Raw genomic sequence first — 45,711 nt, 5'->3', positions numbered from 1 at the left:
TGGCCTGGAGGCCGAACGTTACCGACGACGGCAGGAGCGAATACGCGAGATCAACCTGCGTCAGGGGCAACTGTTAATAGCATGAGGCGTGCCGGACAGTAGTGCGCGTTCGCGGGAATGACGAGGGAGAGTGAGGAGTTTCAGGATGACTCTGAACTCACCACTCACTCCGAACGGCCCCCTCTCCCTTCAGGGCGGGGCGCGCAGCCGAGGGCTGGGGAGAGGGCGCTCTTACCCCCGACATCTACGCCACCGGCAAACCCCGTTCGCGAGCAAGCTCGCTCCTACAATCATGATGGCATCGGCGCACCGGCCAACGGCGTATAACCGCGAACGGTTATACGCCCTACGTTCCCGCGCAGGAGCAACGGGGGGAGTGAGGAGTATCAGGACGACTCCAAACTCCCAACCCACTCCGAACGGCCCCCTCTCCCTCCGGGAGAGGGCTGGGGTGAGGGTGCTCTTGAACCCAGCACCTACGCCACCGGGAAACCCCATTCGCGAGCAAGCTCGCTCCTACAGTCATGATGGCATCGGTGCATCGGCCAACGGCGGATAACCGCGAACGGTTATCCGCCCCACGTCTCGGAACAGTCGTTCAGGCGCTGCGCGCCAGCTCCAGCGCGGCCTCGGCGGCCACTTCGCCGATCACCAGAATGGCCGGGCTGCGCAGGCCGAAGGCGGTGGCGTCGTCGAGTATTGCACCCAGAGTGCTGCGGCATTCGCGCTGCCGGGGCAGCGAGGCGTTTTCGATCATCGCCACCGGCATGCCCCGGCGCATGCCGCCCGCCAGCAGGCCGTCGCGGACTTCCGCCAGGCGTGCCACGCCCATGTAGATCACCAGGGTGGTGCCGGACTGGGCCAGCGCCGGCCAGTTCGGTTCGCTGTCGTCCTGGGTGTGTGCGGTGACCAGGCTGACGCCACGGCTGATGCCGCGCAGGGTCAGGGGTATGCCGCAGGAGGTGGCGGCGGCCAGCCCGGCGGTGATGCCGTTGACCAGCTCGCAGGCGATGCCACGGGCCTCCAGCCAGGCCGCTTCCTCGCCGCCACGGCCGAAGATGCACGGATCGCCGCCTTTCAGGCGCACCACGCACAGGCCCTGGCGGGCGTAGCGCAGCATCAGGCGCTGGATGAAGTCCTGGGGCGTGGAGCGGCAGCCGCCGCGCTTGCCCACGCGTACCACCCGCGCCGCCGGGCAGTGCTCCAGCAGTTGCGGGTTGACCAGGTCGTCGAGCAGCACCACCTGGGCGCCGGACAGCGCGCGCACGGCCTTCAGCGTCAGCAGCTCCGGGTCGCCGGGACCGGCGCCGACCAGCCAGACTTTTCCACTCATCTTCTCTCTCCTCAGGCGTTGGCGGCGAGGGCGCCGGCTTCGCTGGCCAGCAACCGCCGTATTTCGGGAACACAGGAACCGCATTGGCTGCCGCAGCCCAGTTCGCGCTTCAGGCCGTCCAGGTCCAGGCCCCGGACGATGCCTTCGCGCACTTGGCTCAGGCGCACGTTCCTGCAGTTGCACAAGGTCTTGTCGCTGGCCGTGGCGACCTGCGCGCCGGGCGGGGCGAGCAGCTTGCGGCGCAGGTCGGCGTCGCTTTCGCCGGACAGCCACAGCGCCTTGAGCCAGTCGCTGGCGATGCCGCTGCCGGCCAGGCGCAGGCCGGCGATGCGGCCGTCTTCCAGGCGCACCCGCTTGCCCTGGACGCGGCGCGGGTCGTCGTAGGCCAGCACCGGGCCGTCGAGCAGGTCGAGCAGCGCATCGACCTGCTGCAGCCAGGCGGCGTCCGGTGCCGCGCTGGCGGCGGCGCGCACCTGCAGGGCGGGGCGCTCGCGGCCGGCCAGGGTGAAGCTGGCGTAGTCCAGGCCGTCGAACAGCGGGCGCAGCGCCTCGAAACGTTGCTGCACATCGCCCTCGACCAGCGCGTAGAACTGCCAGGGCAGCGTCACGGCGGCGACTTCCACGGCGGCGTGCTTGAGTTCCGGCTGCCGCGACAGCGGGTCGAAGGCCGGCAGGGTCAGGGCGTTCACCCCCAGGCCCTTGAGGAAGCGTTCGCCCCAGTGCATGGGCAGGAAGGCCTGGCCGGGCAGCAGGCCGTCGTCGGCCTGCACCGGCAGCACCAGGCTGCCGCGGCGGCTGCTCAGGCGCACCAGCTGGCCGTCTTCCAGGCGCCGCCGGCGCAGTTCCGCCGGGTGCAGGCCCAGGCAGGCTTCCTCGATGTGGCCGAAGGCGCTGGCAGCGGTGCCGGTGCGCGTCATGCCGTGCCACTGGTCGCGCAACCGGCCGGTGTTGAGGATCAGCGGGAAGCGCGCCTCGCGGCGTTCCTTCGGCGCGCGGTAGGCTTCGGCGATGAAGCGGGCGCGGCCGTTGGCGGTGGCGAAGTTGCCGTCGGCGTAGAGCCGCTTCAGGCCCTGGCTGGCGCCCTCGGGCAGCGGCCATTGCTGCGGGCCGCGCGCATCCAGCAGGGCGTAGCTGATGCCGCCCAGGTCGAGGTCGCGGCCCTGGGTGAGCGGGCGGTATTCGTCGAACAGCGCCTGGGGATGGGCGAAGTCGAACAGGCTCGGCCGGCCGGGGCGCAGGCGGCGTTCCAGGCGGCGGGCGAAGTCGCAGGCGATGGACCAGTCGGCGCGGGCCTCGCCGGGGGTCGGCACGGCGCGGCGTACGTGGCTGACGCGGCGTTCGGAGTTGGTCACGGTGCCTTCCTTCTCGCCCCAGCTGGCGGCCGGCAGCAGCAGGTCGGCGTAGCGGCAGGTCTCGCTGGTGGCGAAGGCTTCCTGCACCACCACGAAGGGGCAGGCTGCGAGCGCTTCGCGTACCCGCGCCTGGTCCGGCAGGGATTGCGCGGGGTTGGTGCAGGCGATCCACAGCGCCTTGATGCGCCCGTCGCGCACTGCGTCGAAAAGCTCGATGGCGGTCAGCCCGGGCTGCTCCGGCAGTGCTTCGACGCCCCAGTACCGCGCGACTTCGGCGCGGTGTGCGGCATCGCCGGCGTCGCGGTGGCCGGGCAACAGGTTGGCCAGGCTGCCGGTCTCGCGGCCGCCCATGGCATTGGGCTGGCCGGTGAGGGAGAAGGGCCCGGCGCCGGGACGGCCGATCTGTCCGGTGGCCAGGTGCAGGTTGATCAGCGCGCTGTTCTTGGCGCTGCCGGCGCTGGACTGGTTCAGGCCCATGCACCACAGCGAGAGGAAGCTCGGCGCATGGCCGATCCACTGCGCGCAGCGTTGCAGGTCCTCCACGGCGATGCCGCAGATTTCCGCCACCGCCACGGGGCCGTAGTCGCGCACCAGGTTCTTCAGCTCGTCGAAGCCCTGGGTGTGCGCCTCGATGTAGGCGCGGTCCACCCAGCCTTCCCAGAGCAGCAGGTGAAGGATGCCGTGGAACAGCGCCACGTCGGTGCCGGGCTGGATCGCCAGGTGCAGGTCGGCCAGCTCGCAGGTGTCGGTGCGCCGCGGGTCGATGACGATCACCTTCATCTGCGGCCGCGCCGCCTTGGCCGCCTCCAGCCGGCGGAACAGCACCGGGTGGGCGTAGGCCATGTTGCTGCCGGCGATCAGCACGCAGTCGCTCTGCTCCAGGTCCTCGTAGCAGCAGGGCGGGGCGTCGGCGCCGAGGCTGCGCTTGTAGCCGACCACCGCCGAGGACATGCACAGCCGCGAGTTGCTGTCGATGTTGTTGCTGCCGACCAGGGCCCGAGCCAGCTTGTTGAAGGCGTAGTAGTCCTCGGTCAGCAGTTGCCCGGAGACGTAGAAGGCCACGCTGTCCGGGCCGTGCTCGCGGATCGTCTCGGCGAACACCCCGGCGGCGTGCTCCAGGGCGCTGTCCCAGTCCACCCGGCTGCGCGCCAGTTGCTTGCCCAGGCGCAGCTCGGGATGCAGCGCGCGGGCGGCCAGGTCGCCGGTCAGGTGCAGGCTGGAACCCTTGCTGCACAGGCGCCCGAGGTTGGCCGGGTGGTCCGGGTCGCCGCGCACGCCGAGGATGCGCTCGCCGTCGTGCTCGATCAGGACGCCGCAACCCACGCCGCAATAGCAGCAGGTGCTGGCGGTGACTTGGCGTTCGCTCATGGGGCTCTCCCGTGTCGCGGCCGCCTCAGGCGCAGGCGGCCAGGTCTTTCAGGGCCAGCAGCACGCGGCCGTTCTCCACCTTCACCGGGTGGCGGTGGGCGCAGCCGACGTCAGGGGCCACGGCGTTGCCGCTGTCCAGCTCGATCTGCCAATTGTGCAGCGGGCAGGCCACGCGCTTGCCGAAGATCAGGCCCTGGGACAGCGGCCCGCCCTTGTGCGGGCAGCGGTCGTCGAGGGCGAAGACTTCGTCGTCGGCGCTGCGGAACAGGGCGATGTCGCCACGGGGCGCGGCGATCACGCGCGAGCCCAGCGGCTGGATGTCTTCCAGGGCGCAGATGTCTTGCCAGTTCATGGTGTGTTCTCCCAGGCCGGTCAGGCGCTTTCCAGTTGCACGAGCGGGATGCGTTCGAATTCCTGCTTCAGCCGTGGCTGCTCGATGCGCTGTTGCCACGGGTCCTGCTCCAGCGACAGGGCGTACTGCAGGCGCGCGTTGAGCGCCTTGCGGTTCTCCGCGTCCTCCAGCACGGCTTTCCTGATGTGCTCCATGCCCACGCGCTGCAGGTAGTGCACGGTGCGCTCCAGGTAGAAGGCTTCCTCGCGGTAGAGCTGGAGGAACGCGCCGCTGTACTCGCGCACTTCGTCGGCGCTCTTGAGCTTGACGAAGAACTCCGCCACCTCGGTCTTGATCCCGCCGTTGCCGCCGATGTACAGCTCCCAGCCGGAGTCCACGCCGATGATGCCGATGTCCTTGATGCCGGCCTCGGCGCAGTTGCGCGGGCAGCCGGAGACGGCGAGCTTGACCTTGTGCGGCGACCACATGTTGAACAGGTCGTGCTCCAGGTCGATGCCCAGCTGCGTCGAGTTCTGCGTGCCGAAGCGGCAGAACTCGCTGCCCACGCAGGTCTTCACGGTGCGGATGGACTTGCCGTAGGCGTGCCCGGAGGGCATGTCGAGGTCCTTCCAGATCGCCGGCAGGTCTTCCTTCTTCACCCCCAGCAGGTCGATGCGCTGGCCGCCGGTGACCTTGACCATGGGCACGTTGTATTTGTCGGCGACGTCGGCGATGCGCCGTAGCTCGGCCGGGTTGGTCACGCCGCCCCACATGCGCGGCACCACCGAGTAGGTGCCATCCTTCTGGATGTTGGCGTGGGCGCGTTCGTTGATCAGGCGCGACTGCGCGTCGTCCTTCGCCTCGCCCGGCCAGGTGGAGATCAGGTAGTAGTTCAGCGCCGGGCGGCAGGTGGCGCAGCCGTTGGGCGTGCTCCAGTCCATGAAGCGCATGGCCTCGGCCATGGAGGTCAGGTGGTGTTCGCGGATGGCCTTGCGCACCTGGCCGTGGTTGAGTTCGCTGCAGCCGCAGATGGCCTTCTCGCTCTTGGGCTTGACGTCCGCCGCGCCGCCCACGGTGCTGATCAGGATCTGCTCCACCAGGCCGGCGCAGGAGCCGCAGCTGCTGGCCGCCTTGGTGTGCTTCTTCACCTCGTCGACGCTGAACAGGCCGTTCTCCTGGATGGCTTTGACTATGGTGCCCTTGCACACGCCGTTGCAGCCGCACACCTCGGCGCTGTCGGGCATGCTCGCGGCGCTGCTCTGGCCCTGGTGGCCGGCGTCGCCCAGGCTGCTTTCGCCGAACATCAGGTGGTCGCGGATCTGCGCCACGTTGTGGTTCTCGCGGATCTGCCGGAAGTACCAGCCGCCGTCGGCGGTGTCGCCGTACAGACAGGCGCCGACCAGCACGTCGTCCTTGATCACCAGCTTCTTGTAGACGCCGCCGATGGGGTCGGAGAGGGTGATGGTCTCGGTGCCTTCGCTGCCCATGAAGTCGCCGGCGGAGAACAGGTCGATGCCGGTGACCTTGAGCTTGGTCGAGACCACCGAGCCCTTGTAGCTGGCGAAGCCGAACTGGGCCAGGTGGTTGGCGCAGACCTTGGCCTGCTCGAACAGCGGTGCCACCAGGCCGTAGGCGATGCCGCGGTGGCTGGCGCACTCGCCGATGGCGTAGATGCGCGGGTCGTAGGTCTGCAGGGTGTCGTTGACCAGGATGCCGCGGTTGCAGGGGATGCCGGATTTTTCCGCCAGCTCGGTGTTGGGGCGGATGCCGGCGGCCATCACCACCAGGTCGGCGGCCACCACGTCGCCGTCCTTGAACTGCACGGCGCAGACGCGGCCGTCGCCGTTGTCCACCAGCTCGTCGGTGACGGTGTTCAGGCGGAAGCGGATGCCGCGCGCCTCCAGGGCCGATTGCAGCAGCTTGCCGGCGGTGCGGTCGAGCTGGCGCTCCAGCAGCCAGTCGGCGAGGTGCACCACGGTGACGTCCATGCCGCGCTGCTTGAGGCCGTTGGCCGCTTCCAGACCGAGCAGGCCACCGCCGATGACCACCGCGTGGCTGTGGCTTTTCGCGGTGTCGATCATGGCCTGGGTGTCGGCGATGTCGCGGTAGCCGATCACACCCTCCAGGCGGTTGCCCGGCACCGGCAGGATGAAGGGGTTGGAGCCGGTGGCGATGACCAGGCGGTCGTACTCGGCCTCGCTGCCGTCGGCGGCGTAGACCTTGCGCAGGCGGCGGTCGAGCTTCACCACCTTGCGGTCGAGCAGCAGGCGGATGCCGTTGTCGGCGTACCAGTTGAGGTCGTTGAGGACGATGTCCTCGAAGGTCTGCTCCCCGGCCAGCACCGGCGAGAGCAGGATGCGGTTGTAGTTGGGGTGGGGCTCGGCGCCGAACACGGTGATCTCGTAGAGGTCCGGGGCGATCTTCAGCAGTTCCTCGAGGGTGCGGATGCCGGCCATGCCGTTGCCGATCAGGACGAGCTTGAGCTTCTTCATGCAAGGGCTCCTGGTATCACGGAAAACAAAAAAGGCGTCCCGCCGGTTGCCCGGCGAGGACGCCTTTGTCCAAGTCCCGATCGATCGGGAAGTGCGAGCCTCTTCGTTGAGGGACGCGCTTTTGTAGATTGTTGCCAGTGCTCTTGCAGGTGCCGTGCCAGGTCGTCGGAGCGCGCATTCAGCGGGGTTTCGCGGTGCTGCCGGGGTTTTCCTGCACCGTGATGAGGCGGGCGGGTTCGAACTGGTGCGCGCTCAGTGGCGCAGCAGCCAGGCCAGCAACGCCAGGTTGAACAGCAGCGAGGCCAGCGCCAGGCCGCGCCAGAAGCGCAGCGGCTCGCGTTCCAGTAGCGGCCGCGGGCGGCTGGCCAGGCCGGCCTGGTGTTCGCCCTGTTCCAGCTCCAGCAAGGCTTGCTCGGCGGTCTCGAAGCGCTGCGCCGGGTCGGCGACCAAGGCGCGCAGCAGCCAGGCGTCGAGCCAGGCCGGCAGGTCGGGGCGGTAGCGGCTGGCCGGCGTCGGGCTGCCGAAGCGCGGGTGCTGGAAGGCTTCGATTTCGCCGTAGGGGTAGCGCTCGCAGAGCAGGCGGTAGAGGGTGACGCCGGCGGCGTAGAGGTCCTGGCGCGGCTCCGGGGCGGCGCCCTGGAAGCTTTCCGGGGCCAGGTAGGAGGGCGTGCCGGGCAACTGGTGGGCTTCGTCGCCGGACAGGCCCGGGCAGTAGGCCAGGCCGAAGTCCAGCAGGCGCAGCTCGCCGTCCTCGCCCAGGTGCAGGTTCTCCGGCTTGACGTCGCGGTGCAGGATGTTGCGCCGGTGCAACTGGCCGAGGGCGTGCAACAGGCGCGGCGCCAGGGATTGCCATTTGGCCAGCGGCAGGGGGCCCTGGCGCAGGCGCTCGGCCAGGGTCTGCCCTGGATATTCGCGCATCACGTAGTACAGGTGCTGACGCTGCGGCAGGCCGTGCAGCTCGGGGAAGTGGCGGCCCTGCACGCGGCGCAGGAACCATTCCTCCAGCAGCAGGGCCTGGCTGGCCCGTGGCTCGTCGTGCAGCGCCGGCGGCAGCGTCTTCAGCAGCCAGGGGCGTTGCTGGGCGTCGCGCACGCGGTAGATCAGCGATTGCCGCGACTGCGCCAGGCGGCCTTCGACCTGCCAGCCCTCGAACATCTGGCCGTGGCGCAGTTCCGGCGGCAGCGGCCAGTGCTCCAGTTGCGCCAGGGTGTCGCCCAGGCCGCTGGCGGGCAGGGCGTCGATGCGCACCAGCAGGGCGCTGGCATTGTCCTGGCTGCCGGCCAGGTGCGCGGCCTTGACCAGGGTTTCGGCGGCGCCCCGCGGTTCGCGGGCGTCGGCGAGGATGCGGCGGATGCCGGCATCGCCCAGGGTGGCCCAGACACCGTCGCTGGCCAGCAGGAAGCTCTCGCCGTCCTGCAGTTCGCCGTCGCGGTAGTCCACCACCAGGTGCTGGTCCAGGCCCAGGGCGCGCTTGAGCACGTGCTGCATGCCCGGCTGTTCCCAGACGTGGTCCTGGGTCAGGCATTCCAGCTCGCCGTCGCGCCAGCGGTACAGGCGGCAGTCGCCGACGTGGGCGAGGGTGAAGCGCCGGCCGCGCAGGACCAGCGCGGTGAGGGTGGTGAGCAGCGGCTGGCCGCCGCCGTTGGCCTGCAGCCAGCGGTTCTGCGAGAGCAGCAGGCGGTCCAGGGCCTGGGCGATGGCCCAGGTCTCCGGGGTGGCGTAGTAGTCGCTGGCCAGCGCCTGCACGGTCAGGCGCGCGGCCAGGCCGCCGTCGGCGCACTGGCTGACGCCGTCGGCCAGGGCGAACAGGTGGCCCTTGCTGGCGGCCAGGCCGGCGGGCGGGGTGACCACCCGCAGGGCATCCTGGTTCTCCGTGCGCGGGCCGGTGGCGCTGGCCTGGGCGATGGTCAGTTGCAAGGTCATGGGGGTTGCGTGCTCTTCGTAGGAGCGAGCTTGCTCGCGAAGGGGGTTGGGCTGCGGTGAATCAGGTTGACTCCGCGCCCTCACCCCAGCCCTCTCCCAGAGGGAGAGGGGGCCGTTCGGAGGGGGCTGGGGGACCGTCTTCATCCTTTCACCTCGTCATTCCCGATCCGCCTTTTCAACGGCGGATAACCGCGAACGGTTATTCGCCCTATGTTCCCGCGTTCGCGGATGAGGAGTATCAGGATGACTCCAAACTCCCCACTCGCTCAGGACAGCCCCCTCTCCCTTCAGGGAGAGGGTTGGGGAGAGGGCGCTCTTACACCCAGCACCTACGCCCCAGGAAGCCTTCAAACCCGCGCCGCAGTCACCGCAGCACTGCCCCAGGTGGTACGCCAGCGCCGCTTCACCCCATGTAGGCCGAACCAGGCCAGTACGCCGAGAGCGGCGAACAGCCACAGGCCCAACTGGTAGTCGCCGCTGGCCTGCTTGATGGCGCCCAGGCCCGCGGTCAGGCAGAAGCCGCCGATGCCGCCGGCCATGCCGATCAGCCCGGTCATCACCCCGATGCTCTGGCGGAAGCGCTGCGGCACCAGCTGGAACACCGCGCCGTTGCCGGCGCCCAGGCTGAGCATGGCGGCCACGAACAGGCCCAGGGCGGCCACCGCGTTGTGCAGGTGGAAGCCGACCGCGGCGATGCACACCGAGGCCACCGTGTACATCGCCAGCAGGCTGCGGATGCCGCCGATGCGGTCGGCCAGGGCGCCGCCCAGCGGGCGCATCAGGCTGCCGGCGAAGACGCAGGCGGCGGTGTAGTAGCCGGCGGTGACCGGGTCCAGGCCGTACTGGTCGTGGAAGTAGCCGGGCAGGGTGGCGGCCAGGCCGAGGAAGCCGCCGAAGGTCACGCTGTAGAAGAACATGAACCACCAGCTGTCGCGGTCGCCCAGGGCCTTGAGGTAGTCGCCCAGGGATTTCGGCGCCGGCCGCTCGGGGGCGTTGCGGGCGAGCAGGGCGAACACCACCAGGGTCAGCAGCAGCGGGATCAGGGCGAAGCCGAAGACGTTCTGCCAGCCAAAGGCCGCCGCCAGCACCGGGGCGAACAGGGCGGCGAACACGGTGCCGGAATTGCCCGCGCCGGCGATGCCCATGGCCTTGCCCTGGTGCTGCGGCGGGTACCACTGCGAGGCCAGCGGCAGGGCCACGGCGAAGGAGGCGCCGGCCATGCCCAGCAGCACGCCGAACAGCAGCGCCTGCTCCAGGTTGTGGATGCCCAGGCTCCAGGCGCCGGCGAGGCTGGCGATGACGATCACCTGGGCGAACAGGCCGGCGCGCTTGGGCGACCAGCGGTCGGCCAGCAGGCCCATGACGAAGCGCAGCAGCGCGCCGGAGAGGATCGGCGTTGCGACCATCAGGGCGCGCTGCTGGGTGGTCAGCTGCAGGTCGGCGGCGATCTGCACGGCCAGCGGGCCGAGCAGGTACCAGACCATGAAGCTCAGGTCGAAGTAGAGGAAGGCGGCGAACAGCGTCGGCGCGTGGCCGGCTTTCCAGAAGCTGGTGTTCATGGAGGGTACCTCGTCAGCAACGGTAGAGGGGTTCGTGGCGCCGCCGTCAGCGGCGGTCGCGCGTCTCGTTCAGGTCCCGCACACCCCTGCGCCGGGGTGAAACGAAAAAGGCGCCGCTCCGCGCACTACCCCGTGGGGCAGGTGCGGATGCGACGCCTTTGTCGTGTGAATGGGGGATCGCCGTTGATCGCCACCGCAGGTGCCACAGCAAGGGCCGGGCCAACCGCGCAGGTGGCGTGGAATCGGCTACCTGGCCGGCGAAACCGGCCCAGGGGCGAACCAGAAAGGGGCGCCGGGGCGGGCCCGGTGCCCGCCGATGGGGCGCTTCAGTCCACCCGGTTGACCGCCGGGAAGGCCGCCTTCATGGCCTCGGGCATGGGCACCACCTTGCGCTGGCGGTAGTCGAAGAACACGAAGCCGGACTTGGCCATGGCCACCAGGGTGGCGTCGGCCGGGCGGGTGATGCGGAAGATGATGTCGCCGCCGTACCTGTTGAAGTCCATCACGCCCACCTCGAACAGCAGGCGGTCGCGGGCATGGGCCTCGGCGCGGTAGGTGGTGGCCAGGTCGGTGACGATGATGCCGGTGCCGTCCGCGCCGACGCCCTCGCTGATGCCGAAGTCGAACAGGAAGCGCGCGCGGGCCTCGGAGATCATCGAGATCATGGAGTCGTTGCCCAGGTGGCGGGCGCCGTTGATGTCGGTGACGCGGACGGTCAGCTGGGTCTGGTAGCAGAACAGTTCCTCGGGGAACTGCAGGTCGAGGCGGGCCATGGGTACCTTGCGCGAAGCGGTGGAAGAGGAGGCCGATTCTAGGCCCTGGCGGCCCGCCCGGGCAGCCTGCCGGCGGGCGATTTCAGCGGTGGGCGATGTTGATGTGGTAGAAGGTCACCCGCGCGCCCTCGTCGCTGGGGCCGTAGTTGTCGGCGATGTAGGCGCCGGCCTTGAAGTACAGCAACTGTTTCGACCAGGTGCTGCTGAGCGCCTTGCTGTAGTAGTTCTCCGCGCCGTCGGCGCTGCGCGCGCGGATGCCCAGGTTGCCCGAGGAGGTGACGCGCAGGCTGTAGGTGACGCGCTCGCCCAGCTGCACGCCGTTGAGCAGGGGCACGTTGACTACCGCGGAGTCGTCGGGGTGGTTGCGCACCAGGGCCTCGATGCGCCCGCTCTCCTGGCCGGGGATGTAGTGGTACTGCAGCTTGACCAGCGGCTCGCCGTCGTTGCTGTAGGGCGACTTGCTGTGGATCTGGCCGATGATCACCTTGTTCTTCGACGGCACCTGTTCCACCGTCAGGGTGGCGCGCAGCTCGTTGTCGGCGGCGCGGTAGTACCAGTTGTAGATGGAGCCGTCGGGCAGCGTCTCGCGCAGTTCGCTGCGCGGGAACACGCTGTCGGAGGTGTGCGAGCCGGTGACCGGCACCCAGAAGGTCATCCGCGCGCTGTTGCGGGTGAAGAAGTGGCTCTGGTAGCCGCGGGCGATCTGCTGGGTGGTGACCTCGGTGGGCCTGGGGTCGGTGGGAACGCTGAGGTTCCAGGTACTGATGTCGAGCATGGGTGCCTCTGCTGGGCCGGCGTGCCGGCGCTGACGGGTGGGCGTCCGGGGGCCTGGCCAGGCGCGCCCACTGCGGGCTTCCGCGCAGGCGGCGGAAGCGGGTCCTGGCCCCGCCATGGCGGCGGGGCGGCGGCAGCATAGGCCGCTTCGCTCGCGGGCTGGGCCAGCAGTGGCGCTGGCGCGATGATCGCGCGGTGCCGCCGCTGGCCACTGGCCGCGGCTCAGTGGCCCAGCATCTCGTGCATCGCGATGATCTGCTCGGCGACCTGCACCAGCTTCTGCTGGCGGCTCATGGCCTGGCGGCGCATCAGGGTGTAGGCCTCTTCCTCGGGGCAGCCCTTCATCTTCATCAGCAGCCCCTTGGCCAGCTCGATGCGCTTGCGTTCCACCAGCTGCTGCTCGCGGGCCTGCAGCTGGGCGCGCAGGGCCTGGTCGCTCTCGAAGCGGGCCATGGCCACGTCGAGGATCGGCTGCAGGCGCTCGGCCTGGATGCCTTCGACGATGTAGGCGCTGACCCCCGAGCGGATGGCCTGGCGCATCACCTGGGGGTCGTGCTCGTCGGTGAACAGGACGATGGGGCGGGGCTGGTCGCGGCTCACCAGCACCACCTGTTCCAGCACGTCGCGGCCGGGCGAGGCGCTGTCGATGAGGATCACGTCCGGGTGCAGGGCCTGGACCCGCGCCGGCAGGTCGACGCTCAGGCCGGATTCGTCGAGCACTTCGAAACCGGCCTCGACCAGTGCGGCGCGCAGGCGCCCGACCTTGCTGGCGGTGTCGTTGATCAGCAGGATGCGCAGCATCTTCGCAGCTCCCTCAGGCGTCGTTCAGGGCGTGCAGGGCGAAGCCGCGGGCGTAGCCGGCGGGGTCCGTGCCGTCCCAGGGCTTGCCGTCGAGCAGCGTCGAACTGCGCAGGCCGCGCTCGTCCACGGCGATGCCCAGGGCCTGGGCGGCTTCGCGGTACAGCGCCTGCTGCTGCACCTGCCCGGCCACGGCGAGGTAGTCCGGCTCACCGCGCAGCAGGCCCCAGCGGCGGAACTGGGTGATGAACCACAGGCCGTCGGACAGCCAGGGCTGGTTGGCCCGCCCGGCGTCGTGGAAGCGTAGCGGGTGGGCGTCCTTCCAGGCGTGGCCGAGGCCGTCCTGGTAGTGGCCGAGCAGGCGCGGCTCGATGCTCGCCAGGGGCGCGTCGAGGTAGTCGCTGCCGCTGATCAGCTGGGCGGTGCCACGCAGGTTCGCCTCGCTGGCCTCGATGAAGCGGCTGGCGTCGAGCAGGGCCATGACCAGGGCGCGGGCGGCGTTGGGGCACTCCTCGACGAAGGCGCGGGTGGCGCCGAGGACCTTTTCCGGGTGGTCCGGCCAGATGGACTGGCTGGTGGCGACGGTGAAGCCCATGCCTTCGTCGATGGCCAGGGCGCCCCAGGGCCCGCCGGCGCAGAAGCCGTCGATGCGCCCGGCGCGCAGGTGCTCGACCATCTGCGCCGGCGGCACCACCAGGGTGTCGACGTCGTGCAGCGGGTGGATGCCCAGGCTGGCCAGCCAGTAGTAGAGCCACAGGGCGTGGGTGCCGGTGGGGAAGGTGTGCGCCAGGGTCAGCCGCGCGCCCTGGCCCAGGACCAGCCGGCGCAGGGCCTCCGCGCTGGTCACGCCGTCGCGCTGCAGGGCGGCGGAGAGGTTGATCGCCTGGCCGTTCCGGCACAGGCCCATGAGCACCGCCATGTCGGTGGCCGGCACCCCGCCGATGCCCAGCTGCACGCCGTAGACCAGCCCGTACAGGCAGTGGGCGGCATCCAGCTGGCCGCCGAGCAGGCCGTCGCGGAGCATGGCCCAGGAGCCCTGGCGGTGCAGGTTGAGCGTCAGCCCGTAGGGCTGGGCGAAGCCCTGGGTGGCCGCGACTATCAGCGAGGCGGCGTCGCTCAGGGCCATGAAGCCCAGGTCGAGCACGCTCTTTTCTGGTGCATCGGAGCCCGCGACCCAGGCCAGTGGGTGCAGTTCGGCGGTCATGTCGGTCATCGCTACCTCGGGGCAAAAAGGCGCCGCTTCGCCCCGCGCCAGGCGGGCGGGCGAAGGGACGCCGGTGTCGGTGGACGACCCGCCGTTGGGCCGTGCCGCAGAAGCTCTAGCAAGGGCAGTGCCAGGGGCAAGGACAGCGCCAGGCGACCGCCAGGGCATAAAGAAGCCCCGCCGGACGGCGGGGCTGGGAGGCAGGGAGCAATCCTCGAGAGGCTACAACTGGCACGGGCTCCGTCGCGGATATCGGCAGGGCCTGTATTCCACCTTAGCCACCCGGCCGTGGAGCGCAATGTTCAATAGGTACTAGGCCCAAAGTCCTAGATGGCACCTGGCCACGCCTCTTCGCGGGGCGTGGCGGTGGCCGCTCAGCGCGCCTGGATCTGCTCTATCCACGGCTCCAGGCGTTGGCCGAAGGCCACCTCGGCGCCGAAGGGCTGCGGTTGCTCCTGGGCCGCGCGCTGTTCGGCGCGCGGGGCCAGGCCCTCCAGTTCGTCGTGCCAGCGCTGCGGCACGTTGAGCGCGCGCACGCCCTCGGTGCTGGCGCTGCCGCCCAGGGCCCAGGCGCGGTTGCGGTACAGCGAGATGGGCCGCACCTGGCCGTGGACGATGGCGTAGTGCTGGCGGTCCGGGTACTGCTGGCGCAGGGCTTGCAGGTCGGTGCCGGCGTCGGCCAGGAACAGCCGGCTGGCGCGCTGTTCCTCGTTGTCCAGCGCGCTACGCTGGAAGTCGCGCTCGCTCTTCAGGTGCACGTCGTCGGGGCTGGCGGCCAGGCGTTTTTCCGCCTGGGCCAGGCGCTCGCGGGCCAGGGCCAGCTCGCGCTGGTACAGCGGGCCGTCCAGTTCCAGCACCAGCAGGGCGTCGCGGGCCTGCTGGCGGTCGAAGGCCAGGGCGCTGTCGCGGTCGACCTTGTCCGGCACCCGGAAGCCCAGCGCGCGCATGGTCTCCAGCGGGATGCGCGGGGCCCAGGCGGCATTGGCCTCGTCGCCGGGAATGCGCCACAGCAGGCGCAGGCTCACGCCGCTGTTCTCGCGGTGCCAGTCGCTGTTGCGCTGCAGTTCGCGCTCGCTGAGGCTCAGGCGGCTGTCCGGCTCGCCGCTGCGGTTCCAGGCCGCGGCGCCGAGGGCGGCGGCGTTGCTCAGCAGGATCAGGCCCAGGCCCAGCAGCAGGCCGTGGTTGCGGGTGATGTTCATCACAGGCGTCCTCCCAGCAGGCCGTGGGCGTTGCGCAGGTAGCGCAGGAACAGCAGGATCAGCACCGCCGCCACGCCCAGGGCGAGGAAGAACAGGTACTTGGGCAGCACCTCCCACCACCAGTCGTAGAACTTGGTGAAGAGGAAGATGACGAAGAACGCCAGCCCCGTATTGACCACCTCCGGCCACTCGCGGTGCGCGCCCAGCCAGATGGCCGCGGCGGCGCAGACGAAGCCGAGCACCTGGTACAGCCCCTCGATGCGGTGCGGGGCGAAGGGCAGGTAGCTGCCGTTGCCCCAGTTGGCCAGCACCAGCATGGGCACGAACAGCGCCAGCAGGCCGAACACCCGGTACAGCGCGGCGAAGCCGTCGAAGCGGCGCTGCTCGAATACCAGCGGCACAAGGAACACCAGCACGGCGGCGGGGAAGAAGTTCTCCGGGCGCTCGCCCGCGTCCAGCCAGTAGACGCCGCCCCAGGTGCCGAAGCGCGCGGCGACGAAGCCCATCAGGCAGAGCAGCCCGGCGCCCAGCAGCAGCCGCGCGTCGCACAGGTAGGCCAGCAGCAGGGCGTAGGCCGCCCAGGGCAGCAGGGCGCGCTCGGACGGGGTGATGTTGAAGATCTGCCCGAGCATGCTGATGTTCAGCACCAGCGCGGCGAAGGCCAGCATGGCCGCCAGCTTGGCGAAGTAGCCGGAAGCGTCGCGGCGTTGCAGCCAGAAGGTGGCCAGCAGGGTGATCACCGAGGCGCCGACGAGGATGCCCACCTGCACGGCTTCGCCGAACAGGCCCCAGAACTGGTAGAAGAGGAAGAACAGGCTGGCGGCCAGGGCCAGCGCGCCGAGGAACGAGGCGATGCGCATGCCCAGGGACAGGCGGCTGTCCTGGCTGTCGCGGTCGATGTCGAACCGCTCGCGGTATTCGTCCAGCAGGCGCAGGTGGTGCGCCTGCAGGCCCTCGCGCTGGGCCGCGTCCAGGCTCAGCGCGCCTTCCTCGCCCAGGCGCTGCAGCTCGCGGGTGAAGGCGTGGATGTCATCGACGCGCTGCTGGGCGTCGTGATGGCTGAACGTGGACATGGCGCACCTCGTAGGAGCAACTGTCTTGCCGACTGCACCGGATCGCTCTGCGTAGGATGGGTTGAGCGAAGCGATACCCATCATCACGGCAGCATGGGTTTCGCAGGCTCAACCCATCCTACGAGTGCGTTCATCCCGTGGAGTAGGGCCGGTCACCTTTCCACTCTAGCGACTCCCGCGGCGGCTCTCCACTGCGGCGCTCAGCCGTGGCCGGGCCGGGTGCGCCAGTCGAAAGTCGGTGTCGGCCGGTGCGCGGCCCACGGCAGACTGCGCGGACCATCCACCCCATCGGAGTCGCCCATGTCGCACCTGCTGTCCTTCGCCAAGGGCGCGCTGGCCATGTTCTGGCTGGCCGCCGCGGTCAACCTGCTGTACCCGTTCGGCGAGCTGTACCGCCCGCTGCTGTCGCTCTCGGTCGTGCTGCTGGCGCTGCACGCCGGCGAGGTGCTGCTGCTGGGCCGGCGCCTGAAGGCGCGCCGGCAACCCTGGCTGGAACGCCTGCAGGTGCTGTTCTTTGGCGTGCTGCACCTGCCCGCGCTGCGGGTAAATCCGTGATTTACATAAGCTTTACCCTGTAGCCGGGCACCGCCGCCGGGGCGCCGGGTCTGATCCTACAAGCCGCTGATTCGAAGCGGATGCCGATCAGGAGTTAGCCATGCGTCGCCTTCTCGTTGCCCTGCTGTTGTTCCTGCCGCTGTCCGGCTGCGTGGTCTACGAACACGACCACGGCGGCTGGCGCGGCGGCCATCGCTACTACGCGCCTCCGCCGCCGCCGGTGCGCTACGCCCCGGCCCCCGGTTACTACTGGCGTCGCTGATGCCCCTGCTGACGGCACCTTCGGGTGCCGTCAGTCGTTTTGCGCCGGGCCTTCGATGGGCCGGCCGTCGACCTGCAGCAATAGCTCGACGAATGCCTGCGCCGCCGGCGACAGGCTGCGGCTGGCGTGGCGCACCAGGCCGTAGGCCGAGCCGCGCAGCGCGGTGTCGCCGGCCTGGCGCGGCCAGGGCAGGGTGGCCAGGCGCCCGGCGGCGACGTCGGCGGCCACCACGTCGGCCACCGCCAGGCACAGCACGTCGCTGCCGCGCACCAGTTCCTTGAGCATCAGTACGTCGTCGCACTGCACGTCCAGCGGCTGCTCGCGGCCCAGGCTGCGGGCCAGGCGCTGGTGGGCGTCGCGCGGCAGGCGCGGGCCGGCCAGCGGGTAGTCGCGCAGGTCGTCGATGGCCAGGCGCCCGCGCGCCAGCAGCGGGTGCCCGGGGCGGCAGAACAGCAGGCTGTCGTGCTCGCGCAGCGGCTGGATGTCCAGGCGCGGGTCGCCCTGCAACTCGCGGCAGTCGGCGACGAATAGTTCCAGCTCGTCGTCCAGCAGGCGCCGGTGCAGCAGCTGCCAGTTCTCGATGGCCAGCGCCACGCTGACCCGCGGGTGGGCCCGGCTGAAGGCCGCGAGGGTCTGCGGCAGCAGGCGCGCGGCGGGGAAGGGGCCGGCGCCCAGGCGCAGTTCGCCGGCCTCCAGGTTGCCCAGCTGGCTCACCGCGTTGTCCAGCGCGCGGCTGCCGGCCAGCAGGCGGCGGGCGTGTTCCAGCACCAGCCGGCCGTGGGCGGTCAGGCTGATGCCGCGCGGGTTGCGGTCCAGCAGGCGGCAGTCGAGCTGGCTTTCCAGGGCCTGGATGCTGCGCGAGAGCGCCGGCTGGCTGAGGTTCACCGCTTCGGCGGCGCGGGCGAAGTGGCCGTGTTCGGCGAGGGCGACGAAATGGCGGAGCTGGCGCAGGTCGGTCATGCTTGGTTTGCATCAGGATTGGTAAAGGAATGCATTGGAATTATTGCCATGCCTGCGGGCATAGTGCCAGGCATTCCCATAACAAGAACCGGAGTTTTCCATGCTGCGCCTTTCCGCCGCCGTCCTGCTGGCCGGCCTGTCGCCCGTGCTGCTCGCCGCCGACGACCCCGCCGATGCGTCCAAGCCGCCCAGCGCCTTCACCGTGGCCCTGCAGCAGAAGGTCCGCGAGACGCTGCCGTTCAACGACCGCGCCGACTTCGCGCGGGTCGAGCAGGGCCTGATCAAGCGCCCGGAACAGCTGGTGATCCGCAACGAGGACGGCAGCGTGGCCTGGCAACTGGGCGGCTTCGGCTTCCTCGATGCCGGCCAGGACATCGACAGCATCAACCCCAGCCTGCAGCGCCAGGCCCTGCTCAACCTCAAGTACGGGCTGTACAAGGTCGCCGACGGCATCTACCAGGTGCGCGGCTTCGACCTGGCCAACATCACCTTCGTCCAGGGCGACAGCGGCTGGATCATCATCGACACCCTGACCACCCCGGCCACTTCCAGGGCTGCCTATGCCCTGGTCAGCCAGGAGTTGGGGCAGAAGCCGATCAAGGCGATCATCTACAGCCACGCCCACGTCGACCACTTCGGCGGGGTGAAGGGCCTGGTGAGCCAGGAACAGGTGGACAAGGGCGAGGTGCAGATCATCGCGCCCAAGGGCTTCATGGAGTCGGCGATCAAGGAGAACGTGCTGGCCGGCAACGCCATGCTGCGCCGCGCCACCTACCAGTACGGCACCGAACTGCCCCAGGGCCCGCGTGGGCTGGTGGACATGGCCATCGGCAAGGCCGTCGCCCACGGGCCGATGAGCCTGATCGCGCCGACCCGGCTGGTCGAGAAGGACGACGAGCAACTGCGCATCGACGGCGTCGACTTCGCCTTCCAGAACACCCCCGGCACCGAGTCGCCTTCGGAGATGAACGTCTGGCTGCCGAAGCAGAAGGCCCTGCTGATGGCCGAGAACGTCACCGGCACCCTGCACAACCTCTACACCCTGCGCGGCGCCGAGACCCGCGATGCGCTGGGCTGGAGCAAGTACATCAACGAGGCGCTGCACCGCTACGGCAACCAGGCCGAGGTGATGTTCGCCGTGCACAACTGGCCGCGCTGGGGGCATGAGGACATCGTCCGCACCCTGGAGAAGCAGCGCGACCTCTACGGCTACCTCAACGACCAGAGCCTGCACCTGGCCAACCAGGGCGTGACCATCAACCAGATCCACGAGCGCTTCCAACTGCCGCCGGAGCTGGCCAACGAGTGGTACAACCGCGGCTACCACGGCTCGGTCAGCCACAACGTGCGCGCGGTGGTGAACAAGTACCTGGGCTACTACGACGGCAACCCGGCCACCTTGAACCCGCTGGCGCCGGAGGATTCGGCGAAGAAGTACGTGGAATTCATGGGCGGTGCCGAGCACGTGCTGCAGATGGCGCAGAAGTCCTTCGACCAGGGCGAGTACCGCTGGGTGGTGGAGGTGGTCAACAAGCTGGTCTTCGCCGAGCCGGATAACCAGGCCGCCCGCCGCCTGCAGGCCGACGCCCTGGAGCAGCTGGGCTACCAGGCGGAGAACGCCGGCTGGCGCAACAGCTACCTGGCCGCGGCGGACGAACTGCGCCACGGCGTGCCGCGTGACCTGCCGTCGCTGAAGACCTCCAGCGCCGATGCCCTGGCCGCCATGGACACCGGCCTGCTGTTCGACTACCTGGGCGTGCGCCTGAACGCCGGCAAGGCCGAGGGCGAGGACTTCGCCATCAACCTGGTGTTGCCGGACATCGGCCAGGAGTACCTGCTGGAGCTGAAGAACTCGCACCTGAACAACATCCGCGGGGTGCACAGCGAAGACGCCGGGCAGACGGTGACCATCGACCGCGCCGACCTCAACCGCCTGCTGCTCAAGGAGGCCAACCCGGTGGTGCTGATCGCCCAGGGCAAGCTGAAGAGCTCGGGCAACCCGCTGTTACTGGCCAAGTTGTTCGGGATGTTGGATGACTTCGAATTCTGGTTCGATATCGCCACGCCGGGGAAGCGCGAGGGGTGATGCGGGAAGACGTACCCTCGTAGGATGGGTATCGCAAGCTCAACCCATCCTACGCAGAGCATCGCGGCGCAGGCGGCGGGCCAGTTGTTCACTCCCGGAAGAGCGCCCTCTCCCCAGCCCTCTCCCGCAAGCGGGAGAGGGGGCCGTTCGGAGCGGGGGATAGTTCAGCGTCAGCCGGCGAGTTCGCAGGGCGGATAACCGTTCGCGGTTATCCGCCGCATTTCGGCGTCCCTACAAGCACGGCATTCCCCCGTAGGAGCGGACCTTGTCCGCGATGGCCGAAACCACCGGCGCGGTTCGCGGATAAGATCCGCTACGCTGCCCCACCCGCGGTGTTCCCCTGTAGGAGCGCGCCCTGCGCGCGATATCGCGGGCAGGGCCCGCTACGGTGTTCCGCTCAATAGGCCACGGTGAAGCGCTGGCGGTGGTGGGCGGGGCGTTCTGCTTCGTCGAGCATGGCCACGGCCAGGTCGGGGAGGGAGATGCGGCTTTCGCCTTTGGCGTCGAACAGCACCTGGTCGGCGCCGATGCGGAAGCTGCCGGTGCGCTGTTCGCCTTCCAGGAGCATGGCCGGGCTGAGGAAGGCCCAGTCCAGGTCCTTTTCGCCGCGCAGCTGGTCGAGGGCGTCGGCGGCGCCCAGGGCGCCCTGTTTCCAGGCTTCGGGGAATTCCGGGCTGTCCACCAGGCGCTGGCCGGGGGCGATTTCCAGGCTGCCGGCGCCGCCGAGCACCAGCAGGCGCTTCACCCCGGCGGCCTTGGCGCCGTCGAGGATGGCCTGGCTGCCGCGGGCGTGGGCGGCGCGGATGTCCGGGTTGCCCCAGCCGGCGTTGAAGGCGCTGATGACCACGTCATGGCCGGCAACCGCCTTGGCCACCTGCGCGGCGTCGTAGACGTCGGCGCGCACGACGGTGAGGCCGGCGCGGTCGGCCAGCTTGGCCGGGTCACGGACCAGCGCCGTCACCCGCAGGCCGCGGCGCAGGGCTTCTTCCAGGAAATAATGGCCGACATGGCCGGTGGCACCGATCAGGGCGATTTTCATCGTAAAGCTCCAGGGCAAAGGCCGTAGCACGGCGGAATGGCGCCCATGATCGGCCACGCCCGGCGCGGGAAAAACCGGCCGGGTCGCCATGCACTCGTAAGCTGTGCTTCACAATCCCTGGTCGAACAGCTTCTGCACCACCGAGAAGTCCTTGTCGCCGAAGCCCTGCTTGAGCAGCAGGCGGTAGAGGCTGGTGGCCAGGCTGCCCAGCGGCGTGGCGTTGCCGGTGAGCTGTGCGGCCTCCTGGGCCAGGCCGAGGTCCTTGGCCATCAGCGCGCTGAGGAAGCCGCCCTCGTAGCCGCGCGAGGCCGGGGCGTTTTCCATCACCCCGGGCCAGGGGTTGTAGACCTCCAGCGCCCAGTTGCCGCCGGAGCTGCGCCGCATGATCTCGGACAACACGACCGGGTCCAGGCCGTTGGCCACGCCCAGGGCCAGGGATTCGGCGGTGCCGATCATGAGGATGGCCAGCAGTTGGTTGTTGCACACCTTGGCCACCTGGCCGGCGCCGTCGCTGCCGGCGTGGAAGATGTTGCGGCCCATGGCGGAGAAGATCGGCCTGGCCTTCTCCAGCACCTGGGCGTCGCCGCCGACCATGAAGGTGAGGGTGCCGGCGACGGCGCCGCCGACGCCGCCGGAGACCGGCGCGTCGAGCATGGGAATCCGGCGTTCAGCCGCCGCATGATGGACCTTGCGCGCCGAGGCCGGGGCGATGGTGGAGCATTCCAGCACCAGGGTGCCGGGGGCGATGTGCTGCAGCAGGCCCTGCTCGCCGAGGTAGAGCCCCTCGACGTGCTGGCTGGCCGGCAGCATGGTGATCACCACGTCGACGCCGTCCACCGCGTCGTGGGCGCTGCGCGCGGCGCTGGCGCCCAGCGGCACCAGGCCGTCGACGGCGCTCTGCACCAGGTCGAAGACCCGCAGCAGGTAACCGGCCTTGAGCAGGTTGGCGGCCATGGGCGCGCCCATGTGGCCGAGGCCGATGAAGGCTATCTGTTTCATCCGCGTTCTCCTCTGGTTGCCAGGGATGAACGCCACGAAGCACGTCTTTCACGGGGAGGGGGCGGGGCTACAGGTCCGCCAGCGGGTGCGCGCCCTCCCAGGTCGCCTCGAAATGCGCGTCCACCACTGCCTCAGGTATGGCAGCGATCTGTGGCCAGTGCCAGTGCGGCGTGTTGTCCTTGTCGATCAGCCGGGCGCGCACGCCCTCCGGGAATTCCGGGTGGCGGCAGCAGTTCAGGCTCATGGCGTATTCCATGCGGAACACCTCGGCGAGCGACGAATGGCGCGCGCGGCGGATTTGCTCCCAGACCAGCCGGGCGGTCAGCGGGCAGCCGCTGGCCAGGGTCCGCGCGGCCTTGGCCAGCAACGGGTCGGCGTCGTTCTGCAGGGCGGCCAGGGCCTGCCAGGCGTCGTTGGCGTCGGCCACGTCGAGCAGCTGGTCCAGGCGCTCGCGGCGCGGCAGCAGCTGGGCCTCGGGCAGTTCGCCGCGGGCCTCGTGCTCCAGCGCGCGGAGCAGGCTGTGCAGCTGCACCTCGGGCTGTTCGCGCCAGTTCAGCTGGATCAGCCCGGTGATCAGATCCTCCTGCTGGTTGTCCAGCAGGAAGCGGTCGGCCAGGTCCAGGTCCAGCGCGTCGCGGGCGTTCATCTGGGTGGCGCCCAGGCCGAGGAACAGGCCCAGGCGCCCCGGCAGGCGGGCGAGGAACCAGCTGGCGCCGACGTCCGGGTACAGGCCGATGCTCACCTCCGGCATGGCCAGGCGGCTGGATGGGGTGACGATGCGCACCCCGGCGCCCTGCATCAGGCCCATGCCGCCGCCCATGACGTAGCCGTGGGCCCAGCACAGCAGCGGCTTGCCGTAGCTGTGGATGAGGTGGTCGAGGCGGTATTCGTCGGCGAAGAAGCGCCGCGCCAGTTCCGGCACCTCGCCGGGGTGTTCGCGGCAGGCGTCGACCAGCTTGCGCACGTCGCCGCCGGCGCAGAAGGCCTTGGTGCCGGCGCCGCGCAGCAGCACGCAGGCGATGTGCGGGTCGTCGCGCCAGATTTGCAGGCGTTGCAGCAGCGCCTCGATCATCGGCAGGCTGAGGGCGTTGAGGCTCTTTTCCGCATCCAGGGTCGCTATGCCGATGCGGAAGCCGTGCAGGCCGTGGCGTTCCTCGAAAAGTACATTCATCGGGTCATCCTTACTTGTTGCGCCAGTTCGGTTCGCGTTTCTCCAGGAAGGCGTTGACGCCCTCGCGGGTGTCGTCGGCGTCGAACAGGTCGACGAAGCGCTCGCGCTCCTCCGGCAGCCAGGTGTTCGGGCCGCGCTCGCGGGCGCCCTGGATCAGCGGCTTGATGGTGCGCACCGCCACCGGGCTCTGCCGCGCCACCTTGGCCGCCAGCAGCAGGGCGGTGCCGCGGGCCTCGCCGCTGTCCACCACCTGCTCGACCAGGCCGATGCGCTGGGCGGTCTCGGCGTCCACCCGCTCGCCGCAGAGGATCATGCGCTTGGCCCAGCCTTCGCCGACCAGCCAGGCCAGCGCCTGGGTGCCGCCGGCGCACGGCAGCAGGCCCACCGCGGCCTCGGGCAAGGCCATCTGCGCGTGGCGCTCGGCGATGCGGATGTCGCAGGCCAGGGCGCATTCCAGGCCGCCGCCCATGGCGTAGCCGTTGATCGCGGCGATGGACACGCCGCGGAAGTCGCGCAGGGCCTCGAAGGCCTCGCCGAAGCGCCGGGCCATTTCGCGGGCGCGGGCCTTGTCGCCGTCGGCGAACATGTTCAGGTCGGCGCCGGCGGAGAAGAACTTCGGCCCCTGGCCGGTGATCACCAGGGCGTAGATGTCGTCGTCGCGGTTGAGGTGCTCGACGAGCTGGCGCAGGCCGATCAGCGAGTCGCGGTCCCAGGTGTTGGCCGGCGGGTGGTTGATGGTGACCAGCGCGGTATGGCCGTGCTTCTCCACGGTGAGCTTGTGGGTCAGGTCGAAGTGGCCGGGCTTGTAGGGTTCGACTGCGGTGCTCATGGGGTTCTCCTTGGCAGGGCGCGGGCCGGGGCCGGCGCCGGGGTATGCGGGGACTCTAGGGGGCGCGGGCCCGGGCGTCCATGTCCGTTGCGTTCGGATTGGACCGCCCGGGCGGGCGTTTTTTCCATCTTTCTGCGCGGTGCTTTTCGTGGCATGGGTATCGCTTCGCTCAACCCATCCTACGGGCGAGGGCCGGGTGCGGGGCGGTTACAGCAGGCGGTCGAGCATGCCGCCCTGGTCCAGCAGGCGGCGCGCGACTATCACCCGCATGATCTCGTTGGTGCCTTCGAGGATCTGGTGCACGCGGCTGTCGCGCACCCAGCGCTCCAGCGGGTAGTCGTTGAGGTAGCCGTAGCCGCCGTGCAGCTGCAGGGCCTCGTTGCACAGGGCGAAGCAGCGGTCGGTGGCGAAGCGCTTGGCCATGGCGCAGTACAGCGTCGCCTCGGCGTCCTTGTGGTCCAGCCTGTGCGCGGCCAGGCGCACCATCTGGCGGCTGGCGGTGAGGTCGGTGAGCATGTCGGCCAGCTTGAACTGCAGGGCCTGGAACTCGGCCAGGGCCTTGCCGAACTGCTTGCGCTCCTCGACGTAGCGCAGCGACTGCTCCAGCGCCGCCTGGGCCGCGCCCAGGGAGCAGCTGGCGATGTTCAGGCGGCCGCCGTCCAGGCCCTTCATGGCGTAGACGAAGCCCTGGCCTTCCGGGCCGATGCGGTTGCCCGCCGGGATGCGCACGCCCTCGAAGGTAATGGTGCGGGTGGGCTGGGCCTTCCAGCCCATCTTGTCCTCGTTGCGGCCGTAGCGGATGCCCTCGGCGTTGGCCGGCACCAGGAAGCAGGAGATGCCCTTGGCGCCGTCCGCGCCGGTGCGCGCCATGACGATCAGCACGTCGGTGCTGCCTGCGCCGGAGATGAAGGTCTTGGCGCCGTCCAGCACGTACTCCTCGCCGTCGCGGCGGGCGCGGGTGCGCAGGTGCGCGGCGTCGGAGCCGGCGTCCGGCTCGGTGAGGCAGTAGGAGGCCAGCGACTCGCCGCCGATCAGCCCGGGCAGCCACTGCGCCTTGAGCGCGGCGTCGCCGAAGCTGGCGAGCATCCAGGCGGCCATGTTGTGGATGGTGATGTAGGCGGTAGTGGCCACGCAGCCGGCGGCCAGTTGCTCGAAGATCAGCGATGCGGACAGCCGCGACAGGCCCAGGCCGCCGTCGTCCTCGGCGATGTACAGGCCGAGGTAGCCCTGCTCGGCGGCGCGGCGGATGACGTCGACCGGGAAGTGGTGCTCGCGGTCCCAGTCCGCGGCGTGCGGCGCCAGTTCGTGGCGGGCGAAGGCTTTGGCGCTTTCCACCAGCAGGCGCTGTTCTTCGCTGAGATCGAATTCCATGGAGCTTCCTCGGTTTGTTCTTGTGGAGTGAGACAGCTTGCCACGGTTATAGCGCGAGGCGGCCCCCGCTGTGGATTGACGATCTTGCCTGGGGGATGGACGATCTTGGCATTGGATCGACTTCCCAGGGTATTCATCCGCATGTCCGGCAGCCCGCTTCTCTCGGCCTGGCCCCTGCCGCAGCAGGGCGTCCGCTTCATCACCCCGCCGCGGCTGCGCCGCGCCCTGGCGCGGCACCCGCTGGGCCAGGCCTGCTACCCGCTGGCGCTGGGCTATTACCCGGCCGCTGCCGGGCACCGCATGGAGCGCCAGGCGCCGGACGACCACCTGCTGATCTACTGCAGCGCCGGGGAGGGCTGGCTGAGCTGCGCGGATGGACGATTCGAGGTGCTGGCCGGTGACCTGCTGGTGCTGCCCAAGGGCCTGGCCCACGCCTATGGCGCCGCGCCCGGGCGGCCCTGGTCGATCTACTGGGTGCACCTGGACGGCGCCCTGGCCGAGGAGTTCCTGCGCCCGCTGGGTTCCTCGCCGCGCCTGCGGGTGGGCGTGCAGCCGCGCCTGCGCGGGGAGTTCGACGCGCTGCTGGCGCTGCGCCGCCAGGGCCTGAGCCTGCCGCACTTCATCCATGCCGCGCACCTGCTGCAGGCCCTGCTGACCTCCCTGGCGCTGCGCCCGGTGCGCGCCCGGCTGAAGTCCGGCGCGGTGCTGGACATCGAGGCGGTGCAGGCGCTGATGCGCGAGCACCTGGACAGCAGCCTCAACCTCGACGAGCTGGCCGCGCAGTTCCGCCTGTCGCGCTTCCACTTCGCCAAGACCTACCGCGCGCTGACCGGCCGGGCGCCGATCCAGGACTTCATCCGGTTGAAGATGACCCACGCCTGCCGCCTGCTCGACCAGGGCCACCTGGAGGTGCGCCAGGTGGCCGAGCAGCTCGGCTATGCCGATGCCTATTACTTCTCGCGGCTGTTCAAGCGGGTGGTGGGGATGGCGCCCAGCCACTACCGGGCGCTGCACCAGGGCTGAGGCTCAGCGGCCGGCGAGCAGGCGCTGCCAGAGCTTCACTTCTTCGTTCAATTGCGCGCGCAGCTGCGGGATGGGCTGTTGCAGCGCCGGGCAGCCCTGCACCAGGCGGCGGAAGGCCGGCAGCTCGGCCAGGGCGTCGCCGGCCAGGGCCGGATTGCGCAGCTGCTCGGCCACCTGCACCAGGTCGGCGAGGTCGGCCGGGCCGTCGTGCTCGCGGTCCCAGCGGCTGCGCTGGCGGGCGCATTCGATGGTCAGGGTGGGCAGTTTCCAGACGGTCATGATGACCACGCCGATGTCGCCGGACAGTTGCTCGCACAGGCGCTGCAGCGACTCGGCGTCGCGCGGGTACTGCGGCCAGCGCTCCAGCTCGGCCAATAGCGGCAGGCTGCCGACGTCCTGCAGCAGGCCGCCGAGGATGGCGTCGTCGGCCTCGGCCACCTGGCTGTGCTGGGCGAGCAGGGCGCTGTAGGCGGCGCGCTCGCGGGCGGCGTTCCAGCGCGCGCGGAACATCTGCTGGAGGATGCGTTCCTTGCCGATGTAGAGGTTGCGCAGGGAGAAGCCCAACACCAGGTTGCCCAGGCGCCGCGTGCCCAGGCGCGCCAAAACGTCGCGCAGCGAGGCGCAGGGGCGCGCGCCGCGCAGCAGCGGGCTTTCGGCGAACTGCATGAGGTAGGCGGCCAGCGGCGGGTCGGCGTTGATCACCCGCGCCAGTTGCTCCAGCGAAGTGCGCGCATCGCCCAGCAGGCGGCGCACGCGCAGGTGCGACTCGGGCATCTGCGGCACCTTGGCCTCGCCCTTGAGAAAACGGTTGTACAGCGCGAAGCGCACGGCGTCGGCAGGGGGGATGGCAGGAGAGCTTTCCGAGGGATCCATGGACTTTGCCGCATTGACAAGGGGCGGGAGCTTTTCTTAGGGTGCGGCGGCCATGTTCCATCAGGTGTCCCATGACCGAGACCGACGATCGTATCAAACTGGAAGAGAGCTGGAAGAGTGCCCTGCGCGAGGAGTTCGACAAGCCGTACATGCGCGAGCTGGGCGAATTCCTGCGCAGGGAGAAGGCCGCCGGCAAGGTGATCTACCCGCCGGGCCCGCTGATCTTCAACGCTCTCAACTCCACGCCGCTGGACAAGGTGAAGGTGGTGATCATCGGCCAGGACCCCTACCACGGTCCCGGCCAGGCCCACGGCCTGTGCTTCTCGGTGCAGCCGGGGGTGCCGGCGCCGCCGTCGCTGCAGAACATCTACAAGGAGCTGCAGCGCGACCTCAACGTCCCCATTCCCAACCACGGCTACCTGCAGCACTGGGCGGAGCAGGGCGTGCTGCTGCTCAACACCTCGCTGACGGTGGAGCAGGCCCGCGCCGGCTCCCACGCCCAGGCCGGCTGGCAGCAGTTCACCGACCGGGTGATCGAGGTGGTCAACGAGCGCTGCGACGGCGTGGTCTTCCTGCTCTGGGGCTCCCACGCGCAGAGCAAGCAGAAGCTGATCGACCCGCGCAAGCACCTGATCCTCAAGTCCGCCCATCCGTCGCCGTTGTCGGCTTACCGTGGCTTCCTCGGCAACGGGCATTTCAGCCGGACCAACAAGTTCCTCGAGCAGAATGGCAAGACGCCGATCGATTGGGCGTTGCCGGAGGTTTGAGGGCTGGGGTGGTGTGGTGTATGCCGGGTGTTTCGGTGCGGGGTGTGACTACGCGCCCTCTCCCCAACCCTCGGCTGCGCGCCCCGCCCTGAAGGGAGAGGGGGCTGTCCTGAGTGGAGTGGAAGTCAGGCTTCATCCTGAAAGTTCTACTGCGTTGAGGTCAGGTTGAAACCGATCAACCCGGCCGCGCCGAACGGCCCCCTCTCCCTCTGGGAGAGGGCTGGGGTGAGGGTAAGGAGCCAACCCGAACACCACTGCCGACGGTGAACACAATCGCGGACGGAGCCCGCTCCTACCCCCTCCGGTAAGCACAAGACCCGTAGGATGGTGTTGAGCGAAGCGATACCCATCACCGCAACTGCCAGCGGTGAACACCGTTCGCGAGCAAGCTCGCTCCTACGAAAAGCCTTCAGCCTTCCCCGTTCAACTCTCCGGCAGCGTATAGCGCTCGGCGAAATACTGCCGGAAGAACTCCACCGCCACCCGCACCCTGGCCGAGCTGGCCAGGGGCGAGGCGTGCACCGCCCAGATGTCCGCCTGCTGCTGGTATTCCGGCAGCACCTGCACCAGGCGGCCGTCGGCCAGGCTGTCGTGCACGTCCCACCAGGAGCGCAGGAGGATGCCACGGCCGTCCAGGCACCACTGGTGCACCACCTCGCCGTGGTTGGACGACAGCGGACCGGTGACCTTCACGTTCTCCTCGCCGCTGGGCCCCTCCAGGTGCCAGACGCCGAAGGGGTGGTCGCGCTCCTTGATCACCAGGCAGTCGTGGCTGGTCAGCTCGGCCAGGCTGCGCGGCGTGCCGCGTCGTTCCAGATAGCCGGGCGCCGCGCAGAGCACCCGGCGGTTCTTCGCCAGGGGCTTGGCGATGAGGTTGGCGGCGATCTCGTTGCCCACGCGGATGTCCAGGTCCACGCCCTCGGCCACCAGGTCCACCAGGCGGTCGTGGACGTCCAGGCGGATGTCCAACTGCGGGTAGCGCGCCGCCAGCTCCGACAGCGCCGGGGCGACGAAGCGCCGGCCCAGGCCCAGGCTGCTGGCGATGCGCAGCTGGCCGCTGGGCTCGCGGTGCAGCGCCGAGACCTCGTCGCCCATGCGCTGCACCGAGTCGAGGATGCGCAGCGCCCAGTGGTACACCCGTTCGCCGTCCTCGGTCACCGACACCCGCCGGGTGGTGCGGTGCAGCAGGCGCACGCCGAGGTTCTGCTCGAGCAGGCGGATGCGCTTGCTGATGAAGGCGGTAGACATGCCCAGCTCGCTGGCGGCGGCGGCGAAGCTCGCGCGCTTGGCGACCTGGACGAAGACGGCGAGGTCTTCCAGGTTCGGCAGATTGTTCACGATTCGTGTCTTAAGAATCCATGGAAAGCAGGATTATGTTTTCGAATGGCGCTTATAGCATGGTCGGCACGACAAGCCCTACAGCCACAAGAGTGTGCCCAGCATGAGCAAGACCTATCGCATCGCCGCCATCGCCGGCGACGGCATCGGCAACGAAGTCCTCCCCGAAGGCCTGCGCGTCGTCCAGGCGGCGGCCGCCAAACACGGCCTGGCGCTGGAGTTCGAGCACTTCGAGTGGGCCAGCTGCGACTACTACCTGCAGCACGGCAAGATGATGCCCGACGACTGGTTCCAGCAGCTGCAGGGCTTCGACGCCCTGTACTTCGGCGCGGTCGGCTGGCCGGACAAGGTGCCCGACCACATCTCCCTGTGGGGCTCGCTGCTGAAGTTCCGCCGCGAGTTCGACCAGTACGTGAACATCCGCCCGGTGCGCCTGTTCCCCGGCGTGCCGTGCCCGCTGGCGAACAAGCAGCCCGGCGACATCGACTTCGTGGTGATCCGCGAGAACACCGAGGGCGAGTACTCCTCCCTGGGCGGGCGCATGTTCGAAGGCACCGAGAACGAGTTCGTGCTGCAGGAATCGGTATTCACCCGCCGCGGCGTCGACCGCATCCTCAAGTACGCCTTCGACCTGGCCCAGAGCCGCGAGCGCAAGCGCCTGACCTCGGCCACCAAGTCCAACGGCATGGCCGTGAGCATGCCCTACTGGGACGAGCGCACCGAGGCCATGGCCGCGAACTACCCGCAGATCACCTGGGACAAGCAGCACATCGACATACTCTGCGCGCGCTTCGTGCTGCAGCCCGAGCGCTTCGACGTGGTGGTGGCCTCCAACCTGTTCGGCGACATCCTCTCCGACCTCGGCCCGGCCTGCGCCGGCACCATCGGCATCGCACCCTCGGCCAACCTCAACCCCGAGCGCAAGTTCCCCTCGCTGTTCGAGCCGGTGCATGGCTCGGCGCCGGACATCTACGGCAAGAACATCGCCAACCCCATCGCCATGATCTGGTCCGGCGCGCTGATGCTGGACTTCCTCGGCCAGGGCGATGCGCGCTACCGCGCCGCCCATGACGACATCCTCGCGGCCATCGAGCAGGTCATCGCCGAAGGCGAGGTGACCCGCGACATGGGCGGCCAGCGCTCCACCCAGGAAGTGGGCGAGGCCATCGCCGCGCGCGTCGCCGGCTGAGTTCCCCCGGCCCGCTGCGCAACGGGAAGGCGCAGCGGGCCGCCAATGATCCGGAAGGCCCCATGAGACCTGCGCTTCAGGCTTGCAGGGAGAAAGCGTTGCGGGCACAATGTTAACCATTGGATTTTGGTTAACTTAAGGTTTACAGAAGGAAGCGCAAGCACAGCCGAACGAAACAATCCTTCCCACCCACAGACGGGATTTGCCTACCCGCGGGCGGGGAGACTTCCATAGCTCCAGGAGTCGATTGATGTCGCACAAGAACAAAAAGATTGATGTGTTCCTGATTACCGTAAGCCTCGTCGCCGTGCTGCTCACCGTGGTCGGCCTGGCCGCGTTCCCGGAACAGTCCGGGCAGCTGGCCAACACCCTGTTCGAACTCTCCACCCGCACCTTCGGTACCAGCGTGCAGTTGCTGGTGTTCTCCAGCTCCCTGGTGGTGCTGTACCTGGCCTTCAGCAAGTACGGCCACATCCGCCTGGGGAGCGGCAAGCCGGAATACTCCACCGCCACCTGGGTGTTCATGTTCATCTGCGCCGGCATGGGTTCCTCGACCCTGTACTGGGGCGTGATGGAGTGGGCCTACTACTACCAGACCCCCGGCCTGAACATGGTCCCCGAGTCGGCCCAGGCGCTGGAATACAGCGTCAGCTACTCGTTCTTCCACTGGGGCATCAGCGCCTGGTCGATCTACGCCCTGGCCTCGCTGGCCATGGCCTACCACTTCCACGTGCGCAAGAAGAGCGGCCTGAACCTGGCTTCCATCGTCGAGGCCGTCACCGGCTTCAAGGCCACCGGCCCGGTGGGCCGCGCGGTGGACCTGATCTTCCTGCTGACCATGATGGGCGCGCTCACCGTGTCCCTGGCGCTGACCGCCTCGACCCTGACCCGCGGCCTCTCCGGCCTGGTCGGCACGCCGGACACCTTCATGGTGCAGCTGATGGTCATCGGCGTGATCGCCGTGCTCTTCTCGCTCAGCTCCTACATCGGCATCGACGGCGGCCTGCAGCACCTGAGCAAGATGGTCTGCTACGGCGCCCTGGTGTTCGCCGCGGTGGTGCTGCTGGTCGGCCCGACGCAGTTCACCATCAACAACACGGCCAACGCCGTCGGCCTGATGATCCAGAACTACGTGCACATGAGCCTGTTCACCGACCCGGCCGGGGACGGCGCCTTCACCCGCAACTGGACGGTGTTCTACTGGCTCTGGTGGGTGTCCTACGCGCCCGGCGTGGCCATGTTCGTGACCCGCGTGTCGCGTGGCCGGCAGATCAGGGAAGTGGTGTTCGCCCTGCTGATGGGCGGCAGCTTCGGTTGCTGGTTCTTCTTCGGCGCGCTGGAAAGCTACAGCATGCACCAGTTCATCACTGGGGCCATCGACGTGCCGAAGATCCTCAGCGAGCACGGCGGCGAGAGCGCGGTGGAAGCGCTGCTGGCGGCCCTGCCCATGGGCAAGGCGTTCCTCGCCGTGTACCTGTTCATCATGGCGGTGTTCTGCGCCTCGCACATGGACGCCGCGGCCTACGCGGTGGCCGCCACCAGCACCCGCAACCTGCAGGAAGGCGACGACCCGACGCCGACCCACCGGCTGTTCTGGTGCGTGACCCTGACCCTGGTGCCGCTGGCCATGCTCTTCGCCAAGGCCTCGCTGTCGACCATGAAGACCGCGGTGGTGCTCACCGCCATTCCGTTCATGGCGATCCTGCTGGTGAAGATCTACGGCTTCCTCAAGTGGATGGTGCAGGACTACGGCTCGATGCCGGCGCACCTGATCGAGGAAGAGGCCGCCCGCCTGGCCGGCGAGGAGCCCCACGCCGAGCCGCAGCCGGTGGCCGCCGCGGCGCCCGCGCAGTAAGCGATACGGCCCGCCTCCCGAGCGGAGGCGGGCACCCCGCGGCAAATTTTTTTGCCCGGTTTGTTAACCAGTAGATATCCGTTAACCAATAAGTAAAAAGCACGGCGAGCCCGTGCCTGAAACCGGAGACCAACCGATGAACGACTTCCAGCGCCTGCCAGCCGATTTCTGCGCCAACCACGAAGAAGCCTTCACCATCCCCGCGCACTTCTACACCAGCAAGGCGGTGTACGAGCACGAGAAGGAAGCCATCTTCGCCCGCAGCTGGATCTGCGTGGCGCACCGCAGCGAGGTGGCGGAGAACAACGCCTACATCACCCGCGAGGTGATCGGCGAAAGCATCATCGTGGTGCGCGGCCGCGACGGCGTGCTGCGCGCTTTCTACAACGTCTGCCCGCACCGCGGCCACCAACTGCTGGAAGGCAGCGGCAAGGCCAAGAACGTCATCGCCTGCCCGTACCACGCCTGGACCTTCAAGCTCGATGGCGAGCTGACCCACGTGCGCAACTGCGACGCCGTGCAGGGCTTCGACAAGGGCGACTACGGCCTGGTGCCGCTGCGCGTGGAGGAATACGCCGGCTTCATCTTCATCAACATGGACAACGACGCCGGCAGCGTCGAAGACCAGTTGCCGGGCCTGCAGGCGCGCATGCGCCAGGCCTGCGCGGTGATCGACGACCTGCAGCTGGCGGCGCGCTTCGTCACCACCACCCCGGCCAACTGGAAGTCCATCGTCGACAACTACCTGGAGTGCTACCACTGCGGCCCGGCGCACCCCAGCTTCGCCGACTCGGTGGACGTCGGCCAGTACGGCCACACCCTGCACGGCAACTGGTCGCTGCAGTACGGCATCGCCAAGTCCTCGGAGCAGTCGTTCAAGGTCGACGAGTCGGTCAAGGACCCGTCCTTCGCCGGCTTCTGGGCCTGGCCGTGCACCATGTTCAACGTGCCGCCGGGCGCCAACTTCATGACCGTGATCTACGAGTTCCCGGTGGACGCCGAGACCACCCTGCAGCACTACGACATCTACTTCCTCGACAAGGAATTGACCGAGGAGCAGAAGGTGCTGGTGGAGTGGTACCGCGACGTGTTCCGCCCCGAGGACCTGCGCCTGGTGGAAAGCGTGCAGAAGGGCCTGAAGTCCCGCGGCTACCGCGGCCAGGGCCGGATCATGGTGGACAAGCAGCGCAGCGGCATCAGCGAGCACGGCATCGCCCACTTCCACAACCTGATCGCCGTCGCCCACCTGGACGACTGATGGCCAGCGCCGCCACCGAGGTGATCGCGCTGGCTAGCGCCACCCTGCTGATCTCCAACGAGGTGGCGCCGTTCGGCGGGGTGAAGCGGTCCGGCCTGGGCCGCGAGGGCTCCAAGTACGGCATCGAGGACTATCTGGAAATCAAGTACCTGTGCCTCGCCGTCTGAGCGGGGGAGAGGTCACGGGGAGCGGCAGGGCCTGCCGCTCGCCCTTGCAGTCGAGGTGAATGATGGCCAACAAATACGAGATGTTCAGCGTCCGCGTCAGCGCGGTGGAACAGGCGACGCCGCTGATCAAGCGCTTCACCCTGGTGCGCGAGGACGGCCAGGCGCTGCCGGCGTTCAGCGGCGGCAGCCATGTGATCGTGCAGGACCCGGCGGGTAGTTTCAGCAACGCCTACTCGCTGATGAGCGACCCGCGCGACCTCAGTCACTACCAGATCGGCGTGCGCCTGGAAGAGCAGTCCAGGGGCGGCTCGGCCTTCATGCACGGCCAGGTGGAGGTCGGCACCCGGCTGACCATCTCTACGCCGAACAACCTGTTCGCCCTGGACCCCGGCGCCGGGCGCCACGTGCTGATCGCCGGCGGCATCGGCATCACCCCGTTCCTGGCCCAGCTGCACGACCTGGAAGGCGGCGCTACGCCCTACGAGCTGCACTACGCGTTCCGCAGCCCGGAGCACGGCGCGTTCCAGGCCGAGCTGGAGCAGGGCCCGCACGCCGGGCACGTGCGCTTCTACATCGACAGCCTGGGGCGTAAGCTCGACCTGGCAGCGCTGTTCGCCGGCCTGGCCGCGGACGCCCATGTGTACGTGTGCGGGCCCAAGCCGCTGATCGATGCGGTGATCGAAGGCGCCAAGGCAGCCGGCATCGCGGACGAGCGCGTGCACTGGGAACAGTTCGCCGCCGCCCCGGCCGAAGGCGCCGCCTTCACCGTGGTGCTGGCCCGTTCCGGCCGCGAACTGCGGGTGGAGGAGGGCATGACCATCCTCCAGGCCATCGAGAACGTGAAGGCGGCCAAGGTCGAATGCCTGTGCCGCGAGGGCGTCTGCGGCACCTGCGAGACGGCGATCCTCGAAGGCGAGGCGGAGCACTTCGACCAGTACCTGAGCGACGCGGAAAAGGCCGCGCAGCAGAGCCTGATGCTGTGCGTATCGCGCGCCCGGACGGCGCGGTTGGTGATCGATCTCTGACACCGATGCGCTTCGTAGGAGCGCGCCCTGCGCGCGAATCGCGGGCAGGGCCCGCTCCTACAGGTGGTTAGCCGGAGGTATCGGCGCGATTCGCGGATGAGATCCGCTACGGGGTGGCCTCACGATTGTGCCAGGGCTGCTCTTCGTAGGAGCGAGCTTGCTCGCGAACCCAACCATCCGTCACTGGGTTATTCCCCTTCGGGCCAGCGCAAGCGCTGTTCGCGATGGAGCCGCGTCCCGCGTTCGCGGGAATGACGAGGATAGTAAGGAGTTTCAGGATGAGTCCAAACTTCCCATCCGCTCAGGACAGCCCCCTCTCCCTTCAGGGAGAGGGTTGGGGAGAGGGGCTCTTCGCGCCCGGCCAGCCTCAATGCTTGATCATCACGTGCCGCGCCACCGTGTAGTCCTCCAGGCCGTACATCGACAGGTCCTTGCCGTAGCCGGACTGCTTGAAGCCGCCGTGGGGCATTTCGCTGCACAGCATGAAGTGGGTGTTCACCCAGGTGCAGCCATACTGCAGGCGCGCCGCCACCCGGCTGGCGCGGCCGACGTCGCGGGTCCACACCGAGCTGGCCAGGCCGTACTCGGAGTCGTTGGCCCAGCGGATGGCCTGCTCGACGTCGCCGAAGGGCGTGACCGAGACCACCGGGCCGAACACCTCGTTGCGCACGATCTCGTCGTCCTGCTGGGCGTTGGCCACCACCGTCGGCTGGTAGAAGAAGCCGTTGCCGGCCACCGCCGCGCCGCCGGTGGCGATGCGGATGTGCGGGCTGGCCTTGGCCCGTTCGACGAAGCCGGAGACGCGCTCGCGCTGGCTGGCGGTGATCAGCGGGCCCAGTTCGGTGGCCGGGTCGTCCTGCAGGCCGGTCTTCAGGCTGGACACGGCGCTGGCCAGGTCGGCGACGAAGTTGTCGTAGATCTTCTTGCCGGCGTAGATGCGGCAGGCCGCGGTGCAGTCCTGGCCCGCGTTGTAGAAGCCGAAGGTGCGGATGCCCTCGACCACGTCGGCCAGGTCGGCGTCGTCGAAGACGATCACCGGGGCCTTGCCGCCCAGTTCCATGTGCAGGCGCTTCACGCTGTCGGCGGCGCTGCGGATGATGTTCTTGCCGGTGCCCACCGAGCCGGTCAGCGAGACCATGCGCACCAGCGGGTGGCTCACCAGCGGGCTGCCCACCGTGGGGCCGCGGCCGAACACCAGGTTGACCACCCCGGCGGGGAACAGCTCGGCGATGAACTCGGCCAGGCGCAGGGCGGTCAGCGGCGTCTGCTCCGAGGGCTTGAGCACCACGCAGTTGCCGGCGGCCAGGGCCGGGCCGAGCTTCCAGGCGGCCATCATCAGCGGGTAGTTCCAGGGCGCGATGGAGGCGATCACCCCCACCGGGTCGCGGCGGATCATCGAGGTGAAGCCGGGCAGGTACTCGCCGGCCGCCGAGCCGGGCAGGCAGCGGCAGGCCCCGGCGAAGAAGCGGAACACGTCGGCGATGGCCGGGATTTCGTCGTTCAGCGCGGCGGCGTAGGGTTTGCCGCAGTTCTGCGATTCCAGGCGCGCCAGCTCCGCGGCGTGTTCCTCGATTTTGTCGGCCAGGCGCAGCAGGAGCTGCGCGCGGTCCTTCGGGGTGGTCTGCGACCAGCCGTCGAAGGCGGCGTCGGCGGCGCGCACGGCAGCGTCCACCTGGGCCTCGCTGGCCTCGGCTATCTGGCCCAGCACCTCGCCGGTGGAGGGGTTGAGGATGTCCAGTTTCTCGCCTTCGCCGGCGACGAACTGGCCGTTGATCAGGAGTTTGCTTTGCATTGCGGGGCTCCTCTGCTTCGGTGGCTGGATGCCCGCCGCGGCGGGCCGCCGGTTCACTTGCCGCCGCCGGCCACGTCGCTGGTGCCGCGGGTCAGGTAGTAGGCGCCGAGGATCGGCAGCATGGTCGCCAGCATCACCAGCATGGCCACCACGTTGGTGATGGGCACGTCGCGCGGGCGGGTGAGCTGGTTCAGCAGCCACAGCGGCAGGGTGCGCTCGTGGCCGGCGGTGAAGGTGGTGACGATGATCTCGTCGAAGGACAGCGCGAAGGCCAGCATGCCGCCGGCCAGCAGGGCGGTGGCGATGTTCGGCAGGACGATGTAGCGGAAGGTCTGCCAGCCGTCGGCGCCCAGGTCCATGGAGGCCTCGATGAGGCTGAACGAGGTGCGGCGGAAGCGCGCGATCACGTTGTTGTAGACGATCACCACGCAGAAGGTCGCGTGGCCGATGACGATGGTCAGGAAGCCCGGCTCGATGCCGAGGGTCTTGAACGCCGAGAGCAGCGCGATGCCGGTGATGATGCCGGGCAGGGCGATGGGCAGGATGAGCATCAGCGAGATGCCCTCCTTGCCGAAGAAGTCGCGGCGGTACAGCGCGCCGGCGGCCAGGGTGCCGAGGACCATGGCCACCAGGGTGGCGACGCAGGCGATCTTCACCGACAGCCAGATGGCGTCGAGCACGTCGCCGCGCTGGGCCACCTCGGCGAACCAGCGCAGGGTGAAGCCCTGCAGCGGGAAGCTGTAAGCCGACTCCTCGGTGTTGAAGGCATAGAGCAGGATCACCAGGATCGGGAAGTGCAGGAACACCAGCCCGCCCCAGGCGGCCAGGCGCAAGGCCCAGGAAGCTCGTTCAGAGTGCATCGAAGGCCCCCAGCCGCTTGGCGATGGACAGGTAGACGGCGATCAGCACGATGGGCACCAGGGTGAAGGCCGCGGCCAGCGGCATGTTGCCGATGGAGCCCTGCTGCACGTAGACCATGGTGCCGATGAACAGCCCGCTGGGGCCCACCAGCTGCGGGATGATGAAGTCGCCCAGAGTCAGGCTGAAGGTGAAGATGGAGCCGGCCACCACGCCGGGGAAGGCCAGCGGCAGGATGACCTGGGCGAAGGTCTGCCGCGGCCGCGCGCCCAGGTCGGCGCTGGCCTGCAGCAGCGACGGCGGCAGGCGCTCCAGGGCGGCCTGGATCGGCAGGATCATGAACGGCAGCCAGATGTAGGTGAACACCCAGAAACGCCCCAGGTGCGAGGTGGACAGGGTGTTGCCGCCCACCCCGGGCACGTCCAGCAGCAGGTCGAGCAGGCCCAGCAGGTGCAGCTTCTCGATGATCCAGTAGAGGATGCCGCCCTTGGCCAGGATCACCGTCCAGGCGTAGGCCTTGACGATGTAGCTGGCCCACATCGGCAGCATCACCGCGATATAGAAGAAGGCCTTTTCCTTGGGCCCGGCGAAGCGCGCCATGTAGTAGGCGATGGGGAAGGCCAGCACGGCGCTGGCCAGGGACACCGCCACGGCCATGCCCAGGGTGCGCAGGACGATGTCGTAGTTGGCCGGGTTGAACAGCGCCGCGTAGTTGGCCAGGGTCAGCTGCGGCGTCACCGCCATGGTGAAGTCGTCGAAGGTGTAGAAGCTCTGCCAGAGCAGGGCGAACAGCGCGCCGATGTAGATCACGCCGAACCACAGCAGCGGCGGGATCAGCAGCATCAGCAGGTAGAGGCCGCTGCGCCGGTAGAGGAAGCTGGAGACGGCGCGCATCATGGCAGCGGTTCCTCGCGCAGCGGCACCAGCGCGCTGCGCGCCCAGCAGGCGCTGACCGCCTCGCCGGGCTGGGGGCGCTGCTCCTCGCGCTCGCCGTTGGGCAGCGCGGCCACCAGCCGGCCGCCGGCGTCCAGGGCGATCTCGTAGCGGCTGGCGGCGCCCAGGTACTGCACGTCCACCAGGGTGCCGGCGACCTGCAGCTCACCCTCGCGCGGCTGGCCGAAGCGCACGTGCTCCGGGCGCAGCGACCAGGCCCCGGCCTTGCCGAGCAGGCGCCGGGCGAGGTCGCCGCGCAGCACGTTGGCGGTGCCGACGAACTCGGCGACGAAGGGCGTGGCCGGTTTCATGTAGAGGTTGCGCGGGGTGTCCACCTGTTCGATGCGGCCCTTGTTGAACACCGCCACGCGGTCGGACATGGACAGCGCCTCGCCCTGATCGTGGGTGACGAAGATGAAGGTGATGCCCAGCTGGCGCTGCAGTTTCTTCAGTTCCACCTGCATCTGTTCGCGCAGCTTCAGGTCCAGCGCGCCCAGGGGTTCGTCCAGCAACAGCACCCGCGGGCGGTTGACCAGGGCCCGGGCCAGGGCCACGCGCTGGCGCTGGCCGCCGGAGAGCTGCGCCGGCTTGCGGCTGCCGTAGGTGGCGAGGGCGACCATGTCCAGCGCCTCTTCGGCGCGCTTGAGCCGCTCGGCCTTGGCCACGCCCTTGACCTTGAGGCCGTAGGCGACGTTGTCCAGCACGTTCATGTGCGGGAACAGCGCGTAGTCCTGGAACACCGTGTTCACGTCGCGTTCGTAGGGCGGCAGCCCGGCGGCTTCCTGGCCGTGGATGCGGATGGAGCCGGAGGAGGGCTGCTCGAACCCGGCGATCAGGCGCAGGCAGGTGGTCTTGCCCGAGCCGGAGGGGCCGAGCATGGAGAAGAACTCGCCGTCGCGGATCTCGATGGACACCCGGTCGACGGCTTTCACCTCGCCGTAGTGGCGGCTCACCTCGGTGAACTGGACGGCTGTGGTCATGGCGCTACCCGCGTGGCTGGTGTGCTTTAACAGGGTAGTGCATGGGGGAGGGGCGGGCTGGATCCAGACGTAGGGCGTACAAGCGTTCGCGGTTGTACGCCGTTGCGCCCAAGGTCGAACCCGAGTGGGCCGGCGATCGAGGTCAGGCGGCGGATAACCGCGAACGGTTATTCGCCCTACGCTCCTGGATGCTTGATCGTGGCGGGGAGGGCGTTCCCTCTCCCTAACCCTCTCCCTGAAGGGAGAGGGGACCGTTCGGAGTGCGCTGATGCTCTTGAGTTAGCCGGCTAGGACAGAGATCGCCGGCTGAAGCCAGGCCTTCTCTCGGCACGGACTAGCCCCCTCTCCCTTCAGGGAGAGGGCTGGGGAGAGGGCGCTCTTGGTCCTGGCACCGCAGCCACCGGCAAACCCCGTTCGCGAGCAAGCTCGCTCCTACGAAAAGCCAGAGCGCTACCTGCCGCCCATGATCGCGATGTAATCCTGCGTCCAGCGGCTATAGGGCACGTACTTCCCACCCTCCGCCTGCGGCGTCTTCCAGAAGGCGATGCGCTCGAACTGGTCGTAGCCGTTGGTGGCGCAGCCTTCGGCGCCGAGCAGTTGGCTGCCCTTGCAGCCGGCCGGCGCCGCCGGCACCGAGCCGAACCAGGCGGCGACGTCGCCCTGCACCTTGGGCTCCAGCGACCAGTTCAGCCACTTGTAGGCGCAGTTCGGGTGCTTGGCGTCGACGTGCAGCATGGTGGTGTCGGCCCAGCCGGTGACGCCCTCGGCGGGGATGGTCGAGGCGATCGGCTGTTTCTCGCCCTGCAGGGCGTTGACCTGGTAGGGCCAGGAGCCGGAGGCGGCCACGCCTTCGTTCTTGAAGTCGCTCATCTGCACGGTCGCGTCGTGCCAGTAGCGGTGGATCAGCGCGTGCTGGGCGCGCAGCAGCTTGAGCACCGCGGCGTACTGCGCCTCGGTGAGCTGGTACGGGTCCTGGATGCCCAGGGACGGCTCGGTGGCCTTCAGGTAGAGCGCGGCGTCGGCGATGTAGATGGGCCCGTCGTAGGCCTGCACGCGGCCCTTGTTGCTCTTGCCGTCGGGCAGTTGCTGTTCCTTGAACACCACGCTCCAGCTGTCCGGCGCCTTGGGGAACACCTTGGTGTTGTACATCAGCACGTTCGGGCCCCATTGGTAGGGCGTGCCATAGTGCTTGCCGTCCACGGTGTGCCAGGGCGCGTCCTGCAGGCGCGGGTCGACGTTCTTCCAGTTGGGGATCAGGCTGACGTCGATCGGCTGCACGCGCTTGCCGTACACCAGGCGCAGCGAAGCGTCGCCCGAGGCGGTGACCAGGTCGTAGCCGCCCTTGGCCATCAGGCTGACCATTTCGTCGGAGGTGGCGGCGGTCTTCACGTTGACCTTGCAGCCGGTCTCCTTCTCGAAGGGCGTCACCCAGTCGTAGTTCTTGTCGCTCTCGCCGCGCTCGATGTAGCCGGGCCAGGCGATGATGTCGAGGGCGCCCTCGGGCGCGCCGAGCTGGGCGGCCTGCGGGGCGGCGCTGGCCAGGGCGCAGGCGCCGGCGAAGGCCAGGGGGGCGAGTTTCGGGGAAGGCATGGTCGGACTCCTGTTGGGGGTTCGGAGCCTCTGCGGTCGTAGCGCACCGCGGGCGGGGCACCTGGGCGACAGTAGCGGGTCATGGCGAAACGACATCTCTGGCAGCCTAGCCGCGCCCGGCGGGGGCTACAAGCGCAGGCTCGCCATCCACGCATAAGCATAGGCGCAAGCGCGCCGGGCCGGTCGCCGCCGCTGGCCTAGACTGAAGCGGTTGGCGCCAAAAGGGGCGGCGCCGGCCCGCTGCCCGCGCCGCTTGCACCAAAGTGGCGCGCCAGTGCCGGGCGTGTTTTGCAAGCCATTGAAACCCAAGGCTTTGTTTCGATGGCACGGGGCTTGCGATGGCAAGGCTACTGGTGGCGACAAGGAGTTCGGCATGTCCCGCACTTTCTACGACGAGATGTATGACGCGAATGGCCAGTGCCGGGCGCACTACCGCGAATTCGCCCGCTGGCTGGCGGCGGCGGCGCCGGAAACCCTGGAGCAGCGCCGGCGCGAGGCCGACCTGCTGTTCCACCGCGCCGGCATCACCTTCACCCTCTATGGCGACGAGCAGGGCACCGAGCGCCTGATCCCCTTCGACACCATCCCGCGCAGCATTCCCATGAGCGAATGGCGCGTGGTGGAGCGCGGCTGCATCCAGCGGGTGCGCGCGCTGAACATGTTCCTCGCCGACCTCTACCACGGGCAGCGCATCATCAAGGCCGGGGTGGTCCCGGCGGAGCAGGTGCTGACCAACGAGGGCTACCAGATCGCCATGCAGGGCCTGGACCTGCACCGCGACCTCTATGCCCACATCGCCGGCGTCGACCTGGTGCGCGACGCCGACGGCAGCTACTACGTGCTGGAGGACAACCTGCGCACCCCCAGCGGCGTGAGCTACATGCTCGAAGACCGCAAGATGATGATGCGGCTGTTCCCCGAGCTGTTCGCCGCGCAGCGCATCGCGCCCATCGACCACTACCCGAACCTGCTGCTGGAGACCCTGCGCAGCTCCAGCCCGCTGGACAACCCCAGCGTGGTGGTGCTGACCCCCGGGCGCTTCAACAGCGCCTACTTCGAGCACGCCTTCCTCGCCCGCGAGATGGGCGTGGAACTGGTGGAAGGCGCCGACCTGTTCGTCCGCGACGAGCGCGTGTACATGCGCACCACCGCCGGCCCGCGCCCGGTGGACGTGATCTACCGGCGCCTGGACGACGCCTTCCTCGACCCGCTGGCCTTCAACCCCGAGTCGATGCTCGGCGTGCCCGGCCTGCTGGCGGCCTACCGCGCCGGCAACGTGGTGCTGGCCAACGCCATCGGCACCGGGGTGGCCGACGACAAGTCGATCTATCCCTACGTCGGCGACATGGTGCGCTTCTACCTGTCCGAGGAACCCATCCTGAAGAACGTGCCCACCTGGCAGTGCCGCAAGCCGGCCGACCTGTCCCACGTGCTGACGCACCTGCCGCAGCTGGTGGTCAAGGAAACCCAGGGCTCCGGCGGCTACGGCATGCTCGTCGGTCCTGCGGCCAGCAGCCAGGAGATCGAGGCCTTCCGCGAGCGCATCAAGGCCCGCCCGCACGCCTACATCGCCCAGCCGACGCTGTGCCTGTCGACCTGCCCGACCTACGTCGACAGCGGCATCGCGCCGCGGCACATCGACCTGCGACCGTTCGTGCTGTCCGGCCGCGAGACGCGCCTGGTGCCCGGCGGGCTGACCCGCGTGGCGCTGCGCGAGGGCTCGCTGGTGGTCAATTCGTCACAGGGTGGCGGTACCAAGGACACCTGGGTGGTGGAGGACTGAGATGCTGAGCCGTACCGCAGCCGACCTGTACTGGATGTCCCGCTACCTGGAGCGCGCGGAGAACCTCGCGCGCATGCTCGACGTGAGCTATTCGCTGTCGCTGATGCCGGCGGACGACCGCGGCGGCGGCGCCGACGAACTGGCCATGCCGCTTTTGATCACCGGCACCATGGACGACTACCTGGAGCGCCACGGGAAGATGCAGCCCGAGCGCATGCTGCATTTCTTCGCCCTCGACGCCGACAACCCGGCGAGCATCTACCGCTGCCTGCAGGCCGCCCGCGGCAACGCCCACGCGGTGCGCGGGCGGATCACCGCGGACATCTGGGAGAACATCAACGCCACCTGGCTGGAGATGCGCAGCATCGCCCAGCAGGGCCTGGGCCGCTATGGCATCAGCCGCTTCTGCGAATGGGTCAAGGAGCGCTCGTACCTGTTCCGCGGCGCTACCTACGGCACCATCATGCGCGGCGAGGCTTCCAGCTTCATCCGCCTGGGCACCTTCATCGAACGCGCCGACAACACCCTGCGCCTGCTCGACGCCCGCTACGAACTGCTCGGCGAGGAGGCCGAGGAGGTCAGCGACACCTCGGCGCGCGGCTACTACCAGTGGAGCGCGCTGCTGCGCGCGCTGTCCTCCTTCGAAGCCTACAACGAGATCTACCGTGGCTCGCCCGATGCCCGCCAGGTGTCCGAACTGCTGCTCTTGCGTGCCGAGGTGCCCCGTTCCCTGCAAGCCTGCGTGGAGGAACTGGACGGCATCCTATCCACCTTGCCCGGCGACAACGGCCGCCCGGCGCAGCGCCTGGCCGCCGAACTGGCCGCGCGCCTGCGCTACACGGCGATCGACGAAATCCTCGGTGACGGCCTGCACGCCTGGCTCACCGATTTCATCCTGCTGATCCGCCAGCTGGCCCGGGCAATCCACAGTTCCTATCTGGAGGCCGTATGAAACTCGCCATCAGCCACGACACCACCTACCGCTACGACGACCCGGTGCGCGCCAGCATCCAGTACCTGCGCCTGACGCCCCAGGAAAGCGAGCGCCAGCATGTGCTCAGCTGGGAGCTCACGCTGCCGCGCCCGGCCCGCGCCCAGCGCGACCCCTACGGCAACGTGCTGCATGTGCTGAGCATCGACGAACCCCACGAGGCCGTGGTGATCCGCGCCCGCGGCCTGGTGGAGATCGACGAGAGCCGCGAGGCCGAGCACGACGCCCAGTCGCCGCTGCCGTTCTTGCGCTTCACCCGCCTGACCACCCCGGACGACGCCCTGCGCGCCTTCGCCCTGGCGCAGTGCGGCGAGGCCCGCGACCGCAGCGCGCTGATCAGGCTGATGCATGCCCTGCACGGGCAGATGCCGTTCCAGCCGGGCGCCACGGGTGTGGAGAGCACTGCGGCCGAGGCCTTCGCCGGCGCCGCCGGGGTCTGCCAGGACCACACCCACGCTTTCCTCGCCTGCGCCCGCAGCCTGGGCATCCCGGCGCGCTTCGTCTCCGGCTACCTGTACCGCGGCAGCGACCGGGACCTGGCCAGCCACGCCTGGGCCGAGGCCTGGCTGGACGACGCCTGGTACAGCTTCGACGTGACCAACGAACTGGCGCGCCCGGAGCGCCACCTGAAGCTGGCGGTGGGCCTGGACTACCTGGACGCCTGCCCGGTGCGCGGCATGCGCCGCGGCAGCGGCCTGGGCGAGCAGATGCACGCGCGGGTGGTGGTGGCGCCGCTGCTGCGCAGCCAGCAGTGAGGCCGGCGGGGGAGGCAGCCACGGGATGGAAACCGGGGTGGTCTAGTATTGCCGGGCAACCCCTGAAGAAGGCCATCCCATGACCTATTGCGTAGCCATGTGCCTGGACGAGGGCCTGGTGTTCGCCTCGGACTCGCGGACCAACGCCGGCATCGACCACATCGCCACCTTCCGCAAGCTGTTCACCTTCGGGGTGCCCGGCGAGCGCCTGATCGTGCTGCAGAGCGCCGGCAACCTGGCCACCTCGCAGTCGGTGGTGAACCTGCTGAAGCAGCGCCTGGGCGACGCCGCCCAGGTGAACCTGCACAGCGTGCCGACGCTCTACGAAGCCACCGCGCTGGTGGCCGCCACCGTGCGCGAAGTGGTGGCCCGCGACGCCGTGCCCCTGGCCGGCAACACCGACCTGACCTGTTCCTTCCTGGTCGGCGGGCAGATCGCCGGCAGCCCGCCGGAGCTGTACAGCATCTACCCCCAGGGCAACTTCATCCAGGCCACCGAGGACACGCCCTTCCTGCAGCTGGGCGAGAGCAAGTACGGCAAGCCGATCCTCGACCGCAACCTGGAGTTCACCACCAGCCTGGCCGAGGGCCTGCGTTGCGCGCTGGTGTCCTTCGACTCGACGATTCGAAGCAACCTATCGGTGGGCATGCCGCTGGACCTGCTGGTGTACCACCGCGACAGCCTGATCGTCCCGGCGGGCTACCGGGTGACGGAGGAGGATGCGTACTACGCGAGCATCCGCAAGCAATGGTCGGCGGGGTTGCATGAGCTGCTGGCGGAGCTGCCGGCGCCGCCGGTGGAGTACAACATCTAGCGAGGGTGTTGGGTTCAAGAGCGCCCTCTCCCCAACCCTCTCCCGCAAGCGGGAGAGGGGGCTGTCCTGAGCGGGGTTGGAGTCAGGCACCATCCTCCACCCTCGTCATTCCCGCGAACGCGGGAACCCAGTGACGGGTGGTTGGGTTCGCGAGCAAGCTCGCTCCTACGAAAAGCCAAAGCGCATTCGCTCTGGCTTTTGCTCTTGAGACTTCCAGAGAAACATCCGCGCACTCCGAAACGCCCCTTCAGAAGGCCGAGCGAAACCGG

The 45,711-nt window shown here is 69.1% G+C and carries 38 protein-coding genes and 1 pseudogene; 14 read left to right on the top strand and 25 right to left on the bottom strand.

Features of this window, described 5'->3' with window-relative positions; genetic code table 11:
- Positions 1 to 598: 598 nt before the first annotated feature.
- The 12 genes from cobA to QSJ95_RS31405 form a co-directional block, all read right to left on the bottom strand.
- Positions 599 to 1,333 (bottom strand): uroporphyrinogen-III C-methyltransferase, encoded by a 735-nt coding sequence (cobA, locus tag QSJ95_RS31460; RefSeq protein ID WP_285647609.1) that lies wholly within the window; start codon positions 1,331 to 1,333, stop codon positions 599 to 601.
- A gap of 11 nt (positions 1,334 to 1,344) precedes the next feature.
- Positions 1,345 to 4,053, bottom strand: coding sequence for a nitrate reductase (locus tag QSJ95_RS31455; protein WP_285647608.1), 2,709 nt, complete (start codon positions 4,051 to 4,053; stop codon positions 1,345 to 1,347).
- A gap of 25 nt (positions 4,054 to 4,078) precedes the next feature.
- Complete coding sequence (gene nirD / locus QSJ95_RS31450) at positions 4,079 to 4,405, bottom strand: nitrite reductase small subunit NirD (RefSeq protein ID WP_074985796.1); 327 nt, start codon at positions 4,403 to 4,405, stop codon at positions 4,079 to 4,081.
- Between the two features lie 20 nt (positions 4,406 to 4,425).
- Positions 4,426 to 6,876: a nitrite reductase large subunit NirB gene (nirB, locus tag QSJ95_RS31445; RefSeq protein WP_285647605.1), complete on the bottom strand. Its 2,451-nt coding sequence runs from the start codon at positions 6,874 to 6,876 to the stop codon at positions 4,426 to 4,428.
- Positions 6,877 to 7,128: 252 nt separating this feature from the next.
- Positions 7,129 to 8,799, bottom strand: a complete 1,671-nt coding sequence (locus QSJ95_RS31440) for a bifunctional protein-serine/threonine kinase/phosphatase (protein WP_285647603.1) — start codon at positions 8,797 to 8,799, stop codon at positions 7,129 to 7,131.
- A gap of 347 nt (positions 8,800 to 9,146) precedes the next feature.
- On the bottom strand, positions 9,147 to 10,358 hold the full coding sequence (locus QSJ95_RS31435; RefSeq protein WP_285647601.1) for a nitrate/nitrite transporter: 1,212 nt from the start codon (positions 10,356 to 10,358) through the stop codon (positions 9,147 to 9,149).
- Between the two features lie 326 nt (positions 10,359 to 10,684).
- Positions 10,685 to 11,131, bottom strand: a complete 447-nt coding sequence (locus QSJ95_RS31430) for a thioesterase family protein (RefSeq protein WP_064582701.1) — start codon at positions 11,129 to 11,131, stop codon at positions 10,685 to 10,687.
- Positions 11,132 to 11,213: 82 nt separating this feature from the next.
- Positions 11,214 to 11,906 (bottom strand): polysaccharide lyase family 7 protein, encoded by a 693-nt coding sequence (locus QSJ95_RS31425; protein WP_009618743.1) that lies wholly within the window; start codon positions 11,904 to 11,906, stop codon positions 11,214 to 11,216.
- 221 nt (positions 11,907 to 12,127) lie between these two features.
- Positions 12,128 to 12,706 (bottom strand): ANTAR domain-containing response regulator, encoded by a 579-nt coding sequence (locus QSJ95_RS31420; protein ID WP_267852950.1) that lies wholly within the window; start codon positions 12,704 to 12,706, stop codon positions 12,128 to 12,130.
- 13 nt (positions 12,707 to 12,719) lie between these two features.
- Positions 12,720 to 13,916: a CmpA/NrtA family ABC transporter substrate-binding protein gene (locus QSJ95_RS31415; RefSeq protein ID WP_285647593.1), complete on the bottom strand. Its 1,197-nt coding sequence runs from the start codon at positions 13,914 to 13,916 to the stop codon at positions 12,720 to 12,722.
- A 365-nt stretch (positions 13,917 to 14,281) separates the two neighbouring features.
- Positions 14,282 to 15,106, bottom strand: coding sequence for a DUF4824 family protein (locus QSJ95_RS31410; protein ID WP_009618746.1), 825 nt, complete (start codon positions 15,104 to 15,106; stop codon positions 14,282 to 14,284).
- Positions 15,106 to 16,179 carry a DUF2157 domain-containing protein gene (locus QSJ95_RS31405; protein WP_285647590.1) on the bottom strand — a complete coding sequence of 358 codons (1,074 nt, stop codon included), beginning with the start codon at positions 16,177 to 16,179 and terminating at the stop codon, positions 15,106 to 15,108. Before QSJ95_RS31405 ends, QSJ95_RS31410 begins: the two co-directional genes overlap by 1 nt.
- 300 nt (positions 16,180 to 16,479) lie before the next feature.
- Here QSJ95_RS31405 and QSJ95_RS31400 point away from each other — a divergent pair, with 300 nt between their 5' ends.
- Both QSJ95_RS31400 and QSJ95_RS31395 read left to right on the top strand, forming a co-directional pair.
- Positions 16,480 to 16,734, top strand: a complete 255-nt coding sequence (locus QSJ95_RS31400; RefSeq protein WP_064582702.1) for a DUF1145 domain-containing protein — start codon at positions 16,480 to 16,482, stop codon at positions 16,732 to 16,734.
- Positions 16,735 to 16,834: 100 nt separating this feature from the next.
- Positions 16,835 to 16,996, top strand: coding sequence for a hypothetical protein (locus QSJ95_RS31395; protein ID WP_203228507.1), 162 nt, complete (start codon positions 16,835 to 16,837; stop codon positions 16,994 to 16,996).
- Positions 16,997 to 17,026: 30 nt separating this feature from the next.
- On the opposite strand, the gene QSJ95_RS31390 is transcribed toward QSJ95_RS31395, so the two are convergent.
- Positions 17,027 to 17,956: a LysR family transcriptional regulator gene (locus QSJ95_RS31390; protein WP_285647585.1), complete on the bottom strand. Its 930-nt coding sequence runs from the start codon at positions 17,954 to 17,956 to the stop codon at positions 17,027 to 17,029.
- A gap of 100 nt (positions 17,957 to 18,056) precedes the next feature.
- On the opposite strand from QSJ95_RS31390, the gene QSJ95_RS31385 reads away from it, so the two are divergent.
- Positions 18,057 to 20,042, top strand: coding sequence for a linear primary-alkylsulfatase SdsA1 (locus tag QSJ95_RS31385; RefSeq protein ID WP_009618751.1), 1,986 nt, complete (start codon positions 18,057 to 18,059; stop codon positions 20,040 to 20,042).
- A gap of 397 nt (positions 20,043 to 20,439) precedes the next feature.
- Here QSJ95_RS31385 and QSJ95_RS31380 read toward each other — a convergent pair whose 3' ends face one another.
- The 5 genes from QSJ95_RS31380 to QSJ95_RS31360 form a co-directional block, all read right to left on the bottom strand.
- A complete protein-coding gene (locus QSJ95_RS31380) occupies positions 20,440 to 21,081 on the bottom strand; it encodes an NAD(P)-dependent oxidoreductase (protein WP_285647584.1) in 642 nt (213 codons plus the stop codon).
- A gap of 108 nt (positions 21,082 to 21,189) precedes the next feature.
- A complete protein-coding gene (mmsB, locus tag QSJ95_RS31375) occupies positions 21,190 to 22,080 on the bottom strand; it encodes a 3-hydroxyisobutyrate dehydrogenase (RefSeq protein ID WP_269962822.1) in 891 nt (296 codons plus the stop codon).
- 67 nt (positions 22,081 to 22,147) lie between these two features.
- Entirely contained in the window at positions 22,148 to 23,251 is a 1,104-nt protein-coding gene (dspII, locus tag QSJ95_RS31370; protein WP_009618755.1) for an enoyl-CoA hydratase/isomerase DspII, read from the bottom strand.
- A gap of 10 nt (positions 23,252 to 23,261) precedes the next feature.
- A complete protein-coding gene (locus QSJ95_RS31365; protein WP_043272117.1) occupies positions 23,262 to 24,080 on the bottom strand; it encodes an enoyl-CoA hydratase in 819 nt (272 codons plus the stop codon).
- 207 nt (positions 24,081 to 24,287) lie between these two features.
- Positions 24,288 to 25,451, bottom strand: a complete 1,164-nt coding sequence (locus tag QSJ95_RS31360) for an isobutyryl-CoA dehydrogenase (protein WP_285647580.1) — start codon at positions 25,449 to 25,451, stop codon at positions 24,288 to 24,290.
- A 141-nt stretch (positions 25,452 to 25,592) separates the two neighbouring features.
- On the opposite strand from QSJ95_RS31360, the gene QSJ95_RS31355 reads away from it, so the two are divergent.
- A complete protein-coding gene (locus tag QSJ95_RS31355) occupies positions 25,593 to 26,474 on the top strand; it encodes an AraC family transcriptional regulator (RefSeq protein ID WP_061562117.1) in 882 nt (293 codons plus the stop codon).
- A 3-nt stretch (positions 26,475 to 26,477) separates the two neighbouring features.
- Here the strand turns inward: QSJ95_RS31355 and QSJ95_RS31350 are convergent, their stop codons facing one another.
- Positions 26,478 to 27,347, bottom strand: a complete 870-nt coding sequence (locus QSJ95_RS31350) for an HDOD domain-containing protein (protein ID WP_285647577.1) — start codon at positions 27,345 to 27,347, stop codon at positions 26,478 to 26,480.
- 71 nt (positions 27,348 to 27,418) lie between these two features.
- Here QSJ95_RS31350 and ung point away from each other — a divergent pair, with 71 nt between their 5' ends.
- The gene (gene ung / locus QSJ95_RS31345) at positions 27,419 to 28,114 is read left to right on the top strand and encodes a uracil-DNA glycosylase (protein ID WP_043272115.1); all 696 of its coding nucleotides are present in this window, start codon (positions 27,419 to 27,421) and stop codon (positions 28,112 to 28,114) included.
- Between the two features lie 423 nt (positions 28,115 to 28,537).
- Here the strand turns inward: ung and QSJ95_RS31340 are convergent, their stop codons facing one another.
- On the bottom strand, positions 28,538 to 29,452 hold the full coding sequence (locus tag QSJ95_RS31340) for a LysR substrate-binding domain-containing protein (RefSeq protein ID WP_285647573.1): 915 nt from the start codon (positions 29,450 to 29,452) through the stop codon (positions 28,538 to 28,540).
- Between the two features lie 103 nt (positions 29,453 to 29,555).
- Between QSJ95_RS31340 and QSJ95_RS31335 the strand changes: the two genes are divergently transcribed.
- The 5 genes and pseudogenes from QSJ95_RS31335 (at position 29,556) to QSJ95_RS31315 (ending at position 34,946) form a co-directional block, all read left to right on the top strand.
- Positions 29,556 to 30,641, top strand: a complete 1,086-nt coding sequence (locus QSJ95_RS31335; RefSeq protein ID WP_058490192.1) for a tartrate dehydrogenase — start codon at positions 29,556 to 29,558, stop codon at positions 30,639 to 30,641.
- Between the two features lie 250 nt (positions 30,642 to 30,891).
- Positions 30,892 to 32,496 (top strand): BCCT family transporter, encoded by a 1,605-nt coding sequence (locus QSJ95_RS31330; RefSeq protein ID WP_043318202.1) that lies wholly within the window; start codon positions 30,892 to 30,894, stop codon positions 32,494 to 32,496.
- A 136-nt stretch (positions 32,497 to 32,632) separates the two neighbouring features.
- The gene (locus QSJ95_RS31325; protein WP_285647569.1) at positions 32,633 to 33,754 is read left to right on the top strand and encodes an aromatic ring-hydroxylating oxygenase subunit alpha; all 1,122 of its coding nucleotides are present in this window, start codon (positions 32,633 to 32,635) and stop codon (positions 33,752 to 33,754) included.
- A gap of 41 nt (positions 33,755 to 33,795) precedes the next feature.
- A pseudogene (locus tag QSJ95_RS31320) lies at positions 33,796 to 33,921 on the top strand (aldehyde dehydrogenase family protein); the annotation flags it as partial.
- Between the two features lie 62 nt (positions 33,922 to 33,983).
- Complete coding sequence (locus tag QSJ95_RS31315) at positions 33,984 to 34,946, top strand: PDR/VanB family oxidoreductase (RefSeq protein ID WP_285647567.1); 963 nt, start codon at positions 33,984 to 33,986, stop codon at positions 34,944 to 34,946.
- Positions 34,947 to 35,313: 367 nt separating this feature from the next.
- Here QSJ95_RS31315 and QSJ95_RS31310 read toward each other — a convergent pair whose 3' ends face one another.
- The 5 genes from QSJ95_RS31310 to ydcS all read right to left on the bottom strand — a co-directional run bounded on the left by QSJ95_RS31310 (position 35,314) and on the right by ydcS (position 41,099).
- Positions 35,314 to 36,738 carry a gamma-aminobutyraldehyde dehydrogenase gene (locus QSJ95_RS31310; RefSeq protein WP_285647565.1) on the bottom strand — a complete coding sequence of 475 codons (1,425 nt, stop codon included), beginning with the start codon at positions 36,736 to 36,738 and terminating at the stop codon, positions 35,314 to 35,316.
- Between the two features lie 53 nt (positions 36,739 to 36,791).
- Positions 36,792 to 37,598 carry an ABC transporter permease gene (locus tag QSJ95_RS31305; RefSeq protein WP_009618775.1) on the bottom strand — a complete coding sequence of 269 codons (807 nt, stop codon included), beginning with the start codon at positions 37,596 to 37,598 and terminating at the stop codon, positions 36,792 to 36,794.
- Positions 37,588 to 38,493, bottom strand: a complete 906-nt coding sequence (locus tag QSJ95_RS31300; protein ID WP_009618777.1) for an ABC transporter permease — start codon at positions 38,491 to 38,493, stop codon at positions 37,588 to 37,590. The genes QSJ95_RS31305 and QSJ95_RS31300 overlap by 11 nt, the downstream gene beginning before the upstream one ends.
- Positions 38,490 to 39,509 carry an ABC transporter ATP-binding protein gene (locus QSJ95_RS31295; RefSeq protein WP_285647561.1) on the bottom strand — a complete coding sequence of 340 codons (1,020 nt, stop codon included), beginning with the start codon at positions 39,507 to 39,509 and terminating at the stop codon, positions 38,490 to 38,492. Before QSJ95_RS31295 ends, QSJ95_RS31300 begins: the two co-directional genes overlap by 4 nt.
- A 450-nt stretch (positions 39,510 to 39,959) precedes the next feature.
- Positions 39,960 to 41,099, bottom strand: coding sequence for a putative ABC transporter substrate-binding protein YdcS (gene ydcS, locus QSJ95_RS31290; protein ID WP_043272108.1), 1,140 nt, complete (start codon positions 41,097 to 41,099; stop codon positions 39,960 to 39,962).
- A 373-nt stretch (positions 41,100 to 41,472) separates the two neighbouring features.
- Here ydcS and QSJ95_RS31285 point away from each other — a divergent pair, with 373 nt between their 5' ends.
- The 4 genes from QSJ95_RS31285 to QSJ95_RS31270 all read left to right on the top strand — a co-directional run bounded on the left by QSJ95_RS31285 (position 41,473) and on the right by QSJ95_RS31270 (position 45,442).
- Positions 41,473 to 42,882 carry a circularly permuted type 2 ATP-grasp protein gene (locus tag QSJ95_RS31285; protein ID WP_285647558.1) on the top strand — a complete coding sequence of 470 codons (1,410 nt, stop codon included), beginning with the start codon at positions 41,473 to 41,475 and terminating at the stop codon, positions 42,880 to 42,882.
- A gap of 1 nt (position 42,883) precedes the next feature.
- On the top strand, positions 42,884 to 43,834 hold the full coding sequence (locus tag QSJ95_RS31280) for an alpha-E domain-containing protein (protein WP_009618784.1): 951 nt from the start codon (positions 42,884 to 42,886) through the stop codon (positions 43,832 to 43,834).
- Entirely contained in the window at positions 43,831 to 44,628 is a 798-nt protein-coding gene (locus QSJ95_RS31275; RefSeq protein WP_285647555.1) for a transglutaminase family protein, read from the top strand. Before QSJ95_RS31280 ends, QSJ95_RS31275 begins: the two co-directional genes overlap by 4 nt.
- Before the next feature lie 79 nt (positions 44,629 to 44,707).
- Positions 44,708 to 45,442 (top strand): proteasome-type protease, encoded by a 735-nt coding sequence (locus QSJ95_RS31270; RefSeq protein ID WP_285647553.1) that lies wholly within the window; start codon positions 44,708 to 44,710, stop codon positions 45,440 to 45,442.
- The last annotated feature ends 269 nt before the right edge of the window (positions 45,443 to 45,711 follow it).

The sequence above is a fragment of the Pseudomonas sp. NBRC 100443 genome (assembly GCF_030268185.1).
Classification (GTDB): domain Bacteria; phylum Pseudomonadota; class Gammaproteobacteria; order Pseudomonadales; family Pseudomonadaceae; genus Pseudomonas; species Pseudomonas citronellolis.
The sequence above is the reverse complement of the archived record's forward strand: the minus strand, read 5'-3'. Positions and strand labels throughout refer to the sequence as shown.

Bases quoted from the DNA above. Each gene is read 5' to 3' on its own strand.
- QSJ95_RS31280 (WP_009618784.1), top strand. From the start codon at position 42,884: ATGCTGAGCCGTACCGCAGCCGACCTGTACTGGATGTCCCGCTACCTG.
- ung (WP_043272115.1), top strand. From the start codon at position 27,419: ATGACCGAGACCGACGATCGTATCAAACTGGAAGAGAGCTGGAAGAGT.
- QSJ95_RS31430 (WP_064582701.1), bottom strand. From the start codon at position 11,131: ATGGCCCGCCTCGACCTGCAGTTCCCCGAGGAACTGTTCTGCTACCAG.
- QSJ95_RS31285 (WP_285647558.1), top strand. From the start codon at position 41,473: ATGTCCCGCACTTTCTACGACGAGATGTATGACGCGAATGGCCAGTGC.
- cobA (WP_285647609.1), bottom strand. From the start codon at position 1,333: ATGAGTGGAAAAGTCTGGCTGGTCGGCGCCGGTCCCGGCGACCCGGAG.
- nirD (WP_074985796.1), bottom strand. From the start codon at position 4,405: ATGAACTGGCAAGACATCTGCGCCCTGGAAGACATCCAGCCGCTGGGC.
- QSJ95_RS31380 (WP_285647584.1), bottom strand. From the start codon at position 21,081: ATGAAAATCGCCCTGATCGGTGCCACCGGCCATGTCGGCCATTATTTC.
- QSJ95_RS31455 (WP_285647608.1), bottom strand. From the start codon at position 4,053: ATGAGCGAACGCCAAGTCACCGCCAGCACCTGCTGCTATTGCGGCGTG.
- QSJ95_RS31420 (WP_267852950.1), bottom strand. From the start codon at position 12,706: ATGCTGCGCATCCTGCTGATCAACGACACCGCCAGCAAGGTCGGGCGC.
- QSJ95_RS31305 (WP_009618775.1), bottom strand. From the start codon at position 37,598: ATGCACTCTGAACGAGCTTCCTGGGCCTTGCGCCTGGCCGCCTGGGGC.
- QSJ95_RS31335 (WP_058490192.1), top strand. From the start codon at position 29,556: ATGAGCAAGACCTATCGCATCGCCGCCATCGCCGGCGACGGCATCGGC.
- nirB (WP_285647605.1), bottom strand. From the start codon at position 6,876: ATGAAGAAGCTCAAGCTCGTCCTGATCGGCAACGGCATGGCCGGCATC.
- QSJ95_RS31360 (WP_285647580.1), bottom strand. From the start codon at position 25,451: ATGGAATTCGATCTCAGCGAAGAACAGCGCCTGCTGGTGGAAAGCGCC.
- QSJ95_RS31410 (WP_009618746.1), bottom strand. From the start codon at position 15,106: ATGAACATCACCCGCAACCACGGCCTGCTGCTGGGCCTGGGCCTGATC.
- QSJ95_RS31425 (WP_009618743.1), bottom strand. From the start codon at position 11,906: ATGCTCGACATCAGTACCTGGAACCTCAGCGTTCCCACCGACCCCAGG.
- QSJ95_RS31415 (WP_285647593.1), bottom strand. From the start codon at position 13,916: ATGACCGACATGACCGCCGAACTGCACCCACTGGCCTGGGTCGCGGGC.
- QSJ95_RS31435 (WP_285647601.1), bottom strand. From the start codon at position 10,358: ATGAACACCAGCTTCTGGAAAGCCGGCCACGCGCCGACGCTGTTCGCC.
- QSJ95_RS31350 (WP_285647577.1), bottom strand. From the start codon at position 27,347: ATGGATCCCTCGGAAAGCTCTCCTGCCATCCCCCCTGCCGACGCCGTG.
- QSJ95_RS31310 (WP_285647565.1), bottom strand. From the start codon at position 36,738: ATGCAAAGCAAACTCCTGATCAACGGCCAGTTCGTCGCCGGCGAAGGC.
- QSJ95_RS31325 (WP_285647569.1), top strand. From the start codon at position 32,633: ATGAACGACTTCCAGCGCCTGCCAGCCGATTTCTGCGCCAACCACGAA.
- QSJ95_RS31395 (WP_203228507.1), top strand. From the start codon at position 16,835: ATGCGTCGCCTTCTCGTTGCCCTGCTGTTGTTCCTGCCGCTGTCCGGC.
- QSJ95_RS31355 (WP_061562117.1), top strand. From the start codon at position 25,593: ATGTCCGGCAGCCCGCTTCTCTCGGCCTGGCCCCTGCCGCAGCAGGGC.
- QSJ95_RS31390 (WP_285647585.1), bottom strand. From the start codon at position 17,956: ATGACCGACCTGCGCCAGCTCCGCCATTTCGTCGCCCTCGCCGAACAC.
- QSJ95_RS31405 (WP_285647590.1), bottom strand. From the start codon at position 16,179: ATGTCCACGTTCAGCCATCACGACGCCCAGCAGCGCGTCGATGACATC.
- QSJ95_RS31330 (WP_043318202.1), top strand. From the start codon at position 30,892: ATGTCGCACAAGAACAAAAAGATTGATGTGTTCCTGATTACCGTAAGC.
- QSJ95_RS31300 (WP_009618777.1), bottom strand. From the start codon at position 38,493: ATGATGCGCGCCGTCTCCAGCTTCCTCTACCGGCGCAGCGGCCTCTAC.
- QSJ95_RS31365 (WP_043272117.1), bottom strand. From the start codon at position 24,080: ATGAGCACCGCAGTCGAACCCTACAAGCCCGGCCACTTCGACCTGACC.
- QSJ95_RS31400 (WP_064582702.1), top strand. From the start codon at position 16,480: ATGTCGCACCTGCTGTCCTTCGCCAAGGGCGCGCTGGCCATGTTCTGG.
- QSJ95_RS31315 (WP_285647567.1), top strand. From the start codon at position 33,984: ATGGCCAACAAATACGAGATGTTCAGCGTCCGCGTCAGCGCGGTGGAA.
- QSJ95_RS31275 (WP_285647555.1), top strand. From the start codon at position 43,831: ATGAAACTCGCCATCAGCCACGACACCACCTACCGCTACGACGACCCG.
- QSJ95_RS31295 (WP_285647561.1), bottom strand. From the start codon at position 39,509: ATGACCACAGCCGTCCAGTTCACCGAGGTGAGCCGCCACTACGGCGAG.
- QSJ95_RS31385 (WP_009618751.1), top strand. From the start codon at position 18,057: ATGCTGCGCCTTTCCGCCGCCGTCCTGCTGGCCGGCCTGTCGCCCGTG.
- dspII (WP_009618755.1), bottom strand. From the start codon at position 23,251: ATGAATGTACTTTTCGAGGAACGCCACGGCCTGCACGGCTTCCGCATC.
- mmsB (WP_269962822.1), bottom strand. From the start codon at position 22,080: ATGAAACAGATAGCCTTCATCGGCCTCGGCCACATGGGCGCGCCCATG.
- QSJ95_RS31270 (WP_285647553.1), top strand. From the start codon at position 44,708: ATGACCTATTGCGTAGCCATGTGCCTGGACGAGGGCCTGGTGTTCGCC.
- ydcS (WP_043272108.1), bottom strand. From the start codon at position 41,099: ATGCCTTCCCCGAAACTCGCCCCCCTGGCCTTCGCCGGCGCCTGCGCC.
- QSJ95_RS31440 (WP_285647603.1), bottom strand. From the start codon at position 8,799: ATGACCTTGCAACTGACCATCGCCCAGGCCAGCGCCACCGGCCCGCGC.